Source organism: Pseudomonas sp. ZT5P21 (assembly GCF_054897785.1).
Genome location: NZ_CM142705.1, coordinates 3,082,248 through 3,139,918 on the forward strand (window position 1 = coordinate 3,082,248; position 57,671 = coordinate 3,139,918).

Genomic DNA, 57,671 nt, shown 5'->3' on the forward strand with positions numbered 1-57,671 from the left:
GCCCCTTTGCCAACCCCGGATGGAGAGCGCCAATGAGTGATGCGCAACTTGAAATACTGGCCAGCCGAGCTGGCTTGGCGGTCGACTGGATCGACGCCAATGGCCGCCCACAGAAAGTCGCTCCATCAGTGTTACGCAATGTCCTGATCGGACTCGGCCACCCGGCCGGCAGCGCACAGGAAATCGACGCCAGCCTGCTTGAATTGCAGCAGGTGCAACAGACCCTGCAACTGCCACCGATGCTGACCGCCGACTTTGGCGTGGGCCTCAACCTGGCGCATTACTTTGAGCCACAAACACCTTGCGAAATCCACCTCGAAGACGGTTCGCGGCTCCATCTGAAACTGGATGCCGAGGCGATGTTGCCCGGTCTGGTCCCGATCGGTTACCAGCATGTCAGCATTGACGGGCAATCCTTTACGCTGGCCGTGGCACCGGCGCGCTGCTACAGCGTCGGTGATGCCGTCGACAGTCCGATCCCACGCGCCTGGGGTCTTAGCGTGCAGTTGTACTCGCTGCGGCGTCCCGGCGATGGCGGTTTCGGCGACACCCAGGCACTGGAGGATCTCGCCCGGGTAGCCGGTGAACGCGGCGCCGAAGCGCTGGCGATCAGCCCGCTGCACGCGATGTTCAGCAACGACACCCAGCGCTACAGCCCCTATTCGCCGTCCAGCCGTCTGTTTCTCAACAGCCTGTACGCCGCGCCCGGCGCGATCCTTGGCGAGCGTGCGATGCGCACGGCGATTGATGCCACCGGGCTCGCCGCTGAACTGACGCAGCTGGAAGAACAGCCACTGGTTAACTGGCCCGTCGCGGCCGAAGCCAAGCACCGCCTGTTGCAGGCGTTGTACGAAGGTTTCGTTCAGGGCGAGCACCCGCTGCATGCCGATTTCAGTAGTTTCCGCCATGCCGCAGGCGAAGCGCTGGAAAACCACTGCCGCTTCGAAGCCATTCAAGAGGCCCGCGCGGCCAAGGGCGAAAACCTCGACTGGCGCGAATGGCCCGAACAATGGCGCAATCCGCGAAGCGCGGCGCTGGCTGAATTCGCCGAAGAGAATGCCGGGCGTATCGGCTTCTTTGCCTTTTGCCAGTGGCTGATCACCCGTTGCCTGGAGCGCGCGCAAGCCGCTGCTCGCGGCAGTGGCATGAGCATTGGCTTGATCGCGGATCTGGCGGTCGGTGCCGACGGTGGTGGCAGCCAGGCCTGGAGTCGCCAGGACGAGTTGCTCGCTTCCCTGACGGTGGGTGCGCCGCCGGACATTCTCAATCGCACGGGCCAAGGCTGGGGCATTTCTGCATTCTCACCCGAAGGTCTGGTGCGCCACGGTTTTCGCGCGTTCATCGAGATGCTCCGGGCCAACTTCGCGCACGCCGGTGGCCTGCGCATCGACCACGTCATGGGCCTGCAACGGTTGTGGGTGATCCCCAACGGCGCATCACCCGCCGATGGCGCGTATCTCTATTACCCGGTTGACGATCTACTGCGCCTGTTGTCCCTGGAATCCCATCGGCATCAGGCCATCGTCCTCGGCGAAGATCTCGGCACGGTGGCGGACGGCCTGCGGGAAAAACTCATCGCCCGCTCGATCCTCGGCATGCGCGTCATGCTGTTCGAACAGGACAACGCACACTTCAAACCGATCCTCGACTGGCCGGACAACGCATTGGCGACCACCAGCACTCACGATCTGCCGACGCTCAATGGCTGGTGGCATGGTCGCGATATCGACTGGAACGCCCGACTGGGGCTGGTCGATGCCAAAAGTGAAATCGAGTGGCGTCATCATCGCGAACGGGAGCGCGAAGGCCTGCGCCGCGTGTTGAGCGAAGATCCGCAGAATTTCCGCGAGGAGTCCCACGAAACCGATCAAGTGCTCGACGCGGCCATTCGCTTCCTCGGTCATACCCGCGCGCCGCTGGTGTTGTTGCCGCTGGAGGATGCCTTGGGCGTCGAACAGCAGGCCAACCTGCCCGGCACCATCGACGCCCATCCCAATTGGTCGCGACGCTTGCCCGGCGAAAGTGAAGCGTTGCTCGATGACCCGGACGCCTCCCGGCGCCTGGAACTGCTCGCTTGTGCGCGACTTCAAGCCGCCGAGCGTGACCGATGAATCAGCTACGTATTCAACCGCTACGCGCGACCCTGCGACTCCAATTCCATAAAGGCTTCACGCTCGATCAAGCGGTGCCGCTGGTGCCGTATTTCGCCCGCCTCGGCATCAGCCATGTCTACGCCTCGCCGTTGCTGAGCGCCCGCGCCGGTTCCATGCACGGCTATGATGTGGTGGACCCGACCACGGTCAACCCGGAACTGGGCGGAGAAGCGGCGTTGCGCCGTTTGGTCAGCGCGTTGCGCGAGCAGAACATGGGGTTGATCCTCGACATTGTTTCCAACCACATGGCGGTGGGCGGCGGCGATAATCCCTGGTGGCTGGACTTGCTGGAATGGGGCCGCTTGAGTCCGTTCGGCGAATTTTTCGACATTCAATGGCATTCGCCTGATCCGTTGCTGGAAGGCCAGTTGCTGTTGCCCTTCCTCGGCAGCGATTACGGCGTTGCATTGCAGGACGGCACCCTGCCCCTGCGCTTCGATGCCCAACACGGCACGTTTTACGTCGAACACTACGACCATCATTTCCCGATTTGCCCGATGAGTTACGGCGAACTGCTGAAAGCGGACGACGAGCAACTCAAAACACTCGCGGACCGCTTCAGCACCTTGGGCTATCAGACCGACGCCTATTGTCTGGCAAAGCCGTTGAAAGACGAGCTGCGCGAACTCGCCAGCGATCCGGCGATGCTTCAAGTTATTGAACAAAACCTGAAAGCCTACGACTCGCTCACGCCGGACGGCTTCCAGCGTCTGCACCAGTTGCTGGAACACCAGAGCTATCGCCTCGCCAGTTGGCGCACGGCAGCGGATGACATCAACTGGCGGCGCTTTTTCGATGTCAATGAACTGGGCGGTCTGCGGGTGGAACGTCCGGCCGTGTTCGAAGCGACCCACGCAAAAATTTTCGAGCTGGTGGCTGAAGGGCTGATCGACGGCTTGCGCATCGACCACATCGACGGCCTCGCCGACCCGCGCGGTTATTGCCGCAAGCTGCGGCGCCGAGTCGACAGCCTGGCACCGGATCGGCACTTGCCGATCTTCGTCGAGAAGATCCTTGGCGAGGGAGAAACGCTGCACCGAGACTGGTCCGTGGATGGCACCACCGGTTATGAATTCATGAACCAGTTGTCGTTGCTGCAACATGACCCCGCCGGCGCACAAACCCTGGGTGAACTATGGAATCGCTATAGCGAACGGCCCGCCGATTTTCGTCAGGAAGCGCAACTGGCGCGTCAGCAGATCCTCAATGGCTCGCTTGCCGGCGATTTCGAAAGTGTCGCCCAGGCCCTGCTGCAAGTGGCTCGGGATGACCTGATGACCCGCGACCTGACCCTCGGCGCGATTCGTCGGGCGTTGCAGGAATTGATCGTGCACTTTCCGGTGTATCGCACCTACATCAGCCCCCGTGGGCGCTCCGCGCAGGACGATGTGTTTTTCCAGCAAGCCATGGAGGGTGCGCGCCAAACACTCGGCGAAGCGGATTGGCCCGTGCTCGATTGCCTGGCTCGGTGGCTCGGAGGGGAACCGTGGCGCAAACGTCCGGCAGGTCGCCCGCGCAAGATGCTCAAGCACGCCTGCGTACGTTTTCAGCAACTGACCTCACCGGCGGCGGCGAAGGCCGTGGAAGACACCGCGTTGTATCGCTCGGCGGTTCTGCTGTCGCGCAACGACGTGGGGTTCAGCACCGAGCAGTTCAGCGCGCCGGTGGCCGATTTCCATGCGGCGTGCCTCAACCGCTTCGAAGAATTCCCCGACAACTTGCTGGCTACCGCGACCCACGACCACAAACGTGGCGAAGACACCCGCGCGCGGCTGGCAGTGTTGAGCGAGCGCAGCGCGTGGTTTGCAGAGCAGGTGCCGCTTTGGCAGGCGCTCGCTCGGCCTCTACGCAGCGACGACCAGATGCCGTCCACCGGCGATGAGTTGATTCTGTACCAGGCGCTGCTCGGAAGCTGGCCACTGGAGTTGCGCAACGACGATCAAGCGGCGTTCGAGAACTACACTCAACGAGTTTGGCAGTGGCAGCAAAAAGCCTTGCGAGAAGCGAAGTTGCAAAGCAGCTGGAGCGCGCCCAACGACGCTTATGAACGAGCGTGTCAGCAATTTCTCGAACATCTGCTGCTGAACCCCGAAGGTGAACTGCTGCGTGCAGCCCTCGGTAAAGCAGCGATGTCGATTGCGACACCCGGCGCACTCAACGGCTTGGCGCAAACCTTGCTGCGCATGACCGTGCCGGGCATACCGGACCTTTATCAAGGCAACGAATATTGGGATTTCTCGCTGGTCGATCCGGACAACCGTCGCCCGGTCGATTACGCCAGTCGTCAACAGGCCATGCACAGTGCGCCCGACCTGTCTGATCTGTTGGCCAACTGGCGTGATGGGCGCATCAAGCAAACCCTGATCGCGCGCACGTTGAACCTGCGCGCCGAGCATGCCGAGCTGTTTCAGAAAGGGTCCTATCAGGCGCTGGACGTGGTCGGCAGCGAGGCACACCGGATACTGGCTTTTGCGCGCACGTACAACCAGAAGCGGGCTATCGTGATCGTACCGATACGCTGCGCAGGCTTGCTGAAAAACAGTGCCGAACCCCTGGTTGGCGCGCAGCAGTGGGGCGATACGCGGGTCAATTTACCGTTCACCACCCCTGACGACAATCTGAAGGGACTTTTTTCCAGCGTCGCAGTCACAGATCACAAGGAGCTGATGATTGGCGCCGCGCTGGGGGATTTCCCGGTCAATCTCTTTATCCAACTCTGCCCGAAAGCTTGAGTTCAGTTCAGGAGCATAGCGATGAGTACCGAAGAAAAACGCATCCGCCAATTTGCGTATCAGATATGGGAATCGGAAGGAAAACCCGATGGCGAGGAAGCTCGGCACTGGGAAATGGCTCGCAAGCTGGCTGAAGCCGAAGCCCTGGCTCCAAGCAAATCGCCCAAGGCAGCCGGCAGCAAAGCGGCGGGCACCACGTCCACCGCCGGCAATGCCGCCAATGGCAAGGCCGGCGAGCCAAAGACCAAAGCCAAGGCTAAACCGTCCGCCGCGGCGGCGGTGATTGCGCCGGGCGAAAAATCCACCGAGAAGAAACCTCGGGCAGCGCGTAAACCGCCTGCGGGCTGACGCTTCCCGGCATTGTTCCGACTGACCTCGTGGCGGGCTCGCTCGCCACCGTGGATGCGTTCGTCCCCGATAAATTGTAGGAGCGAGCTTGCTCGCGATGGACTCAAGCACGCCGCGTTTGTTCAGACGAGTCGCGTAATCGTTAACGTCCATCGCGAGCAAGCTCGGCTCCTACAGTGAATTCCCTTTTTTTTGCAGGAGCATGCATGACCAGTCCAAAAAAATCCGCGCCAGAACCTCTTGCCGAGGCCTCGCGAATCCGCGAAGGCCTGCCCTTCCCGCTGGGTGCAACCTGGGATGGTCTGGGGGTCAACTTCGCGTTGTTTTCCGCCAACGCGACCAAGGTCGAACTGTGCATTTTCGATGACGTCGGCGAGGTTGAACTGGAGCGCATCGAACTGCCGGAATACACCGACGAGATCTATCACGGTTATCTGCCCGACGCCCATCCGGGGATGATTTATGGCTACCGCGTCTACGGCCCCTATGACCCGAAAAACGGTCATCGCTTCAACCACAACAAACTGCTGATCGACCCCTATGCCAAACAACTGGTCGGCCAATTGAAATGGTCCGAAGCGCTGTTCGGCTACACCATCGGCCACCCTGACGCCGACCTCAGTTTCGACGAGCGCGACAGCGCGCCCTTTGTGCCGAAATGCAAAGTCATCGACCCGGCTCACACCTGGGGCCATGATCATCGCGTGAGCGTGCCGTGGGACAAGACGATCATTTATGAGACGCACGTTCGCGGCATCAGCATGCGCCACCCTTCCGTCCCCGAGAACGTGCGTGGCACCTTCGCCGGGTTGATGGTCGACGACGTGCTGGAACACATCCGCAAACTGGGCGTGTCGACCGTGGAGTTGCTGCCGATTCACGCGTTTGTGAATGACCAGCATTTGTTGCACAAGGGCATGACCAATTACTGGGGCTACAACAGCATTGCGTTCTTCGCCCCGGACCCGCGCTACCTGGCGAGCGGCAAGATTGCCGAGTTCAAGGAGATGGTCGCGCACCTGCACGAAGCCAATCTCGAAGTGATCCTCGACGTGGTGTACAACCACACCGCCGAGGGCAACGAACAAGGGCCGACGCTGTCGATGCGCGGCATCGACAACGCCTCGTACTATCGCTTGATGCCCGACGACAAGCGCTTCTATATCAACGATTCCGGCACCGGCAACACCCTTGACCTGAGTCACCCGTGCGTGCTGCAGATGGTCACCGACTCGCTGCGCTACTGGGCCACGGAAATGCATGTCGACGGTTTCCGCTTCGACCTCGCGACTATTCTCGGGCGCTATCACGATGGCTTCGACGAACGCCACAGCTTCCTCGTCGCCTGCCGCCAGGACCCGGTGCTGCGTCAGGTGAAAATGATTGCCGAGCCGTGGGACTGTGGACCTGGTGGTTATCAGGTCGGTGGCTTTCCGCCGGGTTGGGTCGAATGGAACGACAAATTCCGCGACACCGTGCGCGCCTTCTGGAAAGGCGACGACGGTCAACTGGCCGACTTCGCCAGCCGCATGACGGCTTCCGGCGAGATGTTCAACCAGCGTGGTCGGCGGCCCTATGCGTCGGTGAACTTCATCACTGCCCACGACGGTTTTACCCTCAACGACTTGGTGTCGTACAACGACAAACACAACGAAGCCAACGACGAAAACAATCAGGACGGCAGCAACAACAACCTGTCCTGGAACCACGGCGTCGAAGGCCCGACCGACGATCCCGAGATCAACGAACTGCGCCAGCGGCAGATGCGCAATTTCTTCGCCACGCTGCTGCTGTCTCAGGGCACGCCGATGCTGGTGGCCGGTGACGAATTCGCCCGCACCCAGGACGGCAACAACAATGCCTATTGCCAGGACAGCGAGATCGGTTGGGTCAATTGGGACTTGAGCGAAGACGGCAAGGCTTTGCTGAAATTCGTCAAACGCCTGATCAAATTGCGCCTGGCCTACCCGATCCTGCGTCGCGGACGATTCCTGGTAGGCAATTACAACGAGGACATCGGCGTCAAGGATGTCACCTGGCTCGCACCGGATGGTAGCGAGATGAGTATCGAGCAATGGGAAGAAGCGCACGGCAAATGCCTTGGCATGTTGATGGATGGCCGTGCGCAAGAAACCGGGATACGCCGCAAGGGCGGCGACGCGACCTTGTTGCTGGTGGTCAACGCGCATCACGACATCGTCAACTTTACCCTGCCCGAAGTCCCGGACGGCGGTTTCTGGACCTGCATGATCGACACCAACCAACCGTCGATTCGCGGCCAGGAACGCTTCGAGTTCGGCCACGAATATTCCGTCACCGGGCGTTCGCTGCTGCTGTTCGAATTGCAGCATGAGGAAGAAGAGTGAAATGGACCTACCAGCTTTTCTCCATCGACAGTCAGCGGACTACGCCGATACACGGGCGCTAGGCCGCTGCTTGCGGGAACTGGTCGAGGCCGGTCTCGATCAGCTTCCGCTGCCGGGCAGCGGCCGAACGCTGGAGCGGTTTCAGCGTCTGGCCGAGGTCGGCGGACATGATCTGGGGTTGTGCAAGTTATACGAGGGTCATACCGACGCCCTGGCGATCATTCAGCAACTCGGCGGTTCGCCCACGCCTTCCAGCACTTGGGGGATGTGGGCCGCCGAGCCGCCGGACGCGCAGGTGCGGGTCAGTCCTCAAGGCCAGATGGTTGTGCTGAACGGGCGCAAGGCCTGGTGTTCCGGCGCGGCGGTGTTGAGCCACGCGTTGTTGACCGCATGGGATGTACAGGACCGGCAGCAACTGGTGGCGGTGGCGCTGGATCAACCCGGCGTGACCTTTACCGATCAAGGCTGGCAAGCGGTGGGCATGGGCGCCACAGGCAGCGTTGAAGTGCTGTTCGACGGCGCCGAAGCGCAGGCCATCGGCAACCCCGGCGACTACCTGCAACGCCCGGGCTTCTGGCAAGGCGGGATCGGCATTGCGGCGTGCTGGTACGGCGCGGCGCAAAGTCTCGCCGAACGTCTGCGCAGTCACTGTGGCCATCGCGAAGAACCCCACGCCCTCTCCCACTTCGGCGCAGTCGACAGCGCGCTGCATGCGGCGGCAACGGTGTTGCGATTCAGCGCATTGAGCATTGATGCCGCGCCTCAGGACGACGCCGAGCGCTTGGCTCGCCGTACCCGGGCGGCGGTTGAAAATGCTGTCGAGCAGGTGATCCGGCACGTCGGCCACGCCCTCTGCGCCGGTCCTTATTGCAAGGACCGGCAGTTCGCCCGACTGATCGCCGACCTGCCGGTGTTCCTGCGCCAAAGCCACGCCGAACGTGACCTCGCCGCTCTCGGCAAGCACGTCATCAAGGGAACATGGACGTTATGAAAACCAATCCCATCGTCGGTCAGGGCACGTCCTTGCACCTGTGGCAAACCTCCAGCCATCTGGCGCAATTGCCGGTGATCGACATCCTTGATCTGGTACCCGAAGGTTCCCGCGCCGTGATCATTGCCCCGCACCCGGACGACGAAGTGCTCGGCTGCGGCGGTTTCCTGCAATTGCTCGCCGCCGCCGAGCGGCCGTTGCAATTGATCTCGGTGACCGATGGCAGCGCCAGCCACCCCGGCTCCCGGCGCTGGCCGGTCGAGCGCTTGAGCGCGGTCCGTCCGCAGGAATCCGTCGAAGCGCTCAGACGCTTGGGTCTGCCGTTGCATAGTTTGAAATGGTTGCGCGGCGGGTTCGCCGACAGCCAGGTCGCGGCGCGGGAAACGGAACTGGCTGAATTCATCCAACGCCACCTGCGCCCCACCGACGTGGTTTTCACCACGTGGCGCGAAGACGGTCATTGCGACCATGAAGCAGTTGGGCGTGCCAGTGCCGCGGCGGCGAAACGTGTCAACGCAACGATGCATGAACTGCCCGTCTGGGCGTGGCATTGGGCAACGCCTGAAGACAGCCTGGTGCCGTGGCAGCGAGCGCGGAAAATCCTGCTCCCCCCGACACTGGTTGCGCGCAAGCGTCACGCGATTCATGCCTTCGCCAGTCAGCTTGAAGGTGACCCACGCATCGGCTTGCCGCCGGTGCTGGCGCCGTATGTGCTCGATCGTTTGTTGCAACCGTTTGAGGTGGTGTTTTTATGAGCGTCGAGGATCGCTATTTTGACGGGCTGTTTGCCGGCAGCGACGATCCCTGGGCGTTTCGTCAGCGCTGGTACGAACAGCGCAAACGCGCGATCACCCTCGCCGCGTTGCCCCGTCCCCGCTACCGCGCCATCTTCGAACCCGGCTGCGCCAACGGTGAACTGAGTGCCGAGCTGGCCACCCGTTGCGATCGCCTGTTGTGCTGCGACACCGCTGCCGCCGCCGTGACGCTGGCCAGAACTCGCCTGGGTCTGTTCGACCATGCCGAAGTGCGCCGAAGCCGCTTGCCCGGCGACTGGCCGAACGAACAGTTCGACCTGATCGTGCTCAGTGAAGTCGGTTACTACCTCGACGCCGATGACCTCAAACATCTGATCGAACACGCGGCACAGTCACTGACCGCCGATGGACAACTGCTGGCCTGCCACTGGCGCCCACCGATCGATGGCTGTCCGCTTAATGCCCGACAGGTTCATGACTTGCTGCACGAGCATCTGCACCTGCCGCGCCTGGTCCTGCATCAGGAAGCCGATTTCCTGCTGGAACTTTGGAGCCGGGAACCGCGCTCTGTGGCGGCGCTGGAGGGCTTGCGATGATCGGCATTCTGATCCCGGCGCATAACGAAGAGGATTTACTTGAAGACTGTCTGCAAGCCGCGCTGCGTGCCGCGCAGCATGAGCTATTGGACGGTGAATCTGTCGCCGTGCTGGTGGTGCTCGACAGTTGTACCGATCGATCGTCCGACATCGTCGGCAGTTACCCGGTGCATTGCCTGGAAATCAATGCACGCAATGTCGGCGAGGCCCGCGCTGCAGGTGCGCGGTTTTTGCTGGAGCGCGGGGTGCGCTGGATTTCCTGCTCCGACGCCGACAGTCGCGTCGCCCATGACTGGCTGGTGGCGCAACTGTCGCTCGAAGCAGACGCGGTGTGCGGCACGGTCACAGTGGAAGCATGGGATGATGCGTTCGATGAATCGGCCCAGATTCGTTATCACCAGCACTATCAGCACCGTGAGGGACACCGGCATATTCACGGCGCCAATCTCGGGATCAGCGCCGACGCTTACCGGCGTGCCGGCGGTTTCGAACCCCTGGCGTGCGATGAGGACGTGCAACTGGTGCGGCAACTCGAACGCTGCGGCGCGACGATTGCCTGGAGCCAGCGTCCTCAGGTGCTCACCAGTGCGCGACTGGACAATCGGGCCCCGGGTGGATTCGCTGATTACCTGCGCGACCTGGTGCAAACTGGATAAAAAACGTACCGGATCGAACACCGACGCGACGAATAGCCTTACTTGAGCAATACTCTGCTTGCCGCAATCCAGGGTTCGGAGCGCGGAACATTGCAATGAACGAGAACAAGGACGTAGCCCGATGAAACCTGTTTCCCTCAGCGACAGCAGCCTGTCAGCCCAGATCTGGAATAACGTGCCTCAGCTGGACAATGTTCCGGTCATCAACACTCAGACCCTGGTCCCTGCTGGCGCGCGCGCCGTGGTGATTGCACCGCATCCCGGTGACGAAGTCGTGACCTGCGGCGGTCTGCTGCAATTACTCAGCGCCCTTGGCCATCCCCTGCAATTGATCTCGATCACCGACGGCAGCGCCAGTCATCCGGGGTCGCAGCAGTGGTCGGAGAAACGCCTCAGCGTGTTTCGCCCCCAGGAAAGCGTCGAAGCCTTGCGCCGGCTCGGATTGCCGATGCACAGCCTGAAGTGGATTCGCGGCGGTTTCACCGACAATGCCCTCGCCGAGCGCGAGCTTCAATTGACTCAGTTCATTGCCCGCTACCTGCGGCCTGGCGATGTGGTGTTTAGCACTTGGTGCAAGGACGGCAACGTCGACCATGAAACTGTCGGCCGAGCCAGCGCCGAAGCCGCGGCCTCGGTTGGGGCCGCGTTCAATGAATTGCCGGTCTGGGCCTGGCACTGGCCGACGCGTGACAGTGGATTGATTCCCTGGCATCGGGCCCGCAAGGTTCGGCTCGATACCTGGACCATAGCGCGCAAAAGCCACGCCACCCATGCTTACGCCAGCCAGCTCGACGGTGAACCCGCCATTGGTATCGCCCCGCTGCTGCCACCGGTGCTGCTTGAGCGTATGCGGTTGCCGTATGAAATCGTGTTCGTCTGAACTAACCCCATCCAATGTGGGAGCGGGCTCAGAGGTTTACATTCGAACTGAACTGCCCGCGCCGGTTTCAGTCGCATGCTTAAGCAACCCTGATCCAGAGGAGTGAAAGTGACCAATGATTCCAAACGGCAGTCCGTCGACCCAGTGCCATTGAATACGCCCCCGGCGATTCATCGACTTCGGGTGTTGACGGTCAACACCCACAAGGGGTTTACCGCGTTCAACCGACGCTTCATTCTTCCGGAACTGCGTGAGGCGGTACGTAGCACGTCGGCAGACCTGGTGTTCCTGCAGGAAGTCGTCGGTGTACACGAGCGGCATTCTTCCCGTTTCAACGATTGGCCGCAGACCTCGCAATACGAGTTTCTGGCGGACAGCATGTGGAGCGATTTCGCCTACGGGCGCAACGCGGTTTACCCGGATGGCCACCATGGCAACGCACTGCTGTCGAAGTATGCGATCCGCGAATACCGCAACCTCGACGTCTCGATCACCGGTCCCGAACGCCGCGGACTATTGCATTGTGTGCTGGACGTCCCGGGTCACGCCGAAGTCCACGCGATCTGCGTGCACCTGAGCCTGCTGGAAAGCCATCGCCAGTTGCAGCTCGAATTACTCTGCCAGCTGCTGGAATCATTGCCCGACGATGCTCCGGTAATCATCGCCGGCGACTTTAACGACTGGAAGCTACAGGGCAACGCCGCCCTCGGCCGTCGCGACTACCTGCATGAAGCCTTCGAACGCCACCATGGTCGTCCTGCCAAAACCTATCCCGCGCGCTTTCCGTTGCTGCGCCTGGACCGGATTTATCTGCGCAATGCCAGTAGTCACGACCCGCGGATATTGGGAAGCAGGCCATGGACGCATTTGTCGGATCATTTGCCGTTGGCGGTGGAAGTGCATTTGTGACGCCTTCACGCACCAACGTCTGCTGAAGCACTATTGACAGCAATTTGAGGTTGAAATTGATAGGAGAATTCCTTTGGTCATTTTTGGCGTCATACCGATTGTCGGCTGCCGAATGCCTCTGAATCAGGGCTTCCACGATGATTTTTCGTACAAACAAGAACTTAGATAAGCGCAGAAAAACAATCAGTTGCATCAGCTAATTTAGCCATACCGCTCATCGTTCATTTTCTTGACGCGGGGCCCTCAGTCTTCTTAGCTTCACCGTACTACCCCCGGAAGTAATACCCGAGGCAAGCCACCAGACACCCGTGAAAACGGGCGGGAAAAGGCTTGCCCCACGCCATTCGGTCGCCCCTCATTCGGGGTAGGAGAGACGCCAGAGCGAGATACCGCATGCGACTGCAAGGTAGACCTCCATGAAAACTTCCTTCACCCCACAAGAGATCAAAATCACTTTTTGCACAGTCTCGGGTTCACTCCTGCTTTGCTCATCCATGGAACTGCAGGCCTCGTCTGCCGAGGAAGAAACAACGCCCTGGTATGACCAGGAGGCCCCGGCGCTCACCTTGCCCGCACTCGCTACAACCTACCCCAGTCGCTTCAGCGCCATGCCCGATTTGCGAAGTTCACACCTGACGATTGAAGACGCTGAGCCTGCGGCCTGGGATCAGCTTTACGGACAGGCGTCGCGGCAGGCTCAAACCGATTACCAGTCCCAGGGCTTCACGCTTCCTGGCGTCAATCAATACAAGGGTCCGGCCATTCTCACGCTGCAAAGTGGCAGCGGCCATACCCAGCAGATCGGCCTGATCGGCGGCGCCAGTCAGTTCAGGGGTAACGACAACGGCCTGCTGACCAGTCGCGCCCTCGCCGACCGCAGCACAGACACGTTAAACCTGGAAGGCCAGAGCCTCGGCGCCTACTGGAGCCTGACCGGCCCCCAAGGCTGGCACATTGACTTGTCGGCCAGCGGCGGTCGCGTCAACGGGTTCAGCCGCAATGAACAAGGCGCCCGGCAAGTCACCGAAGGCAGCGCCGTCACCTTCTCGGTAGAAGGCAGCTTTCCGATTGGTCTGAGCGACAACTGGGTCGTCGAACCCCAGGCGCAGTTGATCAATCAGCGAATTACGCTGGATACGCCCTACGCGGGCTCGGGAAATGCGACGTCCAGCGACCTGAGCTCCTGGAGCGGACGGGTCGGTGCACGGTTGAAGGGTAGCTACGACTTCAACGGCCTCGGGGTTGAACCGTACGTGCGGACCAACCTTTGGCACACGGTGTATACCGGCAATACCGTGACCCTGGATCAAGTCGACAAGATCAGCAGCAGTCGCAACTCATCAACCATCGAAGTGGGGTTGGGGCTGGTGGCCAGAGTCACACCCGCCGTGAGTCTGTACGTCAGTGCCGATTACAGCAGCGATGTGGATGACAATGATTTGAACGGGTTGATTGGCAGTCTGGGTGTGCGGATGCGGTGGTGAGAAAACCTGCCTGAACTGTTACTTCTTACAGTAGGCAGGCTCGTGCAGGTCGTGCATTGTGATGACACTCCACTATGATTCAGGCTTGCACGGATGCCAAACGAGTTATCGTCACACGCGCATACCGGCACGCCGACCATTCAAGTGTCGGATGCGCGTGGGCTGCTGATTCGGGCCGTGCAGTTTCATCGGCGGGAGGCGGTTGATCCGATTGACACCCGGGTGACCGAGCAACGCTACGACGCGGTCGGCCGGTTGCTGGCCAGCCGTGATCCGCGTCTGTTTGATCTGGCTCGAATTGATGCGTCGACGCCGTTTAATCTGAGCCAAGTGACGAGCCTGTCCGGCGTCGCGCTGTCGACCGACAGCGTGGATGCGGGATGGCGCGCTGGCTTACAGGGCGAAGCCGGGCAAGGCCTGGAGAGTTGGGACGGTCGTGGCAGCCATTCGCTGACTGAATACGATCATCTGTTGCGGCCACTGGCCGTGCGTGAACGGGGGCACGAAGTCGCCGAGCATGCGCTGGAGCGCTTTACCTATGCCGATGCGAATCCAGAAGCTGCCGCGCGTAACCTGTGTGGCCAGCTGGTTCGCCACGATGACCCGGCCGGTACGGTTCATGTTCGGGACTTGGGCCTTTCCGGTAATGTGCTGCGCCACACACGGCACTTTTTGCTCAGCACTGATGCGCCGGATTGGCCGCTGAAGGTCGCCGAGCGGGATGCACTACTCGAACCCGGCGTCGGCGCGACCACTTCCTGCCAATACGCACCTACGTCCGAACTCTTGCAGCAGACCGATGCATTGGGCAATCGCCAGGCGTCCGCCTACACCGTCGCGGGGCAGCTGAAAAACACCCGCCTGACTCTCGCGGACATTGGCCAGGCTGAGAAACTGCTGGTCAGTGATCTTCGTTACAACGCCATTAACCAAGTCGAAGCGGAAACTGCCGGCAACGGCGTCGTCACCCGCCATTTTTACGACGACGCCGATGGCCGACTCACCGAGCTGAGCGCTCACAAAGCCGATGGCACACCGTTGCAACACCAGAAATATCAGTACGACGCCGTGGGCAACGTGCTGAGCATCGAGGATGCCGCGCAACCAATCCACTTCTTCAAGAACCAGCGCATCGAACCGATCAAGCTCTATCAGTACGACACGCTCGGTCAATTACTCAAAGCCACGGGTTGTGAAGCTGCGACCGGCAGCGGCGGCGGCGCCCTGCCCGAGCTGCAACCGTTAATCCCGGACCCCAACCAAATCGCCCATTACACACAAACGCTCCATTACGACGCCGCCGGCAATCTGCTGGATCTTGTGCATGTCGGCGCACAGGCCCAGGGCCGCACCCTGACCCGAGCCCGCTACAGCAACCGCTGTTTGCCCGAACGTGATGGCCGGCCACCGACCGAAGACGAACTGACCGACGGGTTTGATGCCAATGGCAATCTCCTGGAGCTGCAACCTGCACAACGTTTGAATTGGAACCTGCGCAACCAACTGAGCGAAGTGCGCCTCGTCTTACGCGATGATAGCGAAGACGATCGTGAACGCTACATCTACGACGCTGGCGGTCAACGGGTGCGCAAAGTGCATTGGAGCCAGACCAACGCCCGCACCCTTTTTCGCGAAGTGCGTTACCTGCCCGGCCTGGAAATCCGCAGCCACAGCGGCACCGGGGAAATCTTGCATGTCATCACGGCCGGCGCTGGCAGTAACAGCGTGCGCGTGCTGCATTGGGCCGCGAAGCCACCCGACGAAATTGCTCAGGATCAAGTGCGCTACAACCTCAACGATCAGGTGAAATCCTGCACGCTGGAACTGGACCAGCAGGCCAGCGTGATCAGTTGGGAGTTGTTTTACGCATTCGGCGGAACGTCGCTTTGGGCAGGTCGAAACGCCGTCGAAGCCAAGTACAAAACCGTACGTTATTCCGGTAAGGAACGAGATGCGACAGGACTCTATTACTACGGATTCCGCTATTACGCGTCGTGGTTGGCCCGGTGGATCAATCCGGACCCGGCGGGGCAAATTGATGGACCTAACTTGTATCGAATGGTGCGAAATAACCCTGTTGCGTTGCATGACCCCAACGGGTTATCGCCGGAAGGGAAATTGGCGCGAAAAATGATCAAAGAAGACGGTTTTCTTGAGGCCTATGCTCAAAATCCGAAACTTGCCATACGCGCTCTGAGAGATGTTTATAGCGATCAGCCTCACGACACTCTGATAGCTGCAATAGAAAGAATCAAAGTAGAATTATCCCCTCGCGCGAATACTGAACAGCGGAAACCTGCAGCCGCCCTAAAACAGGTTACTGCTCCGACTCCAGAATTTACCGAACTAAAAACATTCAACATTATCTATGGAACAAATATAGGCTCTCAACGGATAAATAACGGCATGAGGACGGGCTCGCCCATCAAACTGCGCGGCAGGGATGTCGTCAAAGAGATACAACACCGGCATGGTGATGATGCGCTCGATAAAAAAACGGCGACTGACGTGAGATTCGTGGGCAGTGGTTTCGATCTTGAAGATGCTGCCAGCGTAAATTACCAACTGTACAAACAGTCAAGTACCGAAATGAAGACCTATTACCGAGGACAGGATATCAGCGAAAAAGGAATGAAAAAGTTTCAAAAAGCCAAAGAGAAAGGGACTGTCCTGTACTCCAAAAGTTTTCTATCTGTGGACAGGAACGAAGAGGTTGCTAGAACATTCATGCATGGGGAAATACCGGTGCTTATGGAAATTACAGGATTCAGTGCAGCAAACGTAATTTCAAGGTTCTCATATGAAAAAGATCTGGTATTCACCATACATGCAGACTTTCAAGTCACTGAAATAACAAAAGAGAGAGGTAGTAATGTCCATGTAATCAAGCTCAAAGAGATAAGAGGGTTTACGGAAGCACCGCATCCGATGCCTCATTAGACTCCCGAGTAGACAATGAAAACTAAAGGGAGCACAGACCGAACTATTTCCGTTCGATTCGGCTCCCTTAGCCGCGACGGCTCTACTCCGGCCGCAACATTAACACCGCCAACGGCGGCAAATTAAGCACCAGCGACAACGCCTGACCGTGGCTCGGTTCTTCCTCGGCAAACGTCCCGCCACTGTTTCCGTAATTCGAACCCGCATACTTCTCCGAATCACTGTTGATCACCTCAGCCCATCGCCCGGCGAACGGCACGCCAACCCGGTAGCCCTCGCGCGGCACGGGGGTAAAGTTAGCCACCACCAACACTGGCCGTCCATCCTTGCTCCAGCGCATGAACGCATAAACACTGTTGATCGCATCATCGCCAATCAACCACTGGAACCCTTGCGGCGCGTCGTCCTGATCATGCAAGGCGGGCTCTACGCGATATAACGCATTCAGGTCGCCGACGAGTTTCTGCACACCTTTGTGTTCCGAATACTGCAGCAAGTACCAATCCAGCTGCTGATCGTGGTTCCACTCACGCCACTGGCCGAATTCGCACCCCATGAACAACAGTTTCTTGCCCGGATGCGCCCACATGAAGCTCAGGTACGCCCGCAGGTTGGCGAACTTCTGCCAGCGATCACCCGGCATCTTGTCGATCAGCGAGTGTTTGCCGTGGACCACTTCGTCGTGGGAAATCGGCAGGATGAAGCGCTCGGACCAGGCATACATCAGGCCAAAGCTCAGTTCGTTGTGGTGATGGGCGCGATACACCGGATCCTGCTGGATGTAATGCAGCGAATCGTGCATCCAGCCCATGTTCCATTTGTAATCGAAACCCAGGCCGCCCTGTTGCGTACTCTGGCTGACGCCGGGCCACGCCGTGGATTCTTCGGCAATCACCAGCGCGCCGGGCGCTTCCAGATTGACCACGTCGTTGAGGTGGCGCAGGAAGTCGATCGCTTCAAGGTTTTCGCGACCGCCGTGACGGTTCGGCACCCACTCGCCGGCCTTGCGCGAGTAATCGCGATACAGCATTGATGCCACCGCATCGACGCGCAGGCCATCGACGTGGAAATGCTTGAGCCAGTGCAGCCCTGACGCCAGCATGTAGCCGTGCACTTCGGTGCGCCCGAGGTTGTAGATCAGCGTGTCCCAGTCCTGATGGAAGCCTTCCTGCGGGTTGCCGTATTCGTACAACGCGGTGCCGTCGAATTGCGCCAGGCCGTGGGTATCGGTCGGGAAATGCGCCGGCACCCAATCGAGGATGACGCCGATGTCGGCCAGGTGGCAGGCGTTGACGAACGCCGCGAAATCATCCGGCGAACCGTAACGGGCACTCGGGGCAAACTGCGAGAGCAGTTGATAGCCCCACGAACCGCCGAACGGGTGTTCCATGATCGGCATCAGTTCGATGTGGGTGAAACCCAGTTCCTTGACGTACGGAATCAACCGTTCGCCCAATTCATGCCAGGTGTACTGACGGGCCACTTCGCCCAAATCGTCCAGCTCGCATTGCCAGGAACCGGCGTGCAATTCGTAGATCGACAGCGGTGCACTGGGGTGTGAACGCTCGACGCGTGCCTGCATCCACTCGTGGTCCTGCCAGTCGATGTTCAGTGGCGAAGCAACTTTCGACGCGGTGTCCGGCGGCATCGAGGTGGCCAGCGCCATCGGATCGGCTTTGAGCGGCAGAATGCCTTGGGCACCGAGGATCTCGTACTTGTAGGCCTCACCTGCCTGCATGCGCGGGATGAACAACTCCCAGACGCCGGTAGGGTGACGCAGGCGCATCGGGTGCCGACGGCCGTCCCAGTTATTGAAGTCGCCAACCACCGACACCCGTTTGGCGTTCGGTGCCCACACGGCGAAACGCACGCCGTCGATACCGTCGACGTTTTTCAGCTGCGCACCGAGGCAACTGCTCAAGTCGCGATGATTGCCTTCGGCGAACAAGTATAAGTCCATCTCACCAAGCAACGGGCCGAAGCTGTAAGGGTCTTCGGCAACCTGTTCGCCGCCCGCCCACCGCGTGCGCAGCACATACGGCTGCGCCCGATCGAAATGCCCGACAAACAGACCGGGCGTTTCGGTGGCCTCAAGGGTGCCGAGTTCTTCCCCGGAGTCTTTGGCTAGCACCTGCACGCTCAATGCGTCTGGCAGGTAAACCCGGATGAATTGACCGCCAACGTCATCGCCATGGGGGCCAAGAATTGCAAAGGGGTCGTGATGCTGGGCGCGTACCAGCGCGTCGATGTCCCGCGATCCGGGCAGTAACGCCTCTTTAGCGTGACCCTGTTCCTTGTTCGAGATACTCATGACTACTCTCCACCAAGATCGGAATAGGGTTTAAGCCCACTCAATAATCCATATAAGCCGTGCAACGGAACGGGCAACCAGGTGGGCCGATTCTCAGCCTCATAGGCCACCTCATACGCCGCCTTCTCCAGGCCGAACAACGCGAGCGCTGCGTCCTCGCCTTCCGGATCTTGCCACGCATGAGCAAGACTAGCTGCCGCCAGCCGATAGGCGACGACAAATGTCTGTTTCGCCTCATTTAGATAGCGGTCCGATACGCGCTGACGTGCGGCTTGAGCTTCGGCGGTGTTATCCACGTTGTGCACGTTGATCGCCATGGCTGCCGCGTAATCGAACGAGCGCAATACACCGCTGACATCTTTGTACGGGCTGTGCTTGCCGCGCCGTTCGGCCAGCGGCCTCGCCGGTTCGCCTTCGAAGTCGATCAGGTAAGCATCGCCCTTGATCACCAGCACTTGCCCCAGGTGCAAGTCGCCATGGACGCGAATCCGCAAACCACCGGTCGCCTTTTTACCCAGTGCCTGGACGTGGCTTAGGATGGCTTTTTTGTTGTCCAGTAAACGAGTGACCAGGTTTTTGTCCGCAGCGTTCAGTTCGCTTTGATGCTGCTGGAGCAACTTCAGCGCATGTTCCAGTTGCGCGGCGACATCCTTGGCCGACGCAAGGGCATCTTTTTGCGTGGTGACTTGCGGGGCGAAGTCCGGGTTGTCGGTAGGCGCGGCCAGTGCCTGATGCATCTCACCCAGACGCTGACCGAGCATGCCCGCAAAATCTTTCAGTTCTCCAAGGGCGTTGTAGTGTTGCTCCTGCTCCGACATGGCGTCCGCCAGTTCATCGCGCAACGCCCGTTCGAGGTTGTTCTGCGTCCACTCCCACGCATCGCCCTGATTGCTCAAGTAGCCTTGGGCGATCATCAGCAGATTGTCTTCGCCCTTGGCATCGCGGCGGACGACCGACCCCAGCAGCGGCGAGATATTGGCGAAGCCAGCAGCGGTCAGGTACGCGCTCATTTCCAGTTCCGGATGCACGCCGGAGGCGACCTTGCGGATCAGTTTGAGCACCAGGCTGTTGCCGATCACCACTGAACTGTTGGACTGCTCGGCAGAGAGGTAGCGCACTTCCGATTCCGCCGTCAGGCCCAGTCTGGCCAGCTCGGCAGTCGGTTCGAAACGAATCTCGCCACCATCGGAAGGCAGCACGGTGCTGTCCCGCATGCCTTGCAATACCGCGCGAATGAAGTTTTCGAGGCTGAACGCATCCGTGATCAAGCCCACCTGCGGACCGCGCCGCACTCGCGACAGCGCCAGTTGTTGCGGCAACGCCGGCCCGACCTGGTCGTCAGCAATGAACCCGAACGGCAACTGATAACGGCTGGTCTGGCCGCCGCTGGTGACTTCGATTTCACTCAGCAGCACCGGATGCGCTGCATCACCGAAGCGCACGCCGTAGGTCAGGTTGACCTGCTCGATGGCCGCGTCCTTGCCGGCGAACCAGCGCCGGTTCTGCAACCAGTTCGGCAGGATGCCCTGCTCCAGCGTGCCGCGAGACGGCGCTTCGAGCAGTTCTTCGAGGCGTTTTTTCAGCACCAATGTGGTGAAGTCCGGCAGGCTTTGCGCCGGTTCTACGTGCCAGCTAGGCATTTGATTCTCCGCAGCAAGTCCGAACCAATAGAAGCCGTAAGGCGCCAGGGTCAGGAGGAAATTCAATTGGCCAATCGGCGGGAAGGCGTTACCACCGAGCATTTCCACCGGCACCATGCCGACGTAGGCCGACAGGTCCAGTTCCGCCGCTTGCGCACTGCGCGATACGTTGGCGACACACAGGATGATTTCGTATTTGCCATCCGGCCCGGAGAATTCACGGGTGTAGGCCAGAATCCGCCGGTTGCTCGGCGACAGCATTTTCAGGGTGCCGCGTCCGAACGCCTTGGACTGCTTGCGCACGGCGAGCATGCGCCGGGTCCAGTTCAACAACGAATGCGGATCGCCGGCCTGGGTTTCGACGTTGACCGACAGGTAACCGTATTGCGGGTCCATGATCGGTGGCAGCACCAGGCTGGCCGGATCGGCGCGGGAGAAACCGCCGTTACGGTCGATCGACCACTGCATCGGCGTGCGCACGCCGTCGCGGTCACCGAGGTAGATGTTGTCACCCATGCCGATTTCATCGCCGTAATACAGGGTCGGCGTGCCGGGCATCGACAGCAGCAGGCTGTTGAGCAGCTCCACTCGGCGACGGTCACGCTCCATCAACGGTGCGAGCCGACGGCGAATCCCCAGGTTGATCCGCGCCCGTCGGTCGGCCGCGTAGTAATTCCACAGGTAATCGCGCTCCTTGTCGGTGACCATTTCCAGGGTCAACTCATCGTGGTTGCGCAGGAAAATCGCCCACTGACAGTTGGCCGGGATTTCCGGGGTCTGACGCAGAATATCGGTGATCGGGAAGCGGTCTTCCTGGGCCAGCGCCATGTACATGCGCGGCATCAACGGGAAGTGGAAGGCCATGTGACACTCGTCGCCATTCATGCCCTTCTTGTCGGTTTCACCAAAATACAGCTGAGTGTCTTCCGGCCATTGGTTGGCCTCGGCCAGCAGCATGCGGTCGGGGTAATTGGCGTCGATTTCGGCGCGGATCTGCTTGAGGACGTCGTGGGTCTCGGGCAGGTTTTCATTGTTGGTGCCATCCCGTTCGATGAGGTACGGAATCGCATCCAGGCGTAGCCCGTCGATGCCCATGTCGAGCCAGTAGCGCATCACCGAAAGCACGGCTTTCATGACCTGCGGGTTATCGAAGTTCAGGTCCGGCTGATGGGAATAGAAACGGTGCCAGAAGTACTGTCCGGCGACCGGGTCCCAGGTCCAGTTGGATTTTTCGGTGTCGAGAAAGATGATGCGGGTGCCGTCGTATTTTTTATCGTCATCGGACCAGACGTAAAAGTCCCGCGCCGCCGAACCGGGTTTGGCTTTGCGTGCACGCTGGAACCAGGCGTGTTGGTCCGAGGTGTGGTTAATGACCAGTTCGGTGATGACCCGCAAGCCACGCTTGTGGGCTTCAGAGATAAAGCGCCTGGCGTCCGCCATCGTGCCGTAATCCGAATGCACGCCGCGGTATTCGGCGATGTCGTAGCCGTCATCGCGACGTGGCGACGGGTAAAACGGCAGGAGCCAGATGGTGTTGACACCGAGGTCGGCGATGTAATCGAGTTTGGCGATAAGACCGGGAAAGTCGCCGATCCCATCGTTGTTGGAGTCGAAAAAAGACTTAACGTGAACCTGGTAGATCACTGCATCCTTGTACCAGAGCGGGTCCTTGATAAAGGTGGCTGCCTTGGGTTTCTTCGCCATTTGTAACTCCTGTTGAATTCGAAAAAACCACCACAGCGCCATTAGCTTTGGTATTGGGCTTTTGTGGCGAGGGGATGTATCCCCGTTCGGCTGCGAAGCAGTCGTAATTACTGTGAATCGAAATCTGTCGGGAGGAATAGGTTGTCTGGTTTATTTGGGGGGCCGCTTCGCGGCCCAACGGGGATACATCCCCTCGCCACAGAATCCCCTCGCCACAGGTATCCGAGGTGTACTAGGACGCGGTGATCCGCCAGATCCCGAACGGCTGATGCGCCGGATCGATGCGCATGAACTGGTACTTGCCGTGCCATGTCCAGCGATGACCGCTCATCAAATCCTCACCCTGGGTACTGGCATCGTCGGGTAAACCCATTTCCCACAGCGGCAATTCGAAATTCGCCTCCTGAACGTTATGCGGATCGAGGCTGACCGCGACCAGAATGAAGTTGCTGCCATCCTCGCTGCGTTTGCCGAAATACAGAATGTTGTCGTTCCAGGCGTTGTAGATCGTCAGGCCCAAATGCGTATGCAACGCCGGGTTTTGCCGACGAATGCGGTTGAGCTGCGCGATCTCGGCGATGATGTTGCCGGGCGCATTGAAATCCCTCGGGCGAATCTCGTACTTCTCGGAGTTGAGGTATTCCTCCTTCCCCGGCACGGGCGCGGCTTCACAGAGCTCGAAACCTGAATACATGCCCCACAGTCCGGAACCCATGGTTGCCAAGGCTGCACGGATCAGAAAACCGGCGCGTCCGGACTCATGCAGGAACGCCGGGTTGATGTCCGGTGTATTGACGAAGAAGTTCGGCCGGTAGCATTCGCGCCACGGCGATTCGTTGAGCTCGCTGAAATAAGTCGACAGTTCGTACTTGGTATTGCGCCAGGTGAAGTAGGTGTAGCTCTGCGAATACCCGACCTTGCCCAAACGCGCCATCATCGCCGGCGTGGTGAAGGCTTCGGCAAGGAAGATCACCTCTGGGTAAAGCGCCCGCACATCGGCGATCAACCACTGCCAGAACGGCAATGGTTTGGTGTGCGGATTGTCGACGCGAAAGATCTTCACGCCCTCTTCGACCCAACCGACCACGATGTCGCGTAGAGCCAACCAAAGGCCCGGAATCGCCTCGGCGGCATAGAAGTCGACGTTGACGATGTCCTGGTACTTCTTCGGCGGGTTCTCGGCGTATTTGATCGTGCCGTCCGGGCGCCAGTTGAACCAGCCGGGGTGCTGCTTGAGCCATGGGTGGTCCTGGGAACACTGGATGGCGAAGTCGAGCGCGATTTCCAGGCCATGGCCGGCGGCGGCGGCCACCAGTCGACGGAAATCTTCGCGCGTGCCCAACTCCGAGTGAATCGCCTCGTGCCCGCCCTCTTCACTGCCGATGGCATACGGACTGCCCGGGTCATCGGGACCGGCGGTGAGGGAATTGTTGGGGCCTTTGCGATAGCTGCGGCCGATCGGGTGGATCGGCGGGAAATACAGCACGTCGAAACCCATGTCCTGAATCATCGGTAGCCGTGAATGCACGTCGTTAAAGGTGCCGTGACGTGTCGGGTCGTCGGTGATCGAACGCGGAAACAGTTCATACCAACTGGCAAACTGGGCGAGCTCACGCTCGACGTCCAGCGGGTACTCGGGGCTGAGACTTAAATAGGCGCGGTGATCGGCCTGAGCCATCAGGTCGGCGCTACGCTGGTGCAGAAACAGCGCCACCTGCTCGGTCTCGAGCAACCCGGCCAATTCATGGTGCAGCGCGGCCAGTTCTTCGCTCAGTGGGCCTTCGGTACGCTCGGCCGCTTGTTGAACCAGGCTGCGACCTTCCTGCAACTCAAGACTGACCGGCACTCTGGCTGCGTGCTTCTTCTCCAGCTCATAGCAGAAACTGGCAAATTGATCGATCCAGGCCTCGATGCAGAACACATAGCGACCCTCGGACCGCACGCGAAACTGTCCTTGCCAGCCATTATTGCCCAGCTCTTTCAGGGCTTCGCTTTGCCAGGTCTCATCGCCATCGGTCCGCCAGCGAACGTGCACGGCCAGTTTGTCGTGACCATCGGCGAAGACTTTGCTCGTGACCAACACGTCTTGGCCCACCACCGCTTTAACGGCGAATTGCCCGCCATCGAGGGTCGGCATGGTGTCTTCAATAACGATGCGCGGCAGCAGTAAAGCCTGCGACAGCGGCATATGCGGGTTGTAATTGAGCTCTGTCGGTTTTTCGGCAGTCATCGAGCATCTCTCCTTTACGCCCCATGGACGCTCTTGTGCAGGGTCGCCATTCGCGCAAGGCTGTCGGCCCCGGAATGAACTCACTTAGGTTCCGAGCGGCAGGGCTTGGTAAAAGTTCACGGGGATTTGCCTGCGTCTGCGGGGGAATCAATTCCAGTTCCCAGTGGTCAATCAACTTAAGCACGACTTACGCCATGTGCCACTGGAGACTTCAACGATGAGTATTCCTATTCCAGCCGAAACACCCGATCCGAACATCGACAGCCCGACGATTCCGCCCACAGAACCGCAACCGGTGCCCGAGCAGGAGCCGCCTGGCACTACGCCGCCGGCGCGGGAAGATCCGCCGGAAACCATGCCACCGGTGATCGTCAGTCCCGAGCAACGAACGATCGTCTAAGGCTTGGCCATCAGCAGTCTCACGGTGACACGTGTCAGTTGTGAGGCATCTCCGATGTCGGCGAACTCCGCTTGCAGCGTCACCCAAACTTCATGCAGCCATGCGTCCATGGTGCAGTCCTTGTAATGATTCAATGAAAAGTCGTCTGGAAGAGATGCGGACCGTACCGACCATTAATCGGTTGCACAGAACGATGGCCGCCGGTTGTGCCCTAACCCTGTAGAACCCGCAGAAAAAAGGACCTCTCCATGACTGTGCGCATCGAAAATCAGACCTGCTTTTTCACCACCGAGAACGGCGAAGAAATCCGCCTGTGCCCCGACGTCACTGTCATTACCGACGGCGACAAAGCCATGTCGGCAGTCGATCTCAACGGCCAGCGCATTTACATTACCGAAGCAGAAGCCGATGCATTGACCGTAGCAGGTGCAGAGGATGGTCGCCGGCATCTGAAGGCCACGGACAGTGATTCGGTGATTTGACTGACCCCGATCAACGACGCCCGCGGGCGCCTGATATAAGCGTCCGCGTTCCGTCCTGGCGGATGCTTCAAGTTGTCGCAGGCAGCGGCTCAGCGCTCATCTGATCCGCTTTTTATTGCGATACCTGAGTCTGTTACGCAAACAGATCGACGCTCATAGTGACCCGGCCTGATGGAGGCTGATGAGCGAAAGACCATGAGCGAAAGAATCCCCGTTCGAACCGTAGAGCCCGCCTCATTTATAAAAAACAGTGAACCTTCGCGTCCAACTTTAAAGGCCAAATCCCGCGACAACCTGATCCACACCCGCAGCTTTACCGGCCTGTTCCGCACCCTGCGCATGAGCGGCGCGGGTTTTCTGTTTCTGCTGTTCTTCGGTACGGTCTGGTTGACCTGGGGCGGCCGCCAGGCGGTGCTCTGGGACCTTTCGGAAAGTAAATTCCACGTTTTCGGCGCGACCTTCTGGCCGCAGGATTTCATCCTGCTGTCGGCGCTGCTGATCATTGCTGCGTTTGGCCTGTTTGCGATCACCGTGTTTGCCGGACGCGTCTGGTGCGGCTACACCTGCCCACAGAGCTCCTGGACCTGGATCTTCATGTGGTGCGAGAAGATCACCGAAGGTGAACGCAACCAGCGGATCAAACTGCAAGCCGCGCCCTGGGGCCTGAACAAACTGATGCGCCGCGCGGCCAAGCACACCTTGTGGCTGGCGATCAGCCTGCTGACGGGCCTGACCTTCGTCGGTTACTTCACACCGATACGGCCGCTGGCCGAAGAACTGCTGACCCTGCAGATCGGCGGCGTCAGCCTGTTCTGGGTGCTGTTTTTCACCGGTGCTACGTACATCAACGCCGGTTGGCTGCGAGAAGCGGTGTGCATGCACATGTGCCCGTATGCGCGGTTCCAGAGTGTGATGTTCGACAAGGACACCCTGACCGTTTCCTACGACGTCGCCCGGGGCGAAAGCCGTGGCCCGCGAAAACGTGACGTGAACCCTGCAGAAGTCGACCTTGGTGATTGCATCGACTGCCAGCTCTGCGTGCAGGTGTGCCCGACCGGTATCGACATTCGCGACGGATTGCAGATGGAATGCATCGGGTGCGCCGCGTGTATCGACGCCTGTGATTCGATCATGGACAAAATGGGCTACGCCCGTGGCCTGATCAGCTACACCTCGGAGCACGAGTTGCAAGGTGGCAAAACCCACCTGCTGCGACCACGATTGATCGGCTACACCGCCGTGTTGCTGGTGATGATCGGTGCACTGGCCCTGGCCCTCGTGGAGCGGCCGATGGTCTCGCTGGACGTCAGCAAGGACCGTGGCCTGTTCCGCGAGAACAGCCAGGGGCAGATCGAAAACATCTACAGCCTGAAGGTCATCAACAAGACCCAACAACGGCAGGACTATCGTTTGACCCTGGTCGATGGCGCCGGCTTCCAGCTGCAAGGCAGGACCGAACTGAGTCTGGCGCCCGGCGAGATTGTTGACGTGCCGGTGTCCGTAGCGATGACCACGGAACGGCCTAGCAGCAGTTCGCAGAGCATCAGCTTCAAGATTGCCGACAGCGACGAGCCTGAGATTTATAGCGTCGCGGACAGCCGGTTTGTTGCTCCGATGAATCGTTAAGGCTTTAGACTGCGGTGCGCCATTCGCGAGCAAGCCCGCTCCCACATTGGATCTCCAGTGTTCACAAATCTAATGTGGGAGCGGGCTTGCTCGCGAAGAAGTCACCTCGATTTCACTGAATGACACTGAACCGGGCTTTAGATGAAACGCTACGAAAAATTCGCCGATGACATCGCTGAACTGATCCGCTCCGGCGTCCTCGGCCCCGGCCAGCGCGTGCCGTCGGTACGCTACGCCAGCCAGACCTACGGCGTCAGCCCGTCCACGGTGTTCCAGGCCTATTACCTGCTCGAACGTCGCGGCCTGATCCGCGCTCGCCCGCGTTCCGGTTACTTCGTCAATACCTACGCACCCAGCCCGTTTTCAGAGCCGGTAATCAGCAGCCAGGTCAACGAATCCACCGAAGTCGACGTCAGCGAACTGGTGTTCTCGGTGCTCGATTCGATCAAAGACCCGAATACCGTCCCCTTCGGCTCGGCCTTCCCCAGCCCCACCCTGTTTCCGCTACCACGCCTGTCCCGTTCACTGGCCAGTGCCACCCGGGACATGGACCCGCGCATGGTTGTCACCGACATGTCGCCGGGCAACCCGCAACTGCGCCGACAAATCGCCCTGCGCTACATGGTCGGCGGCCTGATGCTGCCCATGGAAGAACTGCTGATCACCAACGGCGCGCTGGAAGCGTTGAACCTGTGCCTGCAAGCCGTCACCGAACCCGGCGACCTGGTGGCTATCGAAGCCCCGGCGTTTTATGCCTGCCTGCAAATCCTTGAACGGCTGAAACTCAAAGCCGTGGAAATCCCCGTGCACCCACGTGACGGCATCGACCTCGACGTGCTCGCACAAACCCTCGAACGCCACCCGATCAAGGCCTGCTGGTGCATGACCAGTTTCCAGAACCCCATGGGCGCGACCATGCCCGAGGCGAAGAAACAGGAACTGGTGGCGTTACTGCGCAGCCATCAAGTGCCGCTGATTGAAGACGATGTCTACGCCGAGCTTTATTACGGTCAACAAGCGCCAAAACCTGCCAAGGCGTTCGACACTGAAGGGTGGGTGATGCATTGCGGCTCGTTCGCCAAAAGCCTCGCGCCTGGCTATCGCATTGGCTGGGTGGCTGCCGGACGGTATGCGCAAAAGATTGAGCGGCTGAAGCTGATGACCTCGCTGTGTGCGTCAATGCCGGCTCAGGCAGCCATTGCCGATTACCTGCAACACGGCGGCTATGACCGCCATTTGCGAAAATTGCGTTACGCACTGGAAGAACAGCAGCGTGCGATGCTGGCCGCGATTGCGCGCTACTTTCCGGTGCAGACTCGGGTCAGTCAGCCGGCAGGCGGATACTTTTTGTGGCTGGAATTACCGGCGCAGATGGATTCATTGAAGTTGTTTCAGATGGCGCTGGCTCAGGGGATCAGCATTGCGCCCGGGCCGATTTTTTCGCCGGCCCGGCGCTTCAGAAATTGCATTCGGTTGAACTATGGCAGCCCTTGGGATGAGGCTTCGGAGAAGGCGATGGAGACGCTGGGGCGGATCGTGCGGTCGTTCTGAAGGATCGATGCTGCCTTGTCTATTGCCTTCGCGGGCAAGCCCGCTCCCACAGTTGATCGGTGCGAACAAAAAACTGTGAACACCCGCAATCTCTGTGGGAGCGGGCTTGCCCGCGAAGGGGCCAGAATAGACAAAGCAAATCTTTAAAATTACCGCCCACCACCCAGATCAACAAAAGTCCCCGTCGCATAAGAAGCCTTATCCGACAACAACCAGACAATCGCCTCCGCCACTTCATCCGGCCGGCCACCGCGCGCCATCGGAATCGCCGATTCGAGTTTGCTGACCCGGTCGGGATCGCCGCTCAGCGCGTGGAAGTCGGTATAGATGTAACCGGGCCGTACGGCGTTGACCCGGATGCCTTCACCGGCCACTTCCTTGGACAGACCGATGGTGAACGTGTCAAGTGCACCTTTGGACGTCGCGTAGTCCACGTATTCATTCGGCGATCCCAGACGAGAGGCGACCGAGGATACGTTGACGATACTGCCCCCCTGCCCTCCGTGTTTTGGTGACATGCGCAGGACAGCGTGCTTGGCGCAGAGAATGGGCGCCAGGACGTTGGTTTTAAGGGTTTTGAGGATGCGGAACTCGGACATTTCGTCGACCCGGGATTTTTGTCCAACGGTGCCGGCGTTGTTGACCAGTGCGGTCACGCGGCCCAGTTCGGTGTCAACCCGGTTAAACAGCGCGATCACTTCGTCTTCGATGCTGACGTCGGCACGTACCGCGATGGCCTGGGCACCGAGGGCGCGGAGTTGCGCCAGCACGCTATGCGCCGCCTCTTCGTCGGACTGATAGTTGATGCAGATCCGATAGCCTTGCCCGGCGGCCAACAGTGCGGTGGCGGCGCCAATGCCGCGGCTGCCGCCGGTGATGACGATGACTTTGTCCATGCGAACGTATCCCCTTCAAGCGAAAGCAGTCGGGGTCAAGAGTAACCGCCATTGGCGGGTTTTGCATGAAGTCGGTGGTGTCCTGTGGCGAGGGAGCGTCAACCTACCGCCAATCGCTCCGCCCGAACAATGTCGACCATGAAGCGATCGGCCGGTAATGGGTGTCCGAGCAAATAACCCTGTAACGAGTCGCAACCGAGTTGAGTCAGGAAATCCTGCTGCACATCGGTTTCCACGCCTTCGGCGACGATGCGCAACCCCAGCGCCTGGCCAAGCGCGACGATGGCGGAAACGATGGCCGCATCGTCGCTGTCGCGTTCCAGGTCGCGGACAAACCCCCTGTCGATTTTCAGTTCGTTGGCCGGCAAGCGCTTGAGGTACATCAAACTCGAATAGCCGGTACCAAAATCGTCGATCGAAAGGTCGACCCCCATCTCCGAGAGTTCCTTGAGCACCGTCATGCTCGCATCGGCGTCGTTCATGGCGGTTGTTTCGGTGATTTCCAAGGTCAGGCTGTTAGCCGGCAAATGATGCGTTGCCAAGGCCCTGGCGACGCTCTGGACCAGGCCCGCATGGCAAAACTGCAACGCCGAGAGGTTCACCGCGATGCGCCAATCGGTGTAGCCGAGCACGTACCATTCGCGCATCTGCCGGCAGGCTTCGTTGAGCACCCAGTCGCCAATCGGAATGATCAGCCCGGTCTTTTCCGCCAGCTCGATGAACTTGTCCGGCAGCAGCATGCCCTGCGTCGGGTGCACCCAGCGCAACAACGCCTCGGCGCCGACTGGCCGGCCGTTGCTGGCGTCGAATTTTGGTTGGTAGTAGAGGCTGAATTGTTGCTGCTCCACTGCATTGCGCAGGTCTTGCAGCAATTGCAGCTGCTTGCGCGCGTTGCTGTTCATCGAGGCGTCGAAGAAGCTGTAGCCGTTTTTGCCCGCGCCCTTGGCGTGATACATCGCCGCGTCCGCGTTCATCAGTAGCTCTTCGGCGGTCAGACCGTTTCCCGGATAAAGGGCAATGCCGACACTGGCGGAAATCTGCAAATCATGTTCGGCGACGCGGAATGAACGCGCGATCAGCCCGACCTGCCGGGTTGCCAGATTCAGAGCGTCATGCTCATCGGCCAGTTGCACCAGCAACACGAACTCATCACCGCCAATCCGCGCCAGCGTGTCGTGGCCACGCAAATCCTCACGCAGGCGCAGAGCGACTTCGCGCAACAACTGGTCGCCCATGTGATGGCCGAAGGCATCATTGACCGGTTTGAAGCCGTCCAGATCGATGAACATCAGGGCAAAACAACCGCCTTGCTCCTGCACCCTCGACATGGCTTGATCGATGCGGTCGGCCAGCAACACCCGATTCGGCAGGCCGGTCAGGATGTCGTGCAGCGCCAGGTGGGTAAGTTCGCGATTGGCCTCTGTCAGCGAGCGGGCCAGTTCGGCGGTGCGAGCTTCCAGGCGCGCATCGAGTATCGAGGTGAGCAGGGCGATGGCCAGCACCGCGAGCGTGGTGATCAAAACCAGGCTGTCCAAACCCTTGCCATTCAAGCCGCTGGTGGCCGCTCCACAGAAACTGCCATCGGGAAACCGCGCGGCGGCCATGGCGGTGTAGTGCATGCCGACAATGGCAATGCCCATGATCACCGCCGCCCCACCTCGAATCAGGCTGACATGAGGCGTGTGTCGGCGCAGGCGGAAGGCGATCCATAACGCAGTGCCCGAGGCACCGACGGCTATGAGCAGAGAGGCGCCGAACAGTGTCGGGTCGTAGTCGATACCCGGCTGCATGCGCATCGCGGCCATGCCGGTGTAATGCATGGCGCTGATGCCCGCGCCCATCACCAGCGCACCGAACGCCAGTTGCCAGGCCGGTAATCGTGGTTGGCTGGCCAGCCACAGGGCAAAGCCGCAGGACAGGATCGCGGTCAGCAGCGACAGGGCCGTCAGGGTGACGTCGTAGCCGAGGTCGATAGGCAGTTCAAACGCGAGCATGCCGATAAAATGCATCGACCACACGCCGATGCCCATCGCAAAAGCGCCGCCAAGCGTCCACAAATGTACTGCGCGGTCTCTGGCAGTGGCGATGCGCCCGGCCATGTCGAGCGCAGTGTAGGAAGCGAGAATCGCCACAAAGAGCGAGATGATGACCAGCGTAGGGGAATAGCTACCGATGAGCATGGGACTTCTCGAGACTACCCGCCGTACTGCTTCCATTCTCGGCGGGCAAATCGGGTGATTGTACTGGTTGCTTAAAAGAACGCACTGAGAAAATTAGCAAATGGCCATCAACCCGATGAAACGCTTGTTTGATTACTCATTGGACCTGGCATCGTTGGCCAAGGAGCGCGCAATCCTGCAGGAGCCGAGCTTGCTCGCGAAGGCTGCGTATCGGGCGACATTGTCGGTGAATGTAGCTCCGTCTTCGCGAGCAAGCTCGGCTCCTACAGGACCGCATCCATCAGTTGGACGAGGTTTCATCAACTTCGAGCTGCCCGTCCCATCCGCCACCCAGCGCCGCAATCAACTGCACGCTGGCAATTAAGCGGCTCTGCAACAAATCCAGCATCGTACGTTCGTTGTTCAGCGCCGTGGCTTGCACCACGACCACATCCAGATAGGCAATCAACCCGGCCTTGTACTGGTTCTGGGTCAGGCGCAAGGACTCGCGCGCCGAGTCCAGTGCCTGCTGACGCACGGCAGTTTCGTTTTCCAGGACCTTCAGCTGGACCAGATAATTTTCCACCTCGCGGAATCCGTCGAGCACGGTCTGGCGGTACTTGGCCACCGTTTCGTCGTAGGCCGCTTCGCTGCGGTCGACTTCGGCTGAACGCTGTCCGCCGTCAAACAAGGTCATCGCCAGTTGCGGGCCGACCGACCAGAAGCGGTTCGGCACGCTGATCCAGTTGGACGACGTGCTGCTGCTATATCCGCCGTTCAGACTCAGTGTCAGGTCCGGGTAGTAAGCGGCTTTGGCCACACCAATGTTCGCATTGGCCGCCATCACCGAACGCTCGGCGGAGGCAATGTCCGGGCGGCGCTCAAGCAATTGTGAAGGCAGGTTCAACGGCACGTCGGGCAATACGGGGATATTGGGGGATTCCGCGAGGCTGAACTCGGCCGGCGGCAGTCCGATCAGCACGGCGATGGCGTTCTCGAACTGGGCGCGCTGCCAGATCAGATCGACCAGCTCGGCCTCGGTGCTCTTGAGCTGAGTGGTAGCCTGAGCCACCGCGTCCTTACCGGAAACACCGGCGCGGTACTGGTTTTCGGTCATTTTCAGAGAGCGCTGATAGGCCTCGACCGTCGCTTGCAGCAGACGTTTTTGCTCGTCGATCACGCGCAATTGCAGGTAGTTCTGCACCAGTTCCGATTGCTGGCTCAACCGCATCGCCGCCAGATCGGCAAAGCTCGCCTGGGCGTTGGCGGTGTCCGCCTCAAGGCCTCGGCGCAACTTGCCCCAGACATCGGCCTCCCAACTGACACCGGCCTGCGCCGTGTAGGTGTCGCGGATCCCGCTGGAAGAACTGGTCAGGCTGGAACTGCTGCTGCCAGTCCCTTGGCTGGAACGGTTTTTCCCGACAGTCAGGTCCACGGTCGGAAAAAACGCACCGCGAGCGCTGCGCACCAAGGCCTGGGCCTGACGGTACTGGGCTTCGGACTGGGCGACCGTCTGGTTGGCGCTGTTGAGCTTCTCGATCAAACCGTTGAGCTGCTGATCGCCATACAATTCCCACCAGGCACCGCGCGCAAGGGAATCACTCGGGTTGGCCTGTCGCCAACCGGCGGATTCCTTGTACTGCACCGGCGCGGCGGCGTGCGGGCGCTGGTAATCCGGGCCGATGGCGCAGGCACTGAGCAGCGCCACCCACAGCGACAGGCTCAACAAACGCGAGCCTCGGGCCGTGACCAGCGATGCAGACAGGTTGATAAGCGAACGGTCAGTCATAGCGGAGTTTCCAGAGCAGCATCAGTACGCACCCCACGCCATTTATTGAAACGATGGCGCAGTTTGTCGAGATAGAGGTAAACCACCGGCGTGGTGTAAAGGGTCAGCACCTGACTGAAAATCAGCCCGCCGATGATGGTCAGGCCCAGCGGCTGACGCATTTCCGCACCCTCGGCACGGCTCAGCAGCAACGGCAAGGCACCGAGGATCGCGGCCAGCGTGGTCATCAGAATCGGACGCAGACGTTGCAGGCACGCGCTACGAATCGACTCCAGCGGTTCCAGACCCTGATGCCGTTCGAGTTGCAACGCCAGGTCGATCATCAGAATGGCGTTTTTCTTCACCACACCGATCAACAGGAACAGCCCCAGCAACGAAATCAGGCTGAACTCGCCCCCCAGCGCGTAGATCGACAGCAACGCGCCAACCCCGGCCGACGGCAACGTCGAGAGAATGGTCAGCGGATGGATATAGCTTTCATACAAGACACCCAGCACCAGATACACCGCCACCAGCGCGCCAAGAATCATCCACGGCTGGCTCTTCTGGGTCGCGGCGAAGGCGTCAGCGGTGCCGGCCACTTTCACGATCACGCCTTCCGGCATACCGACCCTTGCAATCGCCCGCTCGATGGCCGCCGTGCCCTGCTCCACCGTCACGCCTTCAGCCATGTCGAAGGAAATGCTTTCGGAAGCGAACTGGCCTTCGTGGCTGACGCGGTCATCTTCCAGGCTGTTTTCGTAATGGGCGATGGTCGACAGTGGAATTCGCGCACCATCGGCGGTGATCACCTGTACTTGCTTCAGTGTGATCGGGTCCTGGGCGTATTTCTGATTGACCTCCATCACCACCTGATACTGGTTGAGGCTGTCGTAGATTGTCGAAATCTGCCGCTGACTGTAGGCGTTGTTCAGGACGGCGGTGACCATGTTCATGTCCACGCCCAGGCGTTTTGCCTGATCGCGATCGACGATCAAGGTCACCTGCTGCGCACCGCGTCCTTCACGGGCGTCAATGGCGGTGAGCTCCGGTAACGCCTTGAGCGCGGTGACCACTTTTGGATACCACTGGCGCAATTCGCCAAGGTCGGCGCTTTGCAGGATGTAGGAATACTGCGAGGTGGTCTGTTCACGACCACCGCCAAATTGCAGGTCCTGATCCGCCATCAGCATCAACTGGGCGCCGGGGACTTTGGGCATTTGCTTGCGCAGTCGTTCGATGACTTTTTGCGCGGAAACGTCCCGTTCCTTGATCGGCTTCAGGCGCACCAGCATGAAGGCGTTGTTGGTGCCGTTGGTCCCGCCGATGAAGCCGGCGACGCTTTCCACCGCCTCATCTTGCAATACCGCACGGCGGAAGATTTCCATTTTCGGTTGCATCACGCTGAACGACAGACCGTCGTCGCCCCGCACGAACCCGATCAGTTGGCCGGTGTCCTGCTGTGGCATAAAGGTTTTAGGAACAACCACATACAGCGCAATGTTCACGCCCACTGTCACGATCAGACTGAGCAAAGTCAGACGACGGTGACGCAACACCCAGTCAAGGCTGGTGGCGTATTTGCCGACCATCCATTCGTTAGTCCGTCGGCTCCAGCTTTGCAAGCGGTTTTCCTCACCCGGCGTATGTGGCTTGAGCCAACGGGCGCACAGCATCGGCGTCAGGGTCAGCGAGACCACCAGCGACACCACGATGGACGCCGCCAGGGTGATGGAAAACTCACGGAACAGGCTTTCGATAATCCCGCCCATGAACAGGATCGACAGGAACACCGCCACCAGTGACACGTTCATCGACAACAGCGTAAAACCGACTTCCTGAGCCCCAAGGTAAGCGGCCTTCATCGGCGGCACGCCTTCGTCGATGTGCCGGGAGATGTTCTCCAGCACCACGATGGCATCGTCCACCACCAGCCCGGTGGCCAGAATCAGCGCCATCAGCGACAGGTTGTTCAGGGAAAACCCGTACAGGTACATCACCGCGAAGGTGCCCACCAGCGACACCGGCACCGCGAGGGTCGGAATCAGTGAGGCGCGGAAATTACCGAGAAACAGGAACACCACCAGAATCACCAAGGCCACGGCAATCAGCAGGGTCATTTCCGCTTCGTGCAGGGTCGCCTTGATCACCGGCGAGCGGTCCATGGCCAGGTTAAGCTTGACGCTGGCCGGCAGCACGGCTTGCAACGCCGGTAACTGGGCCTTGATCTCGTTGACCGTCTCGATAATGTTGGCGCCGGCCTGACGGTTGATCACCAGCAACACCGCCGCATCGTTGTTGAAGAAACCGCTGTTGTAACGGTCCTCGACGCCGTCGCTGACTTTCGCCACATCCTTCAGACGCAGCGCCGCACCGTCCGCGTAATGGATGATCAGCGATTCGTAATCCTTGGCTTTTTCCAGTTGATCGTTGGCCTGAACCTGCCACAAGCGCTGGCCATCTTCGACCGAGCCTTTGGGCCGGCGTACATTGGCGTTGGCGATGGTGTTGCGCACATCGTCCAGCGCCACGCCGTATTGGTTGAGCGCCTGGGGTTCGAGTTCGATGCGCACGGCGGGGAGCGAACTGCCGCCGATCTGCACTTCACCGACGCCTTGCACCTGGGACAGGCTCTGGGACAGGATCGTCGAGGCCAGATCGTAAAGCTGACCCTTTTCCAACACGTCCGAAGTCAGCGACAGCACCATGATCGGCGCCTGGGACGGGTTGACCTTCTTGTAGGTCGGCATGCTGCGCATTCCGCTGGGCAGCAGATTACGCGAAGCGTTGATCGCCGCTTGCACTTCCCGCGCCGCACCGTTGATGTCGCGGTCGAGGTCAAATTGCAGAATCACCCGGGTCGAGCCCTGGCTGGAACGGCTGCTCATGGTGTTGACCCCGGCGATGGCGCCGAAGGAACGTTCGAGCGGCGTGGCAACGGTCGACGCCATCACCTCGGGACTCGCGCCCGGCAGACTGGCCTGGACCACGATTACCGGGAAGTCCATTTGGGGCAGCGGCGACACCGGCAGCAGACCGAAGCTCACCCCGCCCAGCAGCATGATCGCCAGGCTCAGCAACATCGTTGCGACCGGTCGCTTGATGAAAGGTCCGGAGAGGTTCATGGCTGCTCGACCACATCCACGGACTCGGATTTGCGGCCCCAGCGCCGACCGAGGCGGTCGAAGTACAGGTAAATGACCGGCGTGGTGAACAGCGTCAATACCTGACTCAGCAGCAAACCACCTACCATCACCAGACCCAACGGCTGACGCAGCTCGGCGCCGGAACCGGTGGCCAGCATCAACGGCACCGCACCGAACAACGCCGCCAGCGTGGTCATCAGGATCGGCCGGAAACGCAGCAGTGCTGCCTGATAGATCGCCGTCTCCGGGTCCATGCCCTGATTTCGCTCGGCGTCGAGGGCGAAGTCGATCATCATGATCGCGTTCTTCTTCACGATACCGATCAGCAGGATGATGCCGATGATCGCGATCATCCCCAGGTCATTGCCGCTCAACAGTAAGGCCAGCAAAGCGCCGACTGCCGCCGAAGGCAAGGTCGAGAGAATGGTGATCGGGTGAATGTAACTCTCGTAGAGCACGCCGAGTACGATGTACATGGTCACCACTGCCGCCAGAATCAGCAGCAAAGTGCTCGACAGCGACGCCTTGAACGCTTCGGCCGCGCCCTGGAACTGGGTCTGCACGCCCAGCGGCATGCCGATATCCTTCTGCACCTGTTCGATGATTTCCACCGCATGCCCCAACGCCACGCCGGGCGCGAGGTTGAAGGACATCATCACCGCCGGAAACTGGCCGATGTGAGTAATCGCCAGTTGCGCCTGACGCTCTTCGATGTGCGCCAGGCTGGACAGCCGCACTTGCCCGCCATCGGTGGTTTTCACGTGAATCTGGTTCAACGCATCCGGGCCTATTTTCTCGCCGGACTGCGATTGCAGCACCACGCGGTACTGGCTGGCCTGAGTGTAGATCGTGGAAATCTGTCGCTGGCCGAAGGCGTCGTACAACGCGTCGGTGATGTTCGACACCGACACCCCGACCCGTGACGCCGCATCGCGGTCAATGACCAGATAGACCTGCAAACCTTTGTCCTGCAAATCACTGGCGACGTCGGTCAGTTCCGGCCGTTGGGCCAGTGCTTCTACTAAACGACCGCTCCACAGGCTGAGCAACTCGGAATCCGGCGATGACATGCTGAACTGGTATTGAGTACGACTGACCCGGTCTTCGATGGTCAGGTCTTGTACCGGCTGCATGAACAGACGAATGCCGACCAGCTTGTCCAGTTCCGGCTGCAGGCGGGCGATGACCTCGGTGGCGCTCAAGTCGCGATTGCTGTGGGATTTGAGGTTGATCAACAGGCGACCGCTGTTGAGCGTCGAGTTATCGCCGTCAACGCCGATGTATGACGACAGGCTTTCGACCGCCGGATCCGCCAGAATCACCTTGGCCAGCGCCTGCTGCCGCTCGCTCATTGCTGCAAAGGAGATCGACTGTGGCGCCTCGGAAATGCCCTGGATCACCCCGGTGTCCTGCACCGGGAAAAAGCCCTTTGGCACCACCATGTAAAGGAACACGGTCAAAGCCAGGGTGCCGATGGCCACTAGCAGCGTCAGCGGTTGATGCTTGAGAACCCACTTTAACTTGCGCCCGTAAGCCGCGATCATCCAATCGATTGTGGCGCCGCTGGCGCGATAGAAACGGCCCTGGTCTTCTTCCCTGGGTTCACGCTTGAGCAGCCGCGCGCACATCATCGGCGTCAGGGTCAACGACACGACGAGGGAAATCAGGATCGCCACCGCCAGGGTGATCGCAAATTCGCGGAACAGCCGCCCTACTACGTCAGCCATGAACAGCAGCGGAATCAGTACCGCGATCAACGACAACGTCAGGGAAATCAAGGTGAAGCCGATCTGCCTGGCGCCCTTGAGCGCTGCATTCAACGGGCTGTCGCCCTCTTCGATGAATCGGGAAATGTTCTCCAGCATCACGATCGCATCGTCCACCACGAAACCGGTGGCGATGGTCAGGGCCATCAAGGTCAGGTTGTTCACCGAGAACCCGGCGAGGTACATCACGCCGAAAGTGCCGATTAGAGAGAGCGGCACGGCCACCGAAGGAATGATCGTGGCACTGGCGCGCCGCAGGAACAGGAACGTCACCATCACGACCAGCGCGATGGCGATCAGCAATTCGTGCTGCACGTCGGTGACGGACGCGCGGATGGTCTGGGTGCGGTCGGTCAGCACGGTGACGTCGAGCCCGGCCGGCAGGTTATCCGTGATGCTTGGCAACAAGGCCTTGATCCGGTCGACCACTTCGATGACGTTGGCGCCGGGCTGACGCTGGATGTTCAGCAACACGGCCTGGTTTTCATTGGCCCATGCAGCGAGGCGTTCGTTCTCCGCCCCATCGACTATTTCGGCCACGTCCTTGAGCCGCAATGGCGCGCCGTTGGCGTAGGCCAGGATCAGGTTGGCGTAATCCTTGGGCGAGGTCAGTTGATCGTTTGCATCGAGCATCGAGACCCGGGTCGGGCCGTCGAAGTTTCCCTTGGGCTGGTTGACGTTGGACGCGCCGATTAGGGTGCGCACGTCCGACAGGTTCAAACCGTTGGCCGCGAGGGCTTCAGGGTTGACCTTGATCCGCACTGCCTGACGCTGGCCGCCGGCAATGCTGACCATTCCGACGCCGCTGATCTGGGCGATCTTCTGCGCCATGCGCGTATCGACCAGGTCATTGAGCTTGGGCAACAACATGGTCTTGGACGTGATCGCCAGGGTCAGCACGGGGGTGTCTGCCGGGTTGACCTTGTTGTACACCGGCGGTGCCGGCAGGTCCTTGGGCAATAGATTGGTCGCAGCGTTGATCGCCGCTTGTACCTGCTGCTCAGCGACGTCCATGTTGATGTCGAGACTGAACCGCAGAGTCAGCACCGAAGCGCCGCCGGAACTGGTCGAGGCCATTTGGGTCAGGCCCGGCATCTGCCCGAACTGACGCTCGAGCGGTGCGGTCACGGCGCTGGTCATGACGTCCGGGCTGGCGCCGGGATAGAGGGTCATGACGCGAATGGTCGGGTAATCGACCTGAGGCAAGGCCGACACCGGCAACAACCGGTAGGCGATCACACCGGCCAGAATAATGGCCAGCATGCTCAGGGTCGTCGCTACCGGGCGAAGGATGAACAGCCGCGAGATGTTCATGCGCCGCCCTTTTTCGCCCTGTCGGCGGGCGCCGGTTCAGTCGTGCTGGCCGCCGATTTACCCTGCAGGTGCCCGGTCGGTGTAGTCGGCACTTCCTTGGTGTCGTTGACCACTTCCACTTCGCTGCCTTCCTTCAGGCGATCGGTGCCTTCCAGCACCACGCGATCGCCCGCCGCCAGGCCTTCGGTGATCACAGTGTTTTCACCGTCACTGGCGCCGACTTTCAACTGACGGATGGTGACTTTCTTGTCGCCATCCATCGCATAAACGAAGGTGCCGTTGGTGCCGAACTGAATGGCTGCCGAGGGTGCAAGCACAACGTCTTTCAGGGTGTCGGCCAATAGATGGACGTTGACGAACTGATTGGGGAACAACGCCTGATCACGGTTTTCGTAGCGCGCCTTGAATTTCAAAGTGCCGGTGGTAACGTCGATCTGGTTGTCGAGGCTCTGCAATACGCCGGTGGCCTGAAGTTTGGTGTCGCCACGATCCCAGGCTTCGGCGGGCAGTTTCGCCCCGCTGCGGTAGCGCGCCAGCACCACGTCGAGGCTATTCTCCGGCAAGGTAAAGGCAACACTGATCGGCTGGGTCTGGGTGATGATTGCCAGCGCCGTGGTGTCATTGGCGTAGACAAGGTTGCCGACGTCGAGCTGGCGCAGGCCCACACGGCCGGCAATCGGTGCGCGGATTTTGGTGAATTCGAGATTGAGCTTCGCGTCGTTGACCGCCGCCTGATTGGTCTTGACCGTGCCCTGATACTGGCCCACCAGCGCTTCAGCGGTGTCCAGGGTCTGCTTGGCAATACTGTCTTCGCGGTACAAACCGCGATAACGCTCGACATCGACTTGAGCGTTCTTCAGTTGCGCCTGATTTTGCAGCAAGGTGCCTTCGGCCTGCAGCAAGGCATTCTGGTAAGGGCGCGGGTCGATCTCGGCCAGCAAATCGCCGGCCTTGACCATCTGCCCTTCTTCGAACGAAATTTTGATCAGCTCGCCGCCCACCCGGCTGCGCACATTGATGGTGTTCAGTGCCGTCACAGTGCCCAGCGCCTTGTAATACAGCGGGAAGTCGCCTTTGACCGCCGGCGCCACACGCACCGGCACCGGCCCGGTCGCCCCACCGAAGCCCGGACGCATACCACCCGAACGGCCAGTGTGCCCCGCCACGGCTTTTTGTCCGTTGCCTTCTTTTGGTGTAGCGCTGCCGGGCCAGAATTTCCAGCACAGGCCAGCGATGACCAACAGGACAAGCAAGCCGAACAGCCAGCGACGAGGACTACGGGAAGCGGAGGATTGCATTGAATGATCAACCATTGGGCGCGTGGGCTTCTTCTACGGGAGGCTGAACGATAAGCACTGGCGGGTATTTAGCAAAGCGCCTTTACCGGCAATTTACCTTCGGCTTACGTAACAGGAGATTTATCTAAGACACTGAAGCACAAATGAAAACGGCCTGGACAGGGCCAGGCCGTTAACAATTGTAAAAGTTGACTTACTTCAGAACGGAGAGCGCAGCTTCGTAGTTCGGTTCCTGACCGATTTCGCTGACCAATTCGCTGTGCAGCACATTGTCATTTTCGTCCAGAACCACGACAGCACGCGCGGTCAGGCCTTTCAATGGACCATCGGCAATCGCCACGCCGTAGTTCTCGATGAACTCGGCACCGCGCAGGGTCGACAGGTTTTGAACGTTTTCCAGGCCTTCAGCGCCGCAGAAACGGGCCTGGGCGAACGGCAGGTCGGCGGAGATGCAAAGTACGACGGTGTTGGCGACGTCATTGGCCTGGGCGTTGAACTTGCGGACCGACGTCGCGCAGGTCGGGGTATCGACGCTTGGGAAGATGTTCAGCACTTTGCGCTTGCCGGCGAAGCTCGCCAGGGTCACGTCGGACAGATTGCCGGCCACCAGGGAAAAGGCTGGCGCCTTGGAACCGGCTTGTGGCAGTTGGCCGTTGACTTGAACCGGGTTGCCTTTAAGAGTGACTTGAGCCATGAACGGAGTCCTTCTGAACGTTGGTGTGGAGAATTCTGGAGAGGTCGAAGTTAACCACGAAATGATCCGCTGACCTATGGGCGGATACAAATCGTGAAGTGTTGCCTCACAAACTGGATACAACATGGATATTGTAGGCGCGTCCGGTCGGCGATCGGACCTGCACGGGAAAACGATAATGCGGTCAGATATTAATCCGATGCCGGGAAATGAAGTCGAAATCGAGATTCGGCAGGTGTTTGAGGCGGAGGATTTGGGTGCCGAGTTCACGCCGGAATCGCGCGAGCAGGAAGAACTGTTATAAATGAAAGTCGTTAGACCGAATGGAAGTCAATACCTTGCGCAGACACCCGTTTGCGAATAAAGCAGAACACAAAACCAAACGTGAACCCGCACACAAAACTAACGAATGAATGCTCTTGACTGGATAACCCGCAGGCAACTGCTAACGTCATTAGACGTGCCCTACAGGCTTGATAAGAAAGAGATTACGCAGTACGGCCGCCAAGCGCCGGGTAGACCAATGAGCCGCCATGGAACCGGGTAGTCATGTCGAAAAATCCTGGAGCGAAGTCCCTTTTTTTGGCGGCATCACTGACGTCTGCCGTTTATGCTCACGCAGATAGCGCAGACACGACCAACAAAAGTAACAACCCGTTAAACCTCGAGCAGGGAATGAGCCTGCAGGACTACTACACCCCGAAATACTACGACTCCAATGTCCACAGCAACGACGTGCTGGTGCGCGGCACGCTGCCGATTGCGCCCAACAGTTTGATCGGCGTACCGCAATTGCTGCGCGCCACTGCGCCGTTCAGCACGCAACCAGACCCTCACGGGGGTTACAGCACCGGTGAAGGTGACTTGAACCTGATCGATATTTTTCTGCTCAAGACCGATGGCGTGCAGTTGGGCATCGGCCCGCAGATCACCGCACCTTATGCCGATAAGGACGAGCTTGGCACCGGGAAGTGGCAGGCTGGGCTGGCGGCCATTGCGATCGACTCATCACCCCGCGGTTTGCTTGGTGCGTTGGTGCAATACCAGAGCTCTTTCGCTGGCGACAGTGACCGCTCGAATGTCGAGTCGGCCACCCTGCAGCCGTTTGTCACTTACAACCTGAACGGAGGCTGGTACCTTCGCTCCACCGCTACCTGGACCTTCGACCTGAAAAACGATACCCACTACATCCCGCTCGGTTTGGGTGCCGGCAAGGTCTGGACATCCAGGACCAATATCCTCAACACTTTCATCGAACCGCAGTGGACCGTCGACCACAAGGGTGACGGCTTGCCGCAGTTTACGTTGCTCGTCGGAATCAACGTCACGTTCGACCAATGAGGATTTCACTATGCACGGTGTACTTCGCGCAACCGGTTACAGTCTGATGAGCATGTTTGTCAGTTGCGGCGTTGGCGCGCAAGGCGTCAGCGGAAGTCCGAAAACCAGCTTAACTCCCACATCTGTATCGCAGGTGTGTCTGCAACAGCGATCAAATGTAGGAGAGGGCCTGCTCGCGAAGCGGTCCTCCGCCTCAACGCATCATTTGGATTTGAGCTTCAAATATGACTGATGCAAATCCGAAGCCCAGCCATCGATCACGCCTTTCACGTCGTCGGCCTTCATGACCTGCGATTCGTTTTCCAGCGGCTTGCCTGTGCCCTTGCGCACAACCTGGGCCAGGACATTGTTGTTGCCGCCATCGAGAAACACCGCTTCGGTGGAAAGATCGGTTTCCTGATCACGAATGCCGCTGGCGGTACTCACTGCCGCCGCTACCAGCGCGATCGGGATCACCTCATAAGGCTTAAGTCCTTCGGTCTTGCTGCTGACTGCAGTGATCGCGGCACGCACCACCATCACACCTGGGCCAGGGCCTGCGGCCAGAGGCAGGGATTTGCCTATTTCGCGTTTGAGCGCCTGATCGTAATAGCTGGTGATCCCGTTCAGGGTAGCCTGAGGGATTTTCACGGTCGGCTGAGGCTTGGGATACAGCTGGGTCGGCTCGATGTACACGCTTTTGAATTTGTTGATGTCGAGCTTCGGATCGACCCAACGCATCACCACCGCCCCCGAAGGTGACTTGGCTTCCTTGAGCTGGCTGTAATCCTTGAGAAACCCCGAGTACTGGTCCGGCTCTACCTTCTTGCTGGAACAGCCAACCACGCCGATCGTAGCAATGCACAGTGTGCTCATCATTAATGCAAACTTCATGCGGTAACTCCCGTAAATCGGTCGACCACGGTTTGGAAACGGTGTAACAGGTATAGCCAATGCAGCGCGTTTTGTTGTGAAAAATCACAATATTCATCTATCGCCACGAAGGGGGCGATGCGGTCGACAACCGTTTCACCCATGTCACCAGGACGAACCACTCCGGGCGGCCAACTCCCGCCGACTATTGGCCCGCATTGCCTTGATCAACGACACCGTGCCCACCAGCAAAATCGCGGCGCCGAACAGGAAGTCGATGTTGTACAGCTGAAAGTCATTCAGTGGCCCCACCAACAGCACCCGGATCGCCCCGATACTCACGAGCGTGGCCAGAAAGTCGATGCCCGGTTCGTCGCGATAGAACACGTGCATCAGCGGCAGGCAGATCACCAGCAACAACAGCAGCACGATCACCTTGAACGAGCCTTTGCGCTCGACGCTGAACGCGCACTCATTAGCCGCGTAAGGTTTGTAATCCTCTTCGCGGACCAGCGAGTTTTTCTCGTTGATGTACTCGGCGCGGTTGTACTTCTGAATCGGCGTGAACGTGTTGGACATCTCCATACTGGTGGTGATGCGCCTGAACTTGAGGTCGATCCGTTCATTGCCCTTGAGGATGTACAACACCGGTTTGTAGCCGTAGCGCCAGGTGTCGAACGGAAACGCTGCCGCCCTGCCCTGGACACCGATGGGCCGGGATTCCAGCTCGGCGTAGGCGCTCTTGTCGACAGAAGAGAGGTTGCGGCTCAGCGGCTTGATCCTGACCTGTTCAAGGAAAATCGGCGTGACGCCGTATGACCACTGCAACGGTTCCAGGCGCAGGCGCAATTCGTTGCGACCCAGATCATAGCGATCGAAGGTGCGCTCCGAGACGATGACAGCACCCGACAGCATGAATTCACCACGCACGTTGTGGGTGATGCGCAGCGTCAATTGATCCTTACCCAATGCCGCCGCATCGCTGGCCGGTGGCGTTCCGCACCAGGCGTAGCTGGTAGGTGATCCCGCGAGTTGCCCGTCGCGGCTTTCCTGAAACAGATAAAAATAACTGCCCCACAGGGCCGCCATCAGCAACAGTGCGATCAACCCTAAAACTTTCTTGCCCACGCTCAAACCAGACTCCTTTCTTTACTGACTTCCCTTTTTGAGGCGCGGACTTTATCAAAATGGAATGCCCCCCCAAAGTAAAAAGATCGCAGTCTTCGGCAACTCCTACAGGTGTTCGCCAAACTCTGCAGGAGCTGCCGAAGGTTGCGATCTTTTGTTTTTGACGCTCTCCTGTCGCTGTTGGAACAACGTCCGGACCAGCCAACCCCGCGCGTTTGCGCGGCAGGAATTTCTCTTCGCTTAACTCGCCCGCGGTGAAGCGTTCGACCTGATCGCGAAATTGCGCAACCCGCTCGAAAACCAGCGCCCGGTCACTTCTATCAAATCATTGATGAATACAATCTTTTGAAAATCCAGTCATACGCAACTCCATTTTTATTGGTCCCCGCATCCCAACTGATCGACCAGGACATCAGGCCTTTGATTGCATTGCCGTCGCTCTTCAGTCGTGCAAGGGCCCCTTGCACGAACGCTGGATTGACTACATAGCCATTCGCCGCCGCGTCGCGGTGACTGGGCAAGCCGATAAGTAAGTTATCTGCCGGGATCTTGACGAAGCCATAGGTGCCGGTTACCAGCGCAGTGGTCAGGTAGTAAAGGAAGTCTTCCTTGCGGACTCCGTCGTCCTGCGCGAGCCATGAGGGATTGAGCACCGGAACAGAAAGCCCATCGCCGGCCTGGTTGTAATACTGCGGGGAAATCCAATCAAAATAGTTCGCCAGGGCGGTGAGATACGGTACGTACTTGCCCCCGGTTCGCAGATACGGGAACTCCGGCGCCATGCTGATAAGAAAGTGCTTGCCCTGACTCTTGTAGTAATCGCGGACCAGCTTTAGCGCTTCGGGAATTACCGTGTTGTTGTCGGCAAAGTCGATTGCGGTTTGTTCCAGATCGATGTCCAGCCCATCGAAACCATAAACTTCAACCAATCGGATAATTTCATTCGCGAGTGCTAGCTCATCGCCTTTGTTCAGAGCGATGTGAGCATCAGCCCCCCCCAGTGAAATCAACACCGCGCGACCTTGCTTATTGAGTACGCCGACCTGACGCCGAAACTCAACATCGGTTTTGTTGTATGGCTTGAACGTCGGGATGCCAGCGCCCTTCATGAACGCTACCGCTACCACGTTGTATTCGACGGGGATGTCCTCCAGCTCCACCTCACCCGTCAATCCGCCTTGATACCCGGCACTCGGCCCCCAGTTATGCCAAAACCCGATGAAGACTTTTTTTCCGCTGAAATCAGGCATTTCCGCTGCGTCATCGGCAAGCGCCTTGGGGCCTGTATATGTGAAAGTTGCCATTGGTTCACCCTTGAGCTCAGAACATCCTGTATGAAGTGCCCCCCTGGTCGCCATGACCGGAAGGGCTGACCTGCCTTGAACGCAACCACTGGAACGCACCACTGCCCAATACGTCAGCGCGGTTATTAAACCTCTGGATTCGATCCGCCGATACTGTCAACTCTGACAGGTGCAGGCCCTCGCCACTGTTCCCAATTAATGGGTGGCGGGGCTTTGGTACAGAAACCGGGGTGGGGCAACGTCGAAATTTGATTCAACACAGGCCGAATGTGGGAGCAGGCTTGCTCCCACAGGGTTGAATGTCGATCACACGGGCATTAGCTCCGCTCGCGGGGGATCAGGCTCTGCAACTGCTGCGCCAGAAAGTTCGCATCGAAGGCAAAGGTGTCAGGGTCTTTCAAACCATTGGTCTTGCGCCACTGCCAGTTGCTCGACGGCGGCAGGCATACCAGCGAAATGCTGCCATACCGTGCGGCGGTCAGGCCCATTACGGCCAGTGAAATCTGCCCACCCGCGCCCATCACATCCGGCACGAATTCCACCGGTTTGCCGGCAATCACAATGCCCAGCTTCTCGGTCTTGAACGTCGAGGTCTCGACCGGAACGCTCGGCCCCGAGGCGACATAGGCCTCACGGCTCACTTCCAGAAGGTTCGGCGACCGGACCGGTTCCAGCCATTGCTGGATCTGATCGAACAGCTCACCAATGCGCGTCGCCCACACGGCCGATTGCGACTCGAACAATTGTTTTTTGTGCGCTTCGCTGTCTGCGTAATGGCGAAGCATCTCGCCCAGTTGCTGTACGTCGTCCATTGCGGTGTCCTTTGGTTGAAGCAGTGCTGCGGACTTCGAGCATGGCAGATGCGCGCGGTGGGCGTACGACTAAAAGCGTGAGCGGTAGTGGGGAGTGACTCAACCGGCCATGGGCGTGCGACGCAGACGCGCCATGCTCAAGGCATCCACCAGCACTCCGTCACGCACGGCGTAGTCACGGAACAAGCCTTCGGTTTCAAAGCCGAACTTGCGGTACAAGCCGATGGCCGCATCGTTATCGGCATACACCGAAAGTTCGACCCGTTGCAGGTTCATCCAGTTGTCGGCGATGTCCAGCGCGGTTGCCAGCAACTTTGAGCCAACGCCCTTGCCCTGCCACGCCTCAGAGACGCCCATGCCGAAATTGGCGGCATGGCTGCGGCGGATACGCGAGAACTGCTCCAGGCCGATGTTGCCGATCACCGTCCCCTGGTGCAGCGCAACCAGCTGTACATGTCGTTCGTTGCCCGGATCCAGGCGTTTGCGCCAGACCTCAGTGGACTGAAACGGCATTTGCAAGACCTGCCGGGTGACGGCTGGCTCGTTGTAGAGCGCGGTGATGCCGTCGATGTGGGATTCGTTAAAGCGTTCGAGGGTGATGGCAGTGTCAGTGACGGGCATCGGTGATTCATCCTTGAGACAGACATGGCCGCCCACTCTACAACGCATACTTCAAACATGGTGAGAACCCAATGTGGGATCGCCGCACCGCCGCTCCCACATTTGTGGGCAGTGTTCAGCCTTCGAACCAATCCCGACGCTCCTCGAAGGTGTTCTGGATCAGTTCGACAATCATCTGTACCTGCGGCGCATCCTGCGACTGCGCATTCACCGCCATCCACACCTGACGCTGCATCGGCTGGCCAAACAACCCCGGCAACGCAATGAGACCGCGGTCGAACCGGCTGATGTAGCCGGGCAGCAAACCGATGCAGGCACTGCAACGAACCATCTCCAGCAGCAGCTCATACGACTGTAGCTGCACGACACCCGCCAGGCGTTGATCCACCAGGGCATTCCACGGCAGGAAACTCTCGACCTGACGGTGAGATTGCCATTGCACCAAGAGAAAATCGGCGAGGTCACCGAGGCTGTTCGGGCGCGACGCCGTTCGTGAATATCGCTTGGCGATGTGCGGCTGGTAGTCGATCCGCGCCAGGCGCTGGGGCTCGCTGACAGTAAAACTCGGGGCCGGCAGCGGCGATTCGGGGCTGGCGAGCCACACCACGACATCGGCGCTCACCGCTCGCAGGGCCATTTCGCTGTCAAGGGTGATGATGTCCAGGCGCACGCTGGCGTTGCGGCGCAGCAGGGCCACCAGGTCGCGACCGAGAATGTCGTGAAGAATCGATTCGGTGACCGCCAGGCGCACCAACGGTTGTTCGATCACCGGCACATCGCGCTCATGTGCCAACGCAATCAACTGCGCCTGAAGTTGCAAGCCTTCACGGCTGAGGGCGATGCCATTTTCGCAATGGCTGAACAGCGAACATTGCAGTTGCGTTTCAAGCTGCGCTAACTGCTTGCGTAGCAAGGTCGGCTTGATGTTGAGGCTGCGGGCCGCCTGCATGAAACAGCCGCAGCGGGCACTGACCGTGAACGCCTTTGCCATCTGCGGATCAATCGCCGCGGCCTGCGCACGCCAGGACGGCGCGGCTTCTACCGGCGAACGGTATTCGGCAGGGCTTTGGCGCCCTGTGGTTTCCATGAATGACATCGATGACTCCCTGTCGATCCGTCCTTTGAAAACCTTATCCTGCGCACCGATGATGAATCTGGTGTGACAGCCGCTTCATGCGCTGGGCGTTTGCCGAAAACTCACTGCCAGGCGATTCCAGCTGTTGAGGGTAGTGACTGCGATGGATTTTCATCCACGCAACTTCTGCGCAGCGGTGCTTGCGGGTACTCTGGCGCGATGCACACGTGCCTTAACCGCTCCAGGAGCCCCGTCGGTATGGAACTTCATGTTGTCATCAACGGCCGCAAGGATCTGGCAGGCCAGTTGTACAACCAACTGCGCAGCGCCATCGAATCCGGCCGTCTGGCACCCGGGACGCAGCTGCCGCCCAGTCGTTTGCTGGCCGAACAGCTGGGTATCTCGCGCAAGACCATCTCCGACACCTACGCGCAACTGACGTATGAAAACTTCCTCATTGGCGTGATCGGCAAAGGCACTTACGTCAACGCCCGGACCGAAAAAGCGCTGCCCAAGCAAAGCCATTCGCAGTTGGCGAGCGCTGAGGTCATCGAGTCATGGCGCAACCTGCCGGTGTTTTTGCGTCATCCCACGCTGGAAAGCTCGCTGCGCTATGACTTCATCGGTGGCGCCACCAGCAAGGGGCAATTCCCGCAGGACGATTGGCGGCGCTGCACTTCTCACGCGTTGCGCCAGATGACCGGCTCCAAGGGTTTCTACAGTCTGCCCGAAGGTCTTCCCGCACTGCGCAACGCGATCGCCCGGCATATCGCATTTTCCCGTGGCGTGAACTGTCAGGAGGAAGACGTGGTGGTGTGCAATGGCGCGCAGCAGGCGCTGGACCTGATTTCCCGCGTGATGACCCGCCCCGGCAGCATCGTCGCCATGGAAGACCCCGGTTACCCGCCTGCGCGCCTGTTGTTCGGCAGCCACGGCGCCACGGTGATCGGTGTGCCGGTAGACGCCGAAGGCATTCAGGTCGACAAAATCCCCCTCGGCACCCGGCTGATTTATGTCACGCCGTCCCACCAGTTTCCGCTCGGCATGCCGATGAGTCAGGCACGCAGGGTGGCACTGCTGGAACGCGCCTATGAGCTGGGCGCGATCATCATCGAGGACGATTACGACAGCGAGTTCCGCTACGAGGGCCGGCCCACCGATTCCCTACAAAGCATGGATGAACGCGGCATCGTCGCCTACGTGGGGACCTTTTCAAAAACCCTGCTGCCGGAGTTGCGCCTTGGTTACGCGATTTTGCCGCCGGCGATTCTCGAAGCCGTGATCCGCGCCAAGCAACTCACCGACCTGCATACCTCTACCCTGCCCCAATGGGCGCTGGCCAAATTCATCGCTGAAGGCTGCCTGCTCAAGCACATCCGGCGCTGCCATGCCATTTATGCCGGGCGGCGAGAGCGCATCCTGACGCGTATCGCAGCTGACCTTTCACCCTGGTTCGAAACGATCCCGAGCACGGCCGGATTTCACATGGTGCTTATGTGCAAAGTGCCTATCGATATGCCACTGGTGATCGAACTGGCGAAAAAAGTCGAAGTCGGGCTGTATTCCATCGACGCCTTTTTCTATCAGCAAGCGCCACAAACCGGGCTTCTCATGGGGTTTGGCGCCATTGAAACCCTGGACATCGATATTGCCCTGGACCGTTTAAGGGACATTTTGCAGCAGATTGCCTGATGAATTGGTCTGGGTGTTTATCCGGTGATTGGCTATTGGCGGTCCGGGAGTGCAGGCCTATCCTGCATGAGCGTTATCCCTCAATGAGCAGGATTCGTCCGGCCTGATTCAGGAGAGTGAGTAATGTCCAACGAAGTGATCAATACCGTAAAGGTGCAGGCCGCCGCCGGCCGCTCGGATGAACTGGGTAAGCAACTGCAAAAGATTGTCGAAACCCTGCGCGCACTACCGGGCTGTGAATCCTATATGGTCGACCGCTGCCCCGAGGACAGCAACCTCTGGAACGTCAGCGCCCACTGGCAGTCGGAAGCGGCCATGCAGATGCATTTCAACTGCCCCGAAGTTCAAGGTTTTATCGGCCTGATCGACAATCAATTGGCCAATGCCGTGGATTTCAACAGTTTTCCGATTCGCTGAATACGATTAAAAGATCGCAGCCTTTGGCGCCTCCTACAGAGTTGTGGGTACCTCTGTAAGAACCGCCGGAGGCTGCGGTCTTTTTAAAAGGCGCTGATGATCGAAATCGACTACAAACCCGGCCAATCCTCCATCGCCCGCAAACACGAAGGTACGGCCATGGCGTATGTGATTTCGGAATCGATCGTTTCTCATGTGAAAGGCGAGCAACCGAAAACCTACAAAGCCGGTGAGTACCGGAGCGGGCCTGCGAAGGGGTCAAAACAGCCGCTATAAAACTGATTAGTCCTCCGTTGTAATATCAGGCAACCGTTCACTGCTATTCATAGATTTCAACTTCATTACTCTAATGTCTCGCACGAAGCGACACACTCAGAACAATGGAGGCTTTATGAGTTCAAATCAGAAAAGATCATTTATTGCATGCATCCGCTGCAACGAAGTCGTTATGAAGTTTTTCAATCAGATGTTATCTGTCGGTGCAAGCCAGGCCCATTTACTGACGACCTCTCATCGATATTCCGATACCAGCAACAACATGGTCCGGGTGCACAGCGGGCGCGACAGCACCGTCCGCACTCGATCGAAGGAGATGGTTGTATATTTCGATTGCTATGACGATTACTACAACATTCAAATTCGTAGCGAAGCCTTCCTGGGAAAATATCTCAGTAAAAACAGTGGCGGTGCGCTCGGCGCGTTTCCGGCGGCCGGCGGCGATACAACTTCGTTCAACTTGTTGAATGCCAATCAAGACATCATCACCCTTGATGACCTGAAGACGGACGATGCCACCGTTTACCTCAAGGCTCGCAATGCAGGCACAATAAAGAGGCAGCTACTACAAAACCCGAAACTGTACAGCTATGGTGATCATTCTGGAGAGTTGTTGAAGTTCAATCTGAAAATCCTTGAGCGGAATATCCCTCGTCCAACTAGTTCCGAACCTTACCCCTTGTATATTGAACCAAAGCCGGGGCAGGAAGACGATGACTGATTAACCGGTCAGCCAGACAAGTTGACGCGACACTGAAATAAAAAAAGCCCCGGCTCTTTCGAGACGGGGCTTTTTCATTCAACGACTTATCAGGCCGCCGGTTCCAGTTCAGCGCTGGAGGTGGCGGTGGTAGTCGCAGGCACTACCGCTTGCCCGCTCAACGCCAGGTCCAGCAACTCACGGTTGGCCACCGCATACATGGCGTAGTCCGTGCCGCTGGCGGCACGGATTTCCACCAGCATGGCGCGCCAGCGATCAATCATGCCTTTGTGCTCGCCCATCCACAACGCCAGGCGTGTTTCCACGTCCTGAGTGCCGTCGCCCTGTTGCAGGACAGAGATGGTGATCGCACGTTGCTGCCAGTCGACGTCATCACGGAACGCTTCACGGGCCAGCGCCTGCCAGTTGTTTTCAACCGGCAGAGCGCTGATCTGTTGCAGGTACCAGGTGATGTCCAGCGCGCTGCCCACGGCGAAGTAGGCCTTGGCCACGTCCGCAGGGTTCTGGCCGGTCACGTCGGAGGCCTCGATGATCGGCAGCAAGGTATACAGGTGCGAGGTGCCAGCCACCATGCGTGCGAGCAACTCCGGCACACCGGCTTCAACGTACGCCTGATAGCGAGCCTGCCAGTTCTCGTGGATCTCGCCACTCAGCAGTTCGTCGAGCTTGAGACCCAGCTCCTTCAGATGCGGACCGAAGTGCGCGACGTCACGGGCAGCGTTCTGCTCGTTGCGACGGGCACGCAGGAACCAGCGTGTAGCGCGACGTCCCAGACGCATCAGTTCGTCCATCAGCTCCAGCTGAACGTCGGCCGAAACCTGATAGTCCAGGGCTTCGATCTGACGGAACCAGTGCGGGAGGTGGAAGATGTCACGCACGATCACGTAAGCACCGGCCACGTTCGCCGGGCTCATGCCGGTCGACTCTTTGAGTCGCTGAACGAAGGTGATGCCCATGTGATTCACGAGATCGTTGGCGATCTGGGTGCTGACGATTTCGCGCTTCAGACGGTGACGGCGCATGGCTTCGGAGAACTTGCTCACCAGGCTCGGCGGGAAAGCGGTTTCCATGTCACGCGTTAGGTAGTCGTCGTCCGGCACCAGGGAGTTGAGCAGCGCCTCCTTGAGGTCGATCTTGCTGTAGGAGATCAGCACCGACAGCTCGGCACGGGTCAGGCCGTGGCCTTCCGCGAGTCGCTCGTTGATCGCTTCTTCCGACGGCAGGAATTCGATGGCGCGATCCAGCTTGCCGCGGCCTTCCAGATCGTTCATCAGACGCTTGTATTCGGCAATCCGCACGAAGGCACGACGTGCCGCCAGCGACAGGGCCTGAGTCTGCTTGTAGTTGTTGCCCAGCACCAGATTGCCGACTTCGTCGGTCATGCTCGCCAGCAACTGGTTGCGTTGCTTGTCGGTCATGTCACCGGCCTGAACCACTTCGTTCAGCAGGATTTTGATGTTCACTTCGTGGTCGGAGCAGTCCACGCCACCGGCGTTGTCGATGAAGTCGGTGTTGGAACCGCCACCATTCAGACCGAATTCGACACGACCCAGCTGAGTCATACCGAGGTTACCGCCCTCGCCCACGACTTTGCAACGCAGCTCGTTGCCGTTCACGCGCAGTGCATCGTTGGCCTTGTCGCCGACATCGGCGTGGCTTTCGCTGCTGGCCTTCACGTAAGTGCCGATACCGCCGTTCCACAACAGGTCTACCGGTGCCTTGAGCAAGGCATTCAGCAGTTCGGTCGGGGTCAGCTTGTCCGCCTGAATGTCGAAGCGCTCTTTCATCTGCGGGGAGATCGCAATGCTTTTCGCGCTGCGCGAGAAGATTCCGCCGCCTTCGGACATGATGCTGGTGTCGTAATCCGACCAGGCCGAACGTGGCAGGTCGAACAGACGTTGACGCTCGGCGAAGCTGTTCGCTGGCTCCGGGTTCGGGTCGATGAAGATGTGCAAGTGGTTGAACGCAGCGACCAGTTGCAGCTTGTCGGACATCAGCAAGCCATTACCGAACACGTCACCGGCCATATCGCCGACGCCGACCACGGTGATGCTGTCTTCCTGAACATTGATGCCGCGCTCGCGGAAGTGACGTTGTACGCCGACCCACGCGCCCTTGGCGGTAATGCCCATTTTCTTGTGGTCGTAACCCGCCGAACCACCGGATGCAAACGCATCGCCAAGCCAGAAGCCGTAGTCGATGGCGATGCCGTTGGCGATGTCGGAGAAGGTTGCAGTGCCCTTGTCCGCTGCGACCACCAGGTACGGGTCATCGTCGTCATGACGCACGACGTTGGCGGGCGGAACCAGCGCGCCGTCTTTCAGGTTGTCGGTGATGTCCAACAGGCCCGAGATGAAGATGCGGTAGCAGGCGATGCCCTCGGCCGCGATCTCGTCACGGTTGCCACCCAGAGGCAGGCGACGCGGCAGGAAGCCGCCCTTCGCGCCCACTGGCACGATGACTGAGTTCTTCACTTGCTGGGCTTTTACCAGGCCCAGGACTTCGGTACGGAAGTCTTCTTCGCGGTCAGACCAGCGCAGACCGCCACGAGCGACGTTGCCGAAGCGCAGGTGCACGCCTTCGACGCGAGGCGAGTAAACGAAGATTTCGAACTTCGGTACCGGCTTCGGCAGCTCTGGAATCTGGTGCGGGTTGAATTTGAAGCTGAAGTAGGACTTGTTCTGACCGTGTGCATCGGTCTGGTAGAAGTTGGTCCGCAGGGTGGCCTTGATCAAGTCCAGGTAGCGACGCAGGATACGGTCTTCGTTCAGCACCTGGACGTCGTCCAGTGCGGCCAGAATCGCGTGTTCCAGACGTTGCTGCTTGTCTTCCAGATCGTCACTGGCCAGCTTGCGCGCCAGGTAGAAACGGGTTTTGAACAACCGGGTCAACTCGCGAGCGATGTCGGTGTGGTTGTTCAGGGTGCTGGCGATGTAGCCGAGGTCGAAGCCCAGACGGATCTGTTTCATGTAACGGGCGTAGGCACGCAGCAACGCCACGTCGCGCCACGGCAGGCCGGCGGTCAGCACCAGACGGTTGAACGCATCGTTCTCGGCATCGCCACGCACGATGTGGACGAAAGCGTCCTGCAACGTGTCGTTGAGTTGCTGGATGTCGAGTTCCAGGCCTTCGGCCGCGGTGAACGCGAAATCGTGAATCCAGAATTCGCGGCCATTGTTGTGACGCAGGCGGTACGGGAACTCACCCAGCACGCGCAGGCCGAGGTTTTCCAGGATCGGCAACACGTCGGACAGTGCCAGCGGTGTGTCCGCGTGATAGAGCTTGCAGTGCAGCTCGCGCTGACCGGAGACCTGACCCAGTGGTTGATAGAAGCTCATCACCAGTGGATTTTTTTCGGTCAGGCTCAGCAGGTGCTGCATATCGACCACAGCCGAATGCGCCGCAAAACGCTCGCGGTAACCGGCCGGGAAGCCTTTCGGGAAATCCGCCAGCACATTGGTGCCCTGGGCTTCGCCGAAGCTTTCGACAGTCAGTGCAGAGTAGTCGTCCTGCCAACTGCGGCAAGCCTGGATCACCTCGTTTTCCAGCTGCTGCGGGTCGATGTCCAGACGATTTTTTGGATCGACGCGCAGGATCAGTTGCACGCGGGCCAGCACGGACTCGGAGAAGAAGGTCCAGAACTCGCAATCCGAGGCTTTCAGGCGATCCATCAGCACTTGCTGGATCTTCTGGCGCACTTCGGTGGAGTAGATGTCACGCGGCACGTAGGCCAGGCAGTAGCAGAAGCGGCCGTACGGGTCTTTGCGCAGGAACACGCGAATCTTGTTGCGTTCCTGGATCTGCACGATCGACATCACGGTGCTGAACAGCTCGTCGACCGGAGTCTGGAACAGATCATCGCGGGGCAGCACTTCGACCACCTGCGCCAGTTCCTTGCCCAGATGCGCCTTGGCCTGGAAGCCGGAGCGGCGCTCGATCTCTTCGACCTTGCGGCGGATGTACGGAATGACCCGCACGCTCTCGCCATACACCGACGAGGTGTACAGGCCCATGAAGCGGCATTCCTTGATGACTTTTCCGTCGGCGTCAATTTCGCGGATCGACACGTAATCCGGGTAAGCCGGACGGTGCACGCGGCTTGGATGCGCAGCCTTGGCAAACGACAGCAGGGTCGGTTCGCGAAGGTAGTTCACGGCGTAGTCTTCGATGCGCAGGTCATCGTAAGTCAGGCCGGTACGCAGCAGTTTGGTCAGGCCGAGGAACGAATCCTGGTCGTAGACGATGTGGCCGCCGTCGACTTCATCGCGGACCACGAATTCTTCATAACCCAGGAACGTGAAGTGGTTGCCCACCAGCCATTCCAGGAAGCTTTTGATTTCAGCTTTTTCTTCGCCGTCGACTGCGAACTGGCTGTTGTCCAGGCCTGTCAGGATTTCCTGGACCTTGGCTTTCATCGGTTCGAAATCGGCGACCGCGACGCGGACTTCACCGAGAACCTGCTCCAGCTCTTTGCTCAGCACATTCAGTTCGGCCGCGTTGGCGCAGCGGTCGATTTCCAGGTACATCAGGGATTCCTGCAGAATCCCTTCGCCCTGGGTGCCTTTCGGCAAGATCTCCAGCAACTCGCCCTTGCTGCCGCGGCGCACGCTCAGCACGGTGGTTTGCAGGGTATGGATGCTGTAGCCGCGACGGTTCAGCTCGGTACGCACCGAGTCCACCAAGAAGGGCAGGTCGTGATGCAGCACTTCGACCGCGGTGTGGGTCGACTGCCAGCCGTGGCGTTCGTAATCAGGGTTGTAGACGCGCACTTGCGGTTGCGCGTGATCGAAGCGCTCAAGCAGGCGCCACGCAGAAAGAGTACAGCCAGCGAGGTCGGACAGCCTACGCTGGGTCAGCTCGTCAAGGGAAATGATGCCGAAGAATTGTTCAGCGAACAGCGCCACTTGTGGCAGTGCCTGTTCACTGATGTGCTGCGCCAGTGCCGCTTGCAGTTGGTGCTGGAAGTCGGCTTTGCTGGCTGCGGTGAAGAACGCCATCTGTGGTACTCCGCTTGGGCTTGTTATTGATGGAAGCGTCGCGTGCAAAACCCCTCTCGGGGCGATCCGTCACCCTGCTCCTGATTCTCGGGCAGAGGAAACAGGGAGACAGGTGGGTGAAGCTGGACGAGACACTCAGGTCACATTCACCTTCCATGAATGGGCATCTGCAAAAACGACTCTGCGATCAATTGCACAATGTCTTTACAGGTATCCATTCGATGCGCAGCTTAACCAGTGCGGCAAGGCCTATGCTTGCGGTGCTGCGACATATTCGGTCATCGGTATGCAGCTCTCGTCGTGCGCATCGGACAACACTAGCAGTCGTGTAGGAAATTGGGCGTTTTATGCCCGGACTTACGGCACCTTCGTGCCAAAAATGACCAACGACGCCCCGAATGTTCACGACTCATTCTCTGACAGTCAGCCGAGCAGAAATTCCCGAGGGCTGGCAGAATTGCCTTTTGTAGTGTTCACAACGCTCGCCGAGCCAGGAATTCCCCATGCAAATGACCACCTCCCTGTTGATCGTCAACCCGTGTGACGAGGAAGAAGACAACATGGCCATGCTCGCCTGCCACAGCGATCAGGGTGAAATGTTCCTGATGAGCCGCTATCCGGACGAGGACGAGCTGGAGAT

At 59.3% G+C, this 57,671-nt stretch carries 39 protein-coding genes and 4 pseudogenes (2 of these 43 cut by a window edge); 24 read left to right on the top strand and 19 right to left on the bottom strand.

Features of this window, described 5'->3' with window-relative positions; translation table 11 throughout:
- The 13 genes from treZ to ACYZT9_RS14520 all read left to right on the top strand — a co-directional run.
- Positions 1–36 carry the 3' portion of a malto-oligosyltrehalose trehalohydrolase gene (gene treZ, locus ACYZT9_RS14460; RefSeq protein ID WP_462006119.1) on the top strand. 1,761 nt of this gene lie to the left of the window's left edge, so the window shows 36 of its 1,797 coding nt (coding positions 1,762–1,797); its start codon lies off the left edge, out of view; it ends in the stop codon at positions 34–36.
- Entirely contained in the window at positions 33–2,111 is a 2,079-nt protein-coding gene (gene malQ / locus ACYZT9_RS14465) for a 4-alpha-glucanotransferase (RefSeq protein WP_462006120.1), read from the top strand. The genes treZ and malQ overlap by 4 nt, the downstream gene beginning before the upstream one ends.
- Positions 2,108–4,885, top strand: coding sequence for a malto-oligosyltrehalose synthase (locus ACYZT9_RS14470; RefSeq protein ID WP_462006121.1), 2,778 nt, complete (start codon positions 2,108–2,110; stop codon positions 4,883–4,885). Before malQ ends, ACYZT9_RS14470 begins: the two co-directional genes overlap by 4 nt.
- Before the next feature lie 21 nt (positions 4,886–4,906).
- Positions 4,907–5,233: a DUF2934 domain-containing protein gene (locus tag ACYZT9_RS14475; RefSeq protein WP_462006122.1), complete on the top strand. Its 327-nt coding sequence runs from the start codon at positions 4,907–4,909 to the stop codon at positions 5,231–5,233.
- A gap of 206 nt (positions 5,234–5,439) precedes the next feature.
- Positions 5,440–7,599, top strand: a complete 2,160-nt coding sequence (gene glgX / locus ACYZT9_RS14480) for a glycogen debranching protein GlgX (RefSeq protein ID WP_462006123.1) — start codon at positions 5,440–5,442, stop codon at positions 7,597–7,599.
- 1 nt (position 7,600) lies between these two features.
- Positions 7,601–8,590, top strand: a complete 990-nt coding sequence (locus tag ACYZT9_RS14485) for an acyl-CoA dehydrogenase family protein (protein WP_462006124.1) — start codon at positions 7,601–7,603, stop codon at positions 8,588–8,590.
- A complete protein-coding gene (locus tag ACYZT9_RS14490; RefSeq protein ID WP_462006125.1) occupies positions 8,587–9,345 on the top strand; it encodes a PIG-L deacetylase family protein in 759 nt (252 codons plus the stop codon). Before ACYZT9_RS14485 ends, ACYZT9_RS14490 begins: the two co-directional genes overlap by 4 nt.
- Positions 9,342–9,941, top strand: coding sequence for an SAM-dependent methyltransferase (locus ACYZT9_RS14495; RefSeq protein WP_462006126.1), 600 nt, complete (start codon positions 9,342–9,344; stop codon positions 9,939–9,941). The genes ACYZT9_RS14490 and ACYZT9_RS14495 overlap by 4 nt, the downstream gene beginning before the upstream one ends.
- Entirely contained in the window at positions 9,938–10,597 is a 660-nt protein-coding gene (locus tag ACYZT9_RS14500; RefSeq protein ID WP_462006127.1) for a glycosyltransferase family 2 protein, read from the top strand. Before ACYZT9_RS14495 ends, ACYZT9_RS14500 begins: the two co-directional genes overlap by 4 nt.
- A gap of 121 nt (positions 10,598–10,718) precedes the next feature.
- Positions 10,719–11,477 carry a PIG-L deacetylase family protein gene (locus ACYZT9_RS14505; RefSeq protein ID WP_462006128.1) on the top strand — a complete coding sequence of 253 codons (759 nt, stop codon included), beginning with the start codon at positions 10,719–10,721 and terminating at the stop codon, positions 11,475–11,477.
- A 108-nt stretch (positions 11,478–11,585) separates the two neighbouring features.
- A complete protein-coding gene (locus ACYZT9_RS14510; RefSeq protein WP_462006129.1) occupies positions 11,586–12,386 on the top strand; it encodes an endonuclease/exonuclease/phosphatase family protein in 801 nt (266 codons plus the stop codon).
- Between the two features lie 416 nt (positions 12,387–12,802).
- Positions 12,803–13,870, top strand: coding sequence for an autotransporter domain-containing protein (locus tag ACYZT9_RS14515; protein WP_462006130.1), 1,068 nt, complete (start codon positions 12,803–12,805; stop codon positions 13,868–13,870).
- Between the two features lie 93 nt (positions 13,871–13,963).
- Positions 13,964–16,810: an RHS repeat-associated core domain-containing protein gene (locus tag ACYZT9_RS14520; protein ID WP_462006131.1), complete on the top strand. Its 2,847-nt coding sequence runs from the start codon at positions 13,964–13,966 to the stop codon at positions 16,808–16,810.
- Positions 16,811–16,892: 82 nt separating this feature from the next.
- Here ACYZT9_RS14520 and glgB read toward each other — a convergent pair whose 3' ends face one another.
- The 3 genes from glgB to ACYZT9_RS14535 all read right to left on the bottom strand — a co-directional run bounded on the left by glgB (position 16,893) and on the right by ACYZT9_RS14535 (position 24,695).
- Complete coding sequence (gene glgB, locus ACYZT9_RS14525) at positions 16,893–19,121, bottom strand: 1,4-alpha-glucan branching protein GlgB (protein WP_462006132.1); 2,229 nt, start codon at positions 19,119–19,121, stop codon at positions 16,893–16,895.
- A 2-nt stretch (positions 19,122–19,123) separates the two neighbouring features.
- Positions 19,124–22,465 carry a maltose alpha-D-glucosyltransferase gene (gene treS, locus ACYZT9_RS14530; protein ID WP_462006133.1) on the bottom strand — a complete coding sequence of 1,114 codons (3,342 nt, stop codon included), beginning with the start codon at positions 22,463–22,465 and terminating at the stop codon, positions 19,124–19,126.
- A gap of 232 nt (positions 22,466–22,697) precedes the next feature.
- Positions 22,698–24,695 (bottom strand): alpha-1,4-glucan--maltose-1-phosphate maltosyltransferase, encoded by a 1,998-nt coding sequence (locus ACYZT9_RS14535; protein ID WP_462006134.1) that lies wholly within the window; start codon positions 24,693–24,695, stop codon positions 22,698–22,700.
- A gap of 217 nt (positions 24,696–24,912) precedes the next feature.
- On the opposite strand from ACYZT9_RS14535, the gene ACYZT9_RS14540 reads away from it, so the two are divergent.
- Positions 24,913–25,095: a hypothetical protein gene (locus tag ACYZT9_RS14540; RefSeq protein ID WP_462006135.1), complete on the top strand. Its 183-nt coding sequence runs from the start codon at positions 24,913–24,915 to the stop codon at positions 25,093–25,095.
- A 5-nt stretch (positions 25,096–25,100) separates the two neighbouring features.
- Here ACYZT9_RS14540 and ACYZT9_RS14545 read toward each other — a convergent pair.
- Positions 25,101–25,205, bottom strand: a pseudogene (locus ACYZT9_RS14545) (MgtC/SapB family protein); the annotation flags it as partial.
- A 138-nt stretch (positions 25,206–25,343) separates the two neighbouring features.
- On the opposite strand from ACYZT9_RS14545, the gene ACYZT9_RS14550 reads away from it, so the two are divergent.
- The 3 genes from ACYZT9_RS14550 (at position 25,344) to mapR (ending at position 28,754) form a co-directional block, all read left to right on the top strand.
- Positions 25,344–25,577 carry a DUF3203 family protein gene (locus tag ACYZT9_RS14550; protein WP_462006136.1) on the top strand — a complete coding sequence of 78 codons (234 nt, stop codon included), beginning with the start codon at positions 25,344–25,346 and terminating at the stop codon, positions 25,575–25,577.
- Between the two features lie 195 nt (positions 25,578–25,772).
- Positions 25,773–27,203, top strand: coding sequence for a cytochrome c oxidase accessory protein CcoG (ccoG, locus tag ACYZT9_RS14555; RefSeq protein ID WP_462006137.1), 1,431 nt, complete (start codon positions 25,773–25,775; stop codon positions 27,201–27,203).
- Positions 27,204–27,344: 141 nt separating this feature from the next.
- A complete protein-coding gene (gene mapR, locus ACYZT9_RS14560) occupies positions 27,345–28,754 on the top strand; it encodes a GntR family transcriptional regulator MpaR (protein ID WP_462006138.1) in 1,410 nt (469 codons plus the stop codon).
- 149 nt (positions 28,755–28,903) lie between these two features.
- Here the strand turns inward: mapR and ACYZT9_RS14565 are convergent, their stop codons facing one another.
- From ACYZT9_RS14565 to tpx, 7 genes are all read right to left on the bottom strand, one after another.
- Entirely contained in the window at positions 28,904–29,650 is a 747-nt protein-coding gene (locus tag ACYZT9_RS14565) for an SDR family oxidoreductase (protein ID WP_462006139.1), read from the bottom strand.
- 98 nt (positions 29,651–29,748) lie between these two features.
- Positions 29,749–31,830, bottom strand: coding sequence for a putative bifunctional diguanylate cyclase/phosphodiesterase (locus ACYZT9_RS14570; RefSeq protein WP_462006140.1), 2,082 nt, complete (start codon positions 31,828–31,830; stop codon positions 29,749–29,751).
- 280 nt (positions 31,831–32,110) lie between these two features.
- Positions 32,111–33,598: an efflux transporter outer membrane subunit gene (locus ACYZT9_RS14575; RefSeq protein WP_462006141.1), complete on the bottom strand. Its 1,488-nt coding sequence runs from the start codon at positions 33,596–33,598 to the stop codon at positions 32,111–32,113.
- Positions 33,595–36,702, bottom strand: coding sequence for an efflux RND transporter permease subunit (locus ACYZT9_RS14580; protein WP_462006142.1), 3,108 nt, complete (start codon positions 36,700–36,702; stop codon positions 33,595–33,597). Before ACYZT9_RS14580 ends, ACYZT9_RS14575 begins: the two co-directional genes overlap by 4 nt.
- Positions 36,699–39,803, bottom strand: a complete 3,105-nt coding sequence (locus tag ACYZT9_RS14585; RefSeq protein WP_462006143.1) for an MdtB/MuxB family multidrug efflux RND transporter permease subunit — start codon at positions 39,801–39,803, stop codon at positions 36,699–36,701. The genes ACYZT9_RS14580 and ACYZT9_RS14585 overlap by 4 nt, the downstream gene beginning before the upstream one ends.
- Entirely contained in the window at positions 39,800–41,116 is a 1,317-nt protein-coding gene (locus ACYZT9_RS14590; protein ID WP_462006144.1) for an MdtA/MuxA family multidrug efflux RND transporter periplasmic adaptor subunit, read from the bottom strand. Before ACYZT9_RS14590 ends, ACYZT9_RS14585 begins: the two co-directional genes overlap by 4 nt.
- A 178-nt stretch (positions 41,117–41,294) precedes the next feature.
- Complete coding sequence (gene tpx, locus ACYZT9_RS14595) at positions 41,295–41,795, bottom strand: thiol peroxidase (protein ID WP_462006145.1); 501 nt, start codon at positions 41,793–41,795, stop codon at positions 41,295–41,297.
- 193 nt (positions 41,796–41,988) lie between these two features.
- Between tpx and ACYZT9_RS14600 the strand changes: the two are divergent.
- A pseudogene (locus ACYZT9_RS14600) lies at positions 41,989–42,099 on the top strand (YciI family protein); the annotation flags it as partial.
- A 245-nt stretch (positions 42,100–42,344) separates the two neighbouring features.
- Positions 42,345–43,136, top strand: a complete 792-nt coding sequence (locus tag ACYZT9_RS14605) for a hypothetical protein (protein ID WP_462006146.1) — start codon at positions 42,345–42,347, stop codon at positions 43,134–43,136.
- Positions 43,137–43,337: 201 nt separating this feature from the next.
- Here the strand turns inward: ACYZT9_RS14605 and ACYZT9_RS14610 are convergent, their stop codons facing one another.
- The 7 genes and pseudogenes from ACYZT9_RS14610 to ACYZT9_RS14640 form a co-directional block, all read right to left on the bottom strand.
- Entirely contained in the window at positions 43,338–44,009 is a 672-nt protein-coding gene (locus ACYZT9_RS14610) for a DUF3313 domain-containing protein (RefSeq protein ID WP_462006147.1), read from the bottom strand.
- Positions 44,010–44,153: 144 nt separating this feature from the next.
- A complete protein-coding gene (locus tag ACYZT9_RS14615) occupies positions 44,154–45,122 on the bottom strand; it encodes a hypothetical protein (protein ID WP_462006148.1) in 969 nt (322 codons plus the stop codon).
- A gap of 314 nt (positions 45,123–45,436) precedes the next feature.
- A complete protein-coding gene (locus ACYZT9_RS14620; RefSeq protein WP_462006149.1) occupies positions 45,437–46,420 on the bottom strand; it encodes a glycosyl hydrolase family 18 protein in 984 nt (327 codons plus the stop codon).
- A 317-nt stretch (positions 46,421–46,737) separates the two neighbouring features.
- On the bottom strand, positions 46,738–47,232 hold the full coding sequence (locus tag ACYZT9_RS14625; RefSeq protein ID WP_462006150.1) for a hypothetical protein: 495 nt from the start codon (positions 47,230–47,232) through the stop codon (positions 46,738–46,740).
- Positions 47,233–47,331: 99 nt separating this feature from the next.
- Entirely contained in the window at positions 47,332–47,853 is a 522-nt protein-coding gene (locus tag ACYZT9_RS14630; RefSeq protein ID WP_462006151.1) for a GNAT family N-acetyltransferase, read from the bottom strand.
- 115 nt (positions 47,854–47,968) lie between these two features.
- A complete protein-coding gene (locus ACYZT9_RS14635) occupies positions 47,969–48,949 on the bottom strand; it encodes a LysR substrate-binding domain-containing protein (RefSeq protein ID WP_462006152.1) in 981 nt (326 codons plus the stop codon).
- A gap of 75 nt (positions 48,950–49,024) precedes the next feature.
- Positions 49,025–49,096: pseudogene (locus ACYZT9_RS14640) on the bottom strand (carboxymuconolactone decarboxylase family protein); the annotation flags it as partial.
- A gap of 90 nt (positions 49,097–49,186) precedes the next feature.
- Between ACYZT9_RS14640 and pdxR the strand changes: the two are divergent.
- The 4 genes and pseudogenes from pdxR (at position 49,187) to ACYZT9_RS14660 (ending at position 52,034) form a co-directional block, all read left to right on the top strand.
- Positions 49,187–50,620: a MocR-like pyridoxine biosynthesis transcription factor PdxR gene (pdxR, locus tag ACYZT9_RS14645; RefSeq protein WP_462006153.1), complete on the top strand. Its 1,434-nt coding sequence runs from the start codon at positions 49,187–49,189 to the stop codon at positions 50,618–50,620.
- 123 nt (positions 50,621–50,743) lie between these two features.
- Positions 50,744–51,037: a putative quinol monooxygenase gene (locus ACYZT9_RS14650; RefSeq protein ID WP_462006154.1), complete on the top strand. Its 294-nt coding sequence runs from the start codon at positions 50,744–50,746 to the stop codon at positions 51,035–51,037.
- Between the two features lie 87 nt (positions 51,038–51,124).
- A pseudogene (locus tag ACYZT9_RS14655) lies at positions 51,125–51,289 on the top strand (cupin domain-containing protein); the annotation flags it as partial.
- Positions 51,290–51,485: 196 nt separating this feature from the next.
- Positions 51,486–52,034 carry a hypothetical protein gene (locus ACYZT9_RS14660; RefSeq protein ID WP_462006155.1) on the top strand — a complete coding sequence of 183 codons (549 nt, stop codon included), beginning with the start codon at positions 51,486–51,488 and terminating at the stop codon, positions 52,032–52,034.
- A gap of 89 nt (positions 52,035–52,123) precedes the next feature.
- On the opposite strand, the gene ACYZT9_RS14665 is transcribed toward ACYZT9_RS14660, so the two are convergent.
- Positions 52,124–57,031, bottom strand: a complete 4,908-nt coding sequence (locus ACYZT9_RS14665; RefSeq protein ID WP_462006156.1) for an NAD-glutamate dehydrogenase — start codon at positions 57,029–57,031, stop codon at positions 52,124–52,126.
- Positions 57,032–57,534: 503 nt separating this feature from the next.
- Here ACYZT9_RS14665 and ACYZT9_RS14670 point away from each other — a divergent pair.
- Positions 57,535–57,671: the 5' portion of a hypothetical protein gene (locus ACYZT9_RS14670; protein WP_462006157.1), read on the top strand. 217 nt of this gene lie beyond the right edge of the window; only the first 137 of its 354 coding nucleotides appear in the window; its start codon is at positions 57,535–57,537; the stop codon falls past the right edge of the window.

What these genes read in the sequence shown, in the direction of transcription:
- ccoG (WP_462006137.1), top strand. Translation starts at nt 25,773, where the DNA reads ATGAGCGAAAGAATCCCCGTTCGAACCGTAGAGCCCGCCTCATTTATA.
- ACYZT9_RS14575 (WP_462006141.1), bottom strand. Translation starts at nt 33,598, where the DNA reads ATGACTGACCGTTCGCTTATCAACCTGTCTGCATCGCTGGTCACGGCC.
- ACYZT9_RS14635 (WP_462006152.1), bottom strand. Translation starts at nt 48,949, where the DNA reads ATGTCATTCATGGAAACCACAGGGCGCCAAAGCCCTGCCGAATACCGT.
- ACYZT9_RS14610 (WP_462006147.1), bottom strand. Translation starts at nt 44,009, where the DNA reads ATGAAGTTTGCATTAATGATGAGCACACTGTGCATTGCTACGATCGGC.
- ACYZT9_RS14660 (WP_462006155.1), top strand. Translation starts at nt 51,486, where the DNA reads ATGAAGTTTTTCAATCAGATGTTATCTGTCGGTGCAAGCCAGGCCCAT.
- ACYZT9_RS14495 (WP_462006126.1), top strand. Translation starts at nt 9,342, where the DNA reads ATGAGCGTCGAGGATCGCTATTTTGACGGGCTGTTTGCCGGCAGCGAC.
- ACYZT9_RS14570 (WP_462006140.1), bottom strand. Translation starts at nt 31,830, where the DNA reads ATGCTCATCGGTAGCTATTCCCCTACGCTGGTCATCATCTCGCTCTTT.
- ACYZT9_RS14665 (WP_462006156.1), bottom strand. Translation starts at nt 57,031, where the DNA reads ATGGCGTTCTTCACCGCAGCCAGCAAAGCCGACTTCCAGCACCAACTG.
- ACYZT9_RS14470 (WP_462006121.1), top strand. Translation starts at nt 2,108, where the DNA reads ATGAATCAGCTACGTATTCAACCGCTACGCGCGACCCTGCGACTCCAA.
- ACYZT9_RS14630 (WP_462006151.1), bottom strand. Translation starts at nt 47,853, where the DNA reads ATGCCCGTCACTGACACTGCCATCACCCTCGAACGCTTTAACGAATCC.
- pdxR (WP_462006153.1), top strand. Translation starts at nt 49,187, where the DNA reads ATGGAACTTCATGTTGTCATCAACGGCCGCAAGGATCTGGCAGGCCAG.
- ACYZT9_RS14490 (WP_462006125.1), top strand. Translation starts at nt 8,587, where the DNA reads ATGAAAACCAATCCCATCGTCGGTCAGGGCACGTCCTTGCACCTGTGG.
- ACYZT9_RS14485 (WP_462006124.1), top strand. Translation starts at nt 7,601, where the DNA reads ATGGACCTACCAGCTTTTCTCCATCGACAGTCAGCGGACTACGCCGAT.
- glgB (WP_462006132.1), bottom strand. Translation starts at nt 19,121, where the DNA reads ATGAGTATCTCGAACAAGGAACAGGGTCACGCTAAAGAGGCGTTACTG.
- ACYZT9_RS14475 (WP_462006122.1), top strand. Translation starts at nt 4,907, where the DNA reads ATGAGTACCGAAGAAAAACGCATCCGCCAATTTGCGTATCAGATATGG.
- ACYZT9_RS14505 (WP_462006128.1), top strand. Translation starts at nt 10,719, where the DNA reads ATGAAACCTGTTTCCCTCAGCGACAGCAGCCTGTCAGCCCAGATCTGG.
- glgX (WP_462006123.1), top strand. Translation starts at nt 5,440, where the DNA reads ATGACCAGTCCAAAAAAATCCGCGCCAGAACCTCTTGCCGAGGCCTCG.
- ACYZT9_RS14515 (WP_462006130.1), top strand. Translation starts at nt 12,803, where the DNA reads ATGAAAACTTCCTTCACCCCACAAGAGATCAAAATCACTTTTTGCACA.
- tpx (WP_462006145.1), bottom strand. Translation starts at nt 41,795, where the DNA reads ATGGCTCAAGTCACTCTTAAAGGCAACCCGGTTCAAGTCAACGGCCAA.
- ACYZT9_RS14565 (WP_462006139.1), bottom strand. Translation starts at nt 29,650, where the DNA reads ATGGACAAAGTCATCGTCATCACCGGCGGCAGCCGCGGCATTGGCGCC.
- ACYZT9_RS14625 (WP_462006150.1), bottom strand. Translation starts at nt 47,232, where the DNA reads ATGGACGACGTACAGCAACTGGGCGAGATGCTTCGCCATTACGCAGAC.
- ACYZT9_RS14585 (WP_462006143.1), bottom strand. Translation starts at nt 39,803, where the DNA reads ATGAACATCTCGCGGCTGTTCATCCTTCGCCCGGTAGCGACGACCCTG.
- ACYZT9_RS14550 (WP_462006136.1), top strand. Translation starts at nt 25,344, where the DNA reads ATGACTGTGCGCATCGAAAATCAGACCTGCTTTTTCACCACCGAGAAC.
- ACYZT9_RS14590 (WP_462006144.1), bottom strand. Translation starts at nt 41,116, where the DNA reads ATGGTTGATCATTCAATGCAATCCTCCGCTTCCCGTAGTCCTCGTCGC.
- ACYZT9_RS14620 (WP_462006149.1), bottom strand. Translation starts at nt 46,420, where the DNA reads ATGGCAACTTTCACATATACAGGCCCCAAGGCGCTTGCCGATGACGCA.
- mapR (WP_462006138.1), top strand. Translation starts at nt 27,345, where the DNA reads ATGAAACGCTACGAAAAATTCGCCGATGACATCGCTGAACTGATCCGC.
- ACYZT9_RS14520 (WP_462006131.1), top strand. Translation starts at nt 13,964, where the DNA reads ATGCCAAACGAGTTATCGTCACACGCGCATACCGGCACGCCGACCATT.
- malQ (WP_462006120.1), top strand. Translation starts at nt 33, where the DNA reads ATGAGTGATGCGCAACTTGAAATACTGGCCAGCCGAGCTGGCTTGGCG.
- ACYZT9_RS14535 (WP_462006134.1), bottom strand. Translation starts at nt 24,695, where the DNA reads ATGACTGCCGAAAAACCGACAGAGCTCAATTACAACCCGCATATGCCG.
- ACYZT9_RS14540 (WP_462006135.1), top strand. Translation starts at nt 24,913, where the DNA reads ATGAGTATTCCTATTCCAGCCGAAACACCCGATCCGAACATCGACAGC.
- ACYZT9_RS14605 (WP_462006146.1), top strand. Translation starts at nt 42,345, where the DNA reads ATGTCGAAAAATCCTGGAGCGAAGTCCCTTTTTTTGGCGGCATCACTG.
- ACYZT9_RS14500 (WP_462006127.1), top strand. Translation starts at nt 9,938, where the DNA reads ATGATCGGCATTCTGATCCCGGCGCATAACGAAGAGGATTTACTTGAA.
- ACYZT9_RS14650 (WP_462006154.1), top strand. Translation starts at nt 50,744, where the DNA reads ATGTCCAACGAAGTGATCAATACCGTAAAGGTGCAGGCCGCCGCCGGC.
- ACYZT9_RS14580 (WP_462006142.1), bottom strand. Translation starts at nt 36,702, where the DNA reads ATGAACCTCTCCGGACCTTTCATCAAGCGACCGGTCGCAACGATGTTG.
- treS (WP_462006133.1), bottom strand. Translation starts at nt 22,465, where the DNA reads ATGGCGAAGAAACCCAAGGCAGCCACCTTTATCAAGGACCCGCTCTGG.